The 57,671-nt window shown below is 66.7% G+C and carries 48 protein-coding genes and 1 tRNA gene (1 of these 49 cut by a window edge); 38 read left to right on the top strand and 11 right to left on the bottom strand.

Features of this window, described 5'->3' with window-relative positions; translation table 11 throughout:
* Window positions 1-36: the beginning of an App1 family protein gene (locus K8P10_RS09080; protein ID WP_224778611.1), read on the bottom strand. 1,053 nt of this gene lie to the left of the window's left edge; the window shows 36 of its 1,089 coding nt (coding positions 1-36); its start codon is at window positions 34-36; its stop codon lies off the left edge, out of view.
* A 238-nt stretch (window positions 37-274) separates the two neighbouring features.
* On the opposite strand from K8P10_RS09080, the gene K8P10_RS09075 reads away from it, so the two are divergent.
* From K8P10_RS09075 to cydC, 4 genes are read left to right on the top strand one after another with little or no spacing between them, the layout of a single operon-like run.
* The gene (locus tag K8P10_RS09075) at window positions 275-1,723 is read left to right on the top strand and encodes a cytochrome ubiquinol oxidase subunit I (protein ID WP_224778610.1); all 1,449 of its coding nucleotides are present in this window, start codon (window positions 275-277) and stop codon (window positions 1,721-1,723) included.
* 12 nt (window positions 1,724-1,735) lie between these two features.
* The gene (gene cydB / locus K8P10_RS09070) at window positions 1,736-2,764 is read left to right on the top strand and encodes a cytochrome d ubiquinol oxidase subunit II (protein ID WP_224778609.1); all 1,029 of its coding nucleotides are present in this window, start codon (window positions 1,736-1,738) and stop codon (window positions 2,762-2,764) included.
* Window positions 2,765-2,791: 27 nt separating this feature from the next.
* Window positions 2,792-4,468 carry a thiol reductant ABC exporter subunit CydD gene (gene cydD, locus K8P10_RS09065; RefSeq protein WP_224778608.1) on the top strand — a complete coding sequence of 559 codons (1,677 nt, stop codon included), beginning with the start codon at window positions 2,792-2,794 and terminating at the stop codon, window positions 4,466-4,468.
* Window positions 4,465-6,129 (top strand): thiol reductant ABC exporter subunit CydC, encoded by a 1,665-nt coding sequence (gene cydC, locus K8P10_RS09060; RefSeq protein WP_224778607.1) that lies wholly within the window; start codon window positions 4,465-4,467, stop codon window positions 6,127-6,129. The genes cydD and cydC overlap by 4 nt, the downstream gene beginning before the upstream one ends.
* 15 nt (window positions 6,130-6,144) lie before the next feature.
* Here the strand turns inward: cydC and K8P10_RS09055 are convergent, their stop codons facing one another.
* Entirely contained in the window at window positions 6,145-6,954 is an 810-nt protein-coding gene (locus K8P10_RS09055) for an aminotransferase class IV (protein WP_224778606.1), read from the bottom strand.
* 88 nt (window positions 6,955-7,042) lie between these two features.
* Here K8P10_RS09055 and K8P10_RS09050 point away from each other — a divergent pair, with 88 nt between their 5' ends.
* From K8P10_RS09050 to K8P10_RS09020, 7 genes are all read left to right on the top strand, one after another.
* Window positions 7,043-8,404 carry an anthranilate synthase component I family protein gene (locus K8P10_RS09050; protein ID WP_224778605.1) on the top strand — a complete coding sequence of 454 codons (1,362 nt, stop codon included), beginning with the start codon at window positions 7,043-7,045 and terminating at the stop codon, window positions 8,402-8,404.
* 59 nt (window positions 8,405-8,463) lie between these two features.
* A complete protein-coding gene (gene leuS, locus K8P10_RS09045; RefSeq protein WP_224778604.1) occupies window positions 8,464-10,983 on the top strand; it encodes a leucine--tRNA ligase in 2,520 nt (839 codons plus the stop codon).
* Window positions 10,984-11,093: 110 nt separating this feature from the next.
* The gene (locus tag K8P10_RS09040) at window positions 11,094-11,903 is read left to right on the top strand and encodes a ComEA family DNA-binding protein (RefSeq protein ID WP_224778603.1); all 810 of its coding nucleotides are present in this window, start codon (window positions 11,094-11,096) and stop codon (window positions 11,901-11,903) included.
* A 2-nt stretch (window positions 11,904-11,905) separates the two neighbouring features.
* On the top strand, window positions 11,906-14,425 hold the full coding sequence (locus K8P10_RS09035; RefSeq protein ID WP_224778602.1) for a ComEC/Rec2 family competence protein: 2,520 nt from the start codon (window positions 11,906-11,908) through the stop codon (window positions 14,423-14,425).
* Between the two features lie 65 nt (window positions 14,426-14,490).
* Complete coding sequence (locus K8P10_RS09030) at window positions 14,491-14,976, top strand: GNAT family N-acetyltransferase (protein WP_224778601.1); 486 nt, start codon at window positions 14,491-14,493, stop codon at window positions 14,974-14,976.
* Window positions 14,977-15,270: 294 nt separating this feature from the next.
* Entirely contained in the window at window positions 15,271-16,335 is a 1,065-nt protein-coding gene (locus K8P10_RS09025) for an FUSC family protein (protein ID WP_224778600.1), read from the top strand.
* Between the two features lie 50 nt (window positions 16,336-16,385).
* A complete protein-coding gene (locus K8P10_RS09020; RefSeq protein WP_224778599.1) occupies window positions 16,386-16,790 on the top strand; it encodes a hypothetical protein in 405 nt (134 codons plus the stop codon).
* A gap of 80 nt (window positions 16,791-16,870) precedes the next feature.
* On the opposite strand, the gene K8P10_RS09015 is transcribed toward K8P10_RS09020, so the two are convergent.
* From K8P10_RS09015 to ectA, 3 genes are all read right to left on the bottom strand, one after another.
* Window positions 16,871-17,260, bottom strand: coding sequence for an ectoine synthase (locus K8P10_RS09015; protein WP_224778598.1), 390 nt, complete (start codon window positions 17,258-17,260; stop codon window positions 16,871-16,873).
* A gap of 71 nt (window positions 17,261-17,331) precedes the next feature.
* Entirely contained in the window at window positions 17,332-18,624 is a 1,293-nt protein-coding gene (gene ectB / locus K8P10_RS09010) for a diaminobutyrate--2-oxoglutarate transaminase (RefSeq protein ID WP_224778597.1), read from the bottom strand.
* An 89-nt stretch (window positions 18,625-18,713) separates the two neighbouring features.
* Entirely contained in the window at window positions 18,714-19,232 is a 519-nt protein-coding gene (gene ectA / locus K8P10_RS09005; protein WP_224778596.1) for a diaminobutyrate acetyltransferase, read from the bottom strand.
* Window positions 19,233-19,446: 214 nt separating this feature from the next.
* Here ectA and holA point away from each other — a divergent pair, with 214 nt between their 5' ends.
* Window positions 19,447-20,481: a DNA polymerase III subunit delta gene (gene holA, locus K8P10_RS09000; protein ID WP_224778595.1), complete on the top strand. Its 1,035-nt coding sequence runs from the start codon at window positions 19,447-19,449 to the stop codon at window positions 20,479-20,481.
* Between the two features lie 62 nt (window positions 20,482-20,543).
* Here holA and rpsT read toward each other — a convergent pair whose 3' ends face one another.
* Complete coding sequence (rpsT, locus tag K8P10_RS08995) at window positions 20,544-20,804, bottom strand: 30S ribosomal protein S20 (protein WP_224778594.1); 261 nt, start codon at window positions 20,802-20,804, stop codon at window positions 20,544-20,546.
* Window positions 20,805-20,933: 129 nt separating this feature from the next.
* Here rpsT and K8P10_RS08990 point away from each other — a divergent pair, with 129 nt between their 5' ends.
* Window positions 20,934-21,509, top strand: coding sequence for a cysteine hydrolase family protein (locus K8P10_RS08990; RefSeq protein ID WP_224778593.1), 576 nt, complete (start codon window positions 20,934-20,936; stop codon window positions 21,507-21,509).
* Here K8P10_RS08990 and K8P10_RS08985 read toward each other — a convergent pair.
* Complete coding sequence (locus K8P10_RS08985) at window positions 21,506-21,997, bottom strand: YbaK/EbsC family protein (RefSeq protein WP_224778592.1); 492 nt, start codon at window positions 21,995-21,997, stop codon at window positions 21,506-21,508. The genes K8P10_RS08990 and K8P10_RS08985 overlap by 4 nt on opposite strands.
* A 106-nt stretch (window positions 21,998-22,103) precedes the next feature.
* Here K8P10_RS08985 and K8P10_RS08980 point away from each other — a divergent pair, with 106 nt between their 5' ends.
* From K8P10_RS08980 to K8P10_RS08970, 3 genes are all read left to right on the top strand, one after another.
* Window positions 22,104-23,600 (top strand): GuaB1 family IMP dehydrogenase-related protein, encoded by a 1,497-nt coding sequence (locus tag K8P10_RS08980; protein WP_224778591.1) that lies wholly within the window; start codon window positions 22,104-22,106, stop codon window positions 23,598-23,600.
* A 112-nt stretch (window positions 23,601-23,712) separates the two neighbouring features.
* Window positions 23,713-25,152, top strand: coding sequence for a threonine synthase (gene thrC, locus K8P10_RS08975; RefSeq protein WP_224778590.1), 1,440 nt, complete (start codon window positions 23,713-23,715; stop codon window positions 25,150-25,152).
* A gap of 128 nt (window positions 25,153-25,280) precedes the next feature.
* Entirely contained in the window at window positions 25,281-26,417 is a 1,137-nt protein-coding gene (locus tag K8P10_RS08970; RefSeq protein WP_224781256.1) for an AI-2E family transporter, read from the top strand.
* On the opposite strand, the gene K8P10_RS08965 is transcribed toward K8P10_RS08970, so the two are convergent.
* The gene (locus K8P10_RS08965) at window positions 26,394-27,086 is read right to left on the bottom strand and encodes an MBL fold metallo-hydrolase (protein WP_224778589.1); all 693 of its coding nucleotides are present in this window, start codon (window positions 27,084-27,086) and stop codon (window positions 26,394-26,396) included. The genes K8P10_RS08970 and K8P10_RS08965 overlap by 24 nt on opposite strands.
* Window positions 27,087-27,181: 95 nt before the next feature.
* Between K8P10_RS08965 and K8P10_RS08960 the strand changes: the two genes are divergently transcribed.
* The 10 genes from K8P10_RS08960 to K8P10_RS08915 all read left to right on the top strand — a co-directional run bounded on the left by K8P10_RS08960 (window position 27,182) and on the right by K8P10_RS08915 (window position 36,940).
* Complete coding sequence (locus K8P10_RS08960) at window positions 27,182-27,499, top strand: hypothetical protein (RefSeq protein ID WP_224778588.1); 318 nt, start codon at window positions 27,182-27,184, stop codon at window positions 27,497-27,499.
* A gap of 93 nt (window positions 27,500-27,592) precedes the next feature.
* Entirely contained in the window at window positions 27,593-28,402 is an 810-nt protein-coding gene (locus K8P10_RS08955; RefSeq protein ID WP_224778587.1) for an ABC transporter ATP-binding protein, read from the top strand.
* A complete protein-coding gene (locus K8P10_RS08950; protein WP_224778586.1) occupies window positions 28,399-29,910 on the top strand; it encodes a hypothetical protein in 1,512 nt (503 codons plus the stop codon). The genes K8P10_RS08955 and K8P10_RS08950 overlap by 4 nt, the downstream gene beginning before the upstream one ends.
* 157 nt (window positions 29,911-30,067) lie before the next feature.
* Window positions 30,068-30,143 (top strand) — tRNA-Glu (locus tag K8P10_RS08945).
* 284 nt (window positions 30,144-30,427) lie between these two features.
* Entirely contained in the window at window positions 30,428-31,894 is a 1,467-nt protein-coding gene (gene leuC / locus K8P10_RS08940) for a 3-isopropylmalate dehydratase large subunit (RefSeq protein WP_224778585.1), read from the top strand.
* 3 nt (window positions 31,895-31,897) lie between these two features.
* The gene (gene leuD, locus K8P10_RS08935) at window positions 31,898-32,500 is read left to right on the top strand and encodes a 3-isopropylmalate dehydratase small subunit (protein WP_224778584.1); all 603 of its coding nucleotides are present in this window, start codon (window positions 31,898-31,900) and stop codon (window positions 32,498-32,500) included.
* A complete protein-coding gene (gene murA, locus K8P10_RS08930) occupies window positions 32,464-33,885 on the top strand; it encodes a UDP-N-acetylglucosamine 1-carboxyvinyltransferase (RefSeq protein WP_224778583.1) in 1,422 nt (473 codons plus the stop codon). The genes leuD and murA overlap by 37 nt, the downstream gene beginning before the upstream one ends.
* A gap of 61 nt (window positions 33,886-33,946) precedes the next feature.
* Complete coding sequence (locus K8P10_RS08925) at window positions 33,947-34,714, top strand: 1-acyl-sn-glycerol-3-phosphate acyltransferase (RefSeq protein ID WP_224778582.1); 768 nt, start codon at window positions 33,947-33,949, stop codon at window positions 34,712-34,714.
* Window positions 34,711-35,826, top strand: a complete 1,116-nt coding sequence (locus tag K8P10_RS08920; RefSeq protein ID WP_224778581.1) for an NAD(P)H-dependent glycerol-3-phosphate dehydrogenase — start codon at window positions 34,711-34,713, stop codon at window positions 35,824-35,826. The genes K8P10_RS08925 and K8P10_RS08920 overlap by 4 nt, the downstream gene beginning before the upstream one ends.
* A 10-nt stretch (window positions 35,827-35,836) precedes the next feature.
* Window positions 35,837-36,940, top strand: a complete 1,104-nt coding sequence (locus K8P10_RS08915) for a D-alanine--D-alanine ligase family protein (protein WP_224778580.1) — start codon at window positions 35,837-35,839, stop codon at window positions 36,938-36,940.
* An 18-nt stretch (window positions 36,941-36,958) separates the two neighbouring features.
* Here the strand turns inward: K8P10_RS08915 and K8P10_RS08910 are convergent, their stop codons facing one another.
* Complete coding sequence (locus K8P10_RS08910; protein WP_224778579.1) at window positions 36,959-37,456, bottom strand: DUF3515 family protein; 498 nt, start codon at window positions 37,454-37,456, stop codon at window positions 36,959-36,961.
* Window positions 37,457-37,573: 117 nt separating this feature from the next.
* Between K8P10_RS08910 and K8P10_RS08905 the strand changes: the two genes are divergently transcribed.
* Both K8P10_RS08905 and thiL read left to right on the top strand, forming a co-directional pair.
* Window positions 37,574-38,839: an IS30 family transposase gene (locus K8P10_RS08905; protein WP_370631837.1), complete on the top strand. Its 1,266-nt coding sequence runs from the start codon at window positions 37,574-37,576 to the stop codon at window positions 38,837-38,839.
* Between the two features lie 65 nt (window positions 38,840-38,904).
* Window positions 38,905-39,915 (top strand): thiamine-phosphate kinase, encoded by a 1,011-nt coding sequence (gene thiL / locus K8P10_RS08900; RefSeq protein WP_224778577.1) that lies wholly within the window; start codon window positions 38,905-38,907, stop codon window positions 39,913-39,915.
* Here thiL and K8P10_RS08895 read toward each other — a convergent pair.
* Window positions 39,888-41,474 carry a PucR family transcriptional regulator gene (locus K8P10_RS08895; protein WP_224778576.1) on the bottom strand — a complete coding sequence of 529 codons (1,587 nt, stop codon included), beginning with the start codon at window positions 41,472-41,474 and terminating at the stop codon, window positions 39,888-39,890. The two genes, thiL and K8P10_RS08895, sit on opposite strands and share 28 nt — an antisense overlap.
* A 140-nt stretch (window positions 41,475-41,614) precedes the next feature.
* On the opposite strand from K8P10_RS08895, the gene gabT reads away from it, so the two are divergent.
* The 4 genes from gabT to K8P10_RS08875 all read left to right on the top strand — a co-directional run bounded on the left by gabT (window position 41,615) and on the right by K8P10_RS08875 (window position 46,562).
* Window positions 41,615-42,958, top strand: a complete 1,344-nt coding sequence (gabT, locus tag K8P10_RS08890; protein WP_224778575.1) for a 4-aminobutyrate--2-oxoglutarate transaminase — start codon at window positions 41,615-41,617, stop codon at window positions 42,956-42,958.
* Window positions 42,959-42,982: 24 nt separating this feature from the next.
* Entirely contained in the window at window positions 42,983-44,449 is a 1,467-nt protein-coding gene (locus K8P10_RS08885; protein WP_224778574.1) for an NAD-dependent succinate-semialdehyde dehydrogenase, read from the top strand.
* A 96-nt stretch (window positions 44,450-44,545) separates the two neighbouring features.
* Window positions 44,546-45,424, top strand: coding sequence for an ABC transporter permease (locus tag K8P10_RS08880; RefSeq protein WP_224778573.1), 879 nt, complete (start codon window positions 44,546-44,548; stop codon window positions 45,422-45,424).
* 130 nt (window positions 45,425-45,554) lie between these two features.
* The gene (locus tag K8P10_RS08875; protein ID WP_224778572.1) at window positions 45,555-46,562 is read left to right on the top strand and encodes an ABC transporter ATP-binding protein; all 1,008 of its coding nucleotides are present in this window, start codon (window positions 45,555-45,557) and stop codon (window positions 46,560-46,562) included.
* 75 nt (window positions 46,563-46,637) lie between these two features.
* Here K8P10_RS08875 and rsmD read toward each other — a convergent pair whose 3' ends face one another.
* Window positions 46,638-47,234 carry a 16S rRNA (guanine(966)-N(2))-methyltransferase RsmD gene (rsmD, locus tag K8P10_RS08870; RefSeq protein ID WP_224778571.1) on the bottom strand — a complete coding sequence of 199 codons (597 nt, stop codon included), beginning with the start codon at window positions 47,232-47,234 and terminating at the stop codon, window positions 46,638-46,640.
* A gap of 96 nt (window positions 47,235-47,330) precedes the next feature.
* On the opposite strand from rsmD, the gene K8P10_RS08865 reads away from it, so the two are divergent.
* The 6 genes from K8P10_RS08865 to K8P10_RS08840 all read left to right on the top strand — a co-directional run bounded on the left by K8P10_RS08865 (window position 47,331) and on the right by K8P10_RS08840 (window position 57,600).
* On the top strand, window positions 47,331-51,149 hold the full coding sequence (locus K8P10_RS08865; RefSeq protein WP_224778570.1) for a sugar-transfer associated ATP-grasp domain-containing protein: 3,819 nt from the start codon (window positions 47,331-47,333) through the stop codon (window positions 51,147-51,149).
* A complete protein-coding gene (locus tag K8P10_RS08860; RefSeq protein WP_370631836.1) occupies window positions 51,146-52,285 on the top strand; it encodes a CDP-glycerol glycerophosphotransferase family protein in 1,140 nt (379 codons plus the stop codon). Before K8P10_RS08865 ends, K8P10_RS08860 begins: the two co-directional genes overlap by 4 nt.
* A complete protein-coding gene (locus K8P10_RS08855; protein WP_224778568.1) occupies window positions 52,273-53,325 on the top strand; it encodes a sugar-transfer associated ATP-grasp domain-containing protein in 1,053 nt (350 codons plus the stop codon). Before K8P10_RS08860 ends, K8P10_RS08855 begins: the two co-directional genes overlap by 13 nt.
* Entirely contained in the window at window positions 53,322-53,975 is a 654-nt protein-coding gene (locus K8P10_RS08850) for an NTP transferase domain-containing protein (protein ID WP_224778567.1), read from the top strand. Before K8P10_RS08855 ends, K8P10_RS08850 begins: the two co-directional genes overlap by 4 nt.
* Window positions 53,972-55,237, top strand: coding sequence for a hypothetical protein (locus K8P10_RS08845; RefSeq protein WP_370631835.1), 1,266 nt, complete (start codon window positions 53,972-53,974; stop codon window positions 55,235-55,237). Before K8P10_RS08850 ends, K8P10_RS08845 begins: the two co-directional genes overlap by 4 nt.
* Window positions 55,238-55,329: 92 nt before the next feature.
* Window positions 55,330-57,600: an ATP-dependent DNA helicase RecG gene (locus K8P10_RS08840; RefSeq protein ID WP_224778566.1), complete on the top strand. Its 2,271-nt coding sequence runs from the start codon at window positions 55,330-55,332 to the stop codon at window positions 57,598-57,600.
* Window positions 57,601-57,671: the final 71 nt, after the last annotated feature.

Genomic DNA, 57,671 nt, shown 5'->3' with positions numbered 1-57,671 from the left:
CAGCGGGCGGGTGTCGGGAGAGTCCTCGGAAGCCACCCGAACAGTCTAAGCGGTGGGCGGACTGGGGGCGGGCGGTGATGCGGGTCGGAGAACCGCTCGGAGCCGAGTGGTATATCTCTCGACCTCGAACCGGATTCGCAGGGGATTCCCAGAGAGAGTAAAATATGTGGCGACCGGTCCAGTGCCGGCCTGCCGGGTCGAGCGGCCCTCTCCTCCCGGTGTCACTATGGGAGTGCGCCGCTCCTGAGTGGCGCCAGGGCTTCTGGAGAATCACGTGAACGAAATTCTCGACCCGCTCGCGCTCGCCCGCTGGCAATTCGGGCTGACCACGCTGTATCACTTCATCTTCGTGCCGCTCACGATCGGACTGAGCCTGCTCGTGGCGATTCTTCAGACCGTCTGGGTTCGCACCGGGAACGCGAAGTACCTGCGTCTCACGCGGCTGTTCGGCAAGATCTTCCTGATCAACTTCGCGATGGGCGTCGTGACGGGCATCGTGCAGGAGTTCCAGTTCGGTATGAACTGGTCGAACTACTCCCGCTTCGTCGGCGACATCTTCGGTGCCCCGCTCGCCATGGAGGGGCTCATCGCCTTCTTCTTCGAGGCGACGTTCATCGGTCTGTGGATCTTCGGGTGGGACAAGCTGCCGAAGAAGATCCACGTGCTCACGATCTGGTTCGTCTGGATCGGCACCGTCTTCTCCGCCTATTTCATCCTCGCCGCCAACGCCTTCATGCAGAATCCCGTCGGATTCGAGTTGAACGAGGAGCGCGGCCGCGTCGAGCTGCAGAGCATCGGCGACGTGCTCCTGAACCCGGTCGCGCTGACGCAGTTCCCGCACACCCTCTTCGCCTCGATCATGTTCGCGGGCGTCGTCATGGTCGCCGTCGCGGCGTGGCACCTGCAGCGTGGCCAGTTCGTCGACGAGATGCGAACGACGCTCCGGTTCGGCGCTTGGACGAACATCCTCGCCTTCATCGGGGTCGGCCTGACGGGCCACGAGCTCGGCATGGTGATGACGCAGACGCAGCCCATGAAGATGGCAGCTGCTGAGGCGCTCTACGACTCGGCTTCGGGCGCCGACGCCTCGTTCTCGGTCTTCAGCCTCGGTACCCCAGACGGCGCGCATGAGATCTTCTCCATCCGCATCCCGTACCTGCTCTCGTTCCTCTCCAACGGTACGTTCAACGGCAGCGTCGAAGGCATCCGCGACCTCCAGGCGGAGTACGAGGCCATGTACTGCGGCGGAGCGGACTCCCTGCTCACCTGTCCGACGGACGGCCAGTTCGCGCCCATCATCTGGGTCACCTACTGGGCGTTCCGCTGGATGATCGGCCTCGGCGCCCTCGCGGCGCTCGTCTCAGCCGTCGGCCTCTGGATCACGCGCAAGAACATCGACCTGCCGAAGTGGGTTTGGAAGGTCGCGATCTGGTCCGCACCGCTCCCGATGCTCGCCTCCCTCGTCGGGTGGATCTTCACCGAAATGGGCCGCCAGCCCTGGATCGTGTTCGGGGTGATGACGACCGAGCAGGGCGTCTCGCCAGGGGTACCCGGCTGGGCGGTACTCGTGTCCCTCGCGGCATTCACCATCGTGTACGGCGCCCTCGCCGTCGTCGAGTTCAAGCTCATCGCGAAGGCTGCCAAGGAGGGGCCTCCCGAACTCGAGAGCAGCGACTCCGGCGACGGAGAACCCGACCATCGGCAGTTCGCGACGGTGTACTAGGAAGGTCTGACCATGGAACTCACCACGATCTGGTTTCTCATCGTCGGAGTGCTGCTCATCGGCTACTTCGTGCTCGACGGCTTCGACTTCGGCGTCGGCATGGCGCTGCCCCTGCTCGGCAAGGACGACACCGACCGACGCGTCATCATCAACACCATCGGTCCGGTCTGGGACCTCAACGAAACGTGGCTCATCGTCGCGGGCGCGTGCCTCTTCGCGGCGTTCCCCGAGTGGTACGCCACCATGTTCTCGGGCTTCTACCTCGCACTGCTCGTGATCCTGCTGGCACTGATCCTGCGAGGCGTCTCCTTCGAGTACCGCCACCAGGGCAAGGGCCGCGAGTGGACTCGCTGGTTCGATCAGTTCATCTTCTGGGGCTCGGTCGTGCCGCCGCTCCTCTGGGGCACCGCCTTCGCCAACCTCATCCAGGGTCTCCCGATCAGTCGCATGGACAACGGCGGATGGCTCTTCGAAGGCACGCTGCTCACGCTCCTGAACCCGTACGGACTGCTCGGGGGCATCACGCTCACGCTGCTCTGCTTCACGCACGGACTCGTCTTCATCGCGCTGAAGACCGAGGGTGACATGCGGCAGCGCGCCCGGTCGCTGGCGCGCACCGTCGGTCTCGTGACGATCGTCGTCGCCGCGGCGTTCCTCGTGTGGACGATCGTGCAGCACCTCGAGAACCCGACCCTGCCGCTCATCATCGCTTGCGCGGCCATCGCCGCCGTCGCGCTCGCCGCCGGGTGGATCGCGAACGCCGTCGGTCGAGACGGCTGGGCCTTCACCGGCAACGCCGTCGCAATCGGGTTCGCGCTGCTCGCGATCTTCTCCGCGCTCTTCCCGAACCTCATGATCTCGACCCTCGGCGACGCCGAGTCGATGAGCATCGCGGGAGCCGCGAGTTCGCAGAAGACGCTCGAGCTCATGACCTGGGTCGCGGTGTTCACGATGCCGCTCGTCCTGGCCTATCAGGCCTGGACGTACTGGGTGTTCCGCAAGCGGATCTCGCGCGACGCGATCCCGGCCGGAGCGCACTAGGCCGTCGGGCGCCTAGACTGATCCACGGTGAAACCTCTCGACCCCAGACTGCTCCGCTACGCGCGCGCCTCACGCGGCGTCTTCGGGTTCGGAGCAGTCCTGGGGGTCATCAGAACCCTGGCGATCATCGCGTGGTGCTGGTGTTTGGCGCACGCGATCGCGGCTCTTGCGATCCCCGCACTCGACTTCCCCGACGCGTTCACGTCGACCGACACTGCCGGCCGTGTCGCCGAGGGTGATCTCGGCGCTGCCGCTCTGCCCGTGCTCCTCGCGGGAGGGATCGCGGCGATCGCGGTGCGTGCGGCGGCGAGCTGGGGGATGGACCTGCTCGCCGCCCGCGGCGCGATCCGGGTGAAGGGGCAGCTGCGGTCTCGCGCGCTCGATGCGCTCGACGGAAGCTCGCCCGAGTGGGCGGCGCGGCGGTCCGACGCGGAGACTGCGACGGTGCTCGGCCGCGGACTCGACGCGCTCGACGGGTACTTCTCCGCCTACGTGCCGCAACTCATTCTCACCGCGTGCGCCACGCCGATCCTCGTGCTCACGATCCTGCTCGCCGACCCGACGAGCGGCATCATCGTCTGCATCGTATTCCCGGTGATTCCGATCTTCATGGTGCTGATCGGCCTGGCCACGCAGTCGGTGCAGGATCGCCAGTGGGAGCAGCTCCAACGGCTCTCCTCCTCCTTCCTCGACGTCGTCGAGGGGCTCACGACGCTCAAGATCTTCCGGCGCGAAGACCGGCAGCGGGCGCGCATCGTGCGCGAGACGGAGGAGTACCGGCGTCGCACCGTGAAAGTGCTGCGGGTCACGTTCCTCTCCGGGTTCGTGCTCGACCTTGCGGGCACCTTCTCGATCGCGCTCGTCGCCGTGACGGTCGGCACGCGCCTGGTGGCGGGCGAGTTCCCGCTCGCGCTCGGCATCTTCGTGCTGCTCCTGCTTCCGGAAGCCTTCATTCCCATCCGCCAGGTCGGAGCAGCGTTCCACGCCTCGACCGAGGGCCTCACGGCAGCGCAGCGGATCTTCGACATCATCGAGCAGCCGGGCCCGCGGATCGCGTCGCGCGAGGACCGAGGCGCGGACGCCGCACGCGGGACTGACGCCGTACCCGGGGTGGGGATCAGGTTCGAGCGCGTCGAAGTGCAGCGCGAGGAGCACGTCCGCATCGGACCCGTGAGTTTCACTGTGGAGCCGGGCGAGGTCGTCGCTCTCGCCGGTCCGTCTGGTGCGGGGAAGTCGACGCTGGTCTCCGCGCTGCTCGGCTTCGTCGCCCCCGCAGCGGGTACGGTCGATCGCCCGGCGACGGTCGCCTGGGCCGGGCAGCGTCCCGGCCTGCTGCAAGGAACGCTCGCGGACAACGTCGCACTCGGATCCGAGCCCGACCCGGCGCTCGTCACCCGTGCGCTCGATACGGTCGGTCTGGATCTCGCGCCCGATCGCGTGCTCGGTGTCGCCGGTGCGGGACTCTCCGGTGGGCAGGCGCAGCGCGTCGCGGTGGCGCGATGCCTCTACCGAGCCTGGATAGCCGACGCCGGGGCCGTCGTCATGGACGAGCCGAGCTCAGCCCTCGACTGTGCCAGCGAGGCGAGGGTCGCCGCCGCGCTCAGAGCGGAGGCCGTAGCGGGGCGCGCCGTGCTCGTCATCAGTCACCGCGACGCGCTCATCGGTGCTGCCGACAGGACCATCACGATGGGGGTGCACGCGTGAGCGCCACACTGCTCCAGCGGGCGATGCCGTCGCGCCGCCGCCGGACGCCCGGGATCGTGCTCGGCGTTCTCGCCGACGCCTGCGTCGTCGGACTGCTCGCCCTGAGTGCCTGGCTCATCGTCCGGGCGGGAGAACAGCCGCCGATCCTGCATCTCACCTTCGCGGTCGTCGGTGTGCGCGCACTCGCGATCGGTCGTGCAGCGTTCCGGTACGTCGAGCGCATCGCGAGCCACGATGCGGCGCTCGCGCAGCTCTCCGACCTCCGCTCGGAGACGTTCGCGGCGCTCGTGCCGCGCGTGCCTGGTGCGCTGGGAGCCTCCAGGAGGGGCGATGTGCTCGCCGCGTTCGTGGACGACGTCGACCAGCTGCAAGACGAACCGCTCCGGGTGCGGCAGCCGTTCATCGTCAGCACTGTGGTCGTGCTCGCGAGCCTCGCCGTGCTCGCGATCGCTTCGCCTCTGGCCGCGCTGATCCTCGCGGGCATGCTGCTCGTCGCCGGACTGGCCGCAGCCCTGCTCGCTGCTCGCATCTCCGCCCGCAGCGACCGCGAACTCTCCGCCGCGAGGGCGGCGCTCGTCGATCGACTGCTCGAGCGCTCGTCGGCAGCTGAGGTGCTCGCCGCGTTCGGTGCCGAACCGGTGCAGCGGCGTCGTATCGCCGAGGCCGAGGCGCACCTCACCCGGGTGCAGCTCGCCCGAAGCCGGGCGGCGGGCCTCACCGGCGCGATCCTGACGCTCGGCTCCGGAGCTGCGTCTGTCCTCATCCTGCTGGCACTCGCGCCGGGAGTTGGCGCGGGAATCTCGGCGCCGGTCTTCGCGGCCGCCGTCATCGTGCCGGCCGCCGTCTTCGAGGTTTTCGCGCAGTCGCTGCAGGCGCTCGTCGCGCGCCGCACCGTTGCCGCGAGCGCGGCCAGGGTCGCCGCGATCACCGAGGCCCCGATGCCCGCGGAGGTGCCGGTCGAGGAGCCGGGGGCGGATACCGGTGAGGACGGGGCCTCGACGCCGGTGCGCATCGACCCTGCAGTGCCACTCGTCGCCGTCGAGCATCTCGGCGTCACGCACCCGGGTGCGACAGCACCCGCCGTCGCCGACGTCACGTTCGACCTCAGGGCAGGGGAGACGCTCGTCATCTCGGGGGAGAGCGGATCGGGCAAGACGACGCTCGCTCTCGCGCTGGTGCGCCTGCTCGACTACACGGGGTCGTACCGCGTCGGCGAAGTGGAAGCCCGAGCGCTCCCGGTGCACGTGCTGCGCGGCATGGTCGGTCTGTGCGAGCAGCAGCCCCACCTCTTCGACGCCGACCTCCGCCAGAACCTGAAGTTCGCGCGCGACACCGCCACCGACGCGGAGCTGATGGACGCGCTCGCCCGCGTCGGGCTCTCCGAATGGGCGGAGCAGCGCGGTGGCCTCGATGCACCGGTCGGGGAGCGGGGTGCCCTCGTCTCAGGCGGGCAGGCTCAGCGAATCGCGCTCGCCCGCGCGATCCTCGCCGACTTCCCGGTCGTCGTGCTCGACGAGCCCACCGCTGGCGTCGATCGGGATCGCGCCGACCGGCTCCTCACCGACCTCATGGGCGCCGTACCCGCCGACCGTGCCGTGATTCTCATCACCCACACCGAGCTCCCCGTGGGAATCGACGCGCAACACCTGCACATCGGGTAGCGGCACCTGCCCGATTCACCAGGCGCCGGACGCCCGGCCGTCGAGCAGCACCGGCTCCCACGAGTGGTCGAGCACCGCGCGGAACCAGTCGAGACGCTTCGGCTCGGGCTCCCGCGTCGCGGCACCGTCGATGTGGCTGACTACCCGGATGCCGTGCAGCGCATTGACCGCCCACACCTCGCACGCTGCGAGTTCGGTCGGGCGCGCGCTGCTCCGCGCGGGCTCGTGGGGCTTCGCTGCTGCTCCCGTCGAGCCGCTCGCTGGGAGCTGATGCGGAGCGGCCTCGGCGACCAGACCCTCGGTCACGGAGGCCACCCGGTCCGCAGATGCTGCGCGGTGACCGAGACCCGTCGCGTCCCACCAGACGAGGCTCGTCGTCGCACCCTCAACGACGTGACCCTCGGCGTCGAGGAGCAGCGCCTCGGCGCCGACCTCGTGGTTCAGCTCGAGGTACCGCTCGAGGTTCGGCCCCTTCCTATCCAGGTGCGCGAGCCCCTCGACGTCCGCAAGCGGAATCGAACGCAGCTCGACCTCCCCCGTGAGCGCGGGGAGCGGCCGCTCAGACAGCCCCCACCGTACCGTGCCATCGGGGTCGAGCCACAGCTCCAGGCGCGGAAACCCCTCGCCGAACGCATTCACGCGCTCCGCCGCCCCGAGCACGAAGTCGTCCACCGTCTCGGACGGTCGCTCATCGAGTTCGGCGAGGGCGCTCGCCGCAGCACCTGCGAAGCGATCGAGGTGGTACTGCCACCCGCGCACCTCTGCGACACCCGACGAGGGGTTCTGGCGTACTCGGAACGAATCGGCGACCAGCAGCTCGGACATACCGCGACTCTACCGGTCGTGCCGGGTACCCCGTCGGGGCGAGGGCTCCGGCGGGCGCGCTGCGGTCTCCAACCGGTACCCTGACCACATGCCCTCTGCCGACCACCGCGGGTACGCGGTGCGCCCGCTCGTCGACGTCCCCGACCCCGAAGCGGTCGCGCGTGCGCTCGCAGCGACCGGTGACGCGTGGTGCTGGCTTGACGGAGCGGCCGCGGCCGAGCGCGACGACCCCAGGGGGATGACGTATCTGGGTGCGACCACGCGAGTGCTGACGGGCCGACCCGGCAGGGAGCAGGAGTTCCTCGACCGGTTGCGAACCGAGGCGCCACACGGCGCTCAGGCCGTGCGAGACGGGTTCGCGCACGGCTGGGTCACCGCCTTCGGGTACGAGTTCGGTGTCGCACTGCTCGGTGCTGAACCGGCGTACGACGACGCTCCGCCCGCCTTCGCCCTCCGACTCGACGCCGTTCTCGCCATCGACCACCGCAACCACCGAGCCGAGGTGCGGGGCGTCAGCGCAGCGGCGATCGAGGAGTGGTTCGCGGCGTACGGTCGGACGCTCAGCGCTGCGGATTCGGCTCGGGCGACCCGGCCTGGCCCCCGGGCCACGCACCGCTGGCGCACCGAGCCCGCCGACTACCGGGCAGCCGTCGACGCCTGCCGCGATGCCATCGGCGAGGGCGACGCCTATGTGCTCTGCCTCACCGATACCGCTGAGGCTCAGCTTCCCGGCGACGCGGACCCCGTCGCCCTCTACCGCGCCCTCAGCTCGGGCGGCGCAGCCATCCGCGGCGGGATCATCGCGTCGGGCGACCGCGCACTCGTCTCCGCCAGCCCCGAACGCTTCCTCTCGGTCACCGGCGACCGCGTCGCCACCCACCCCATCAAGGGCACGCGGAGACGCGGGAACTCCGTCGCAGACGACGCACGGATCGCCGCGGAGCTCGCCGCGCACCCGAAAGAACGCGCCGAGAACCTCATGATCGTCGACCTCATGCGCAACGACCTCAGTCGTGTGTGCGTTGCCGGCACCGTCGCCGTCGAAGGGTTCCTGCGCGTCGAAGCCCACCCGCACGTCCACCAGCTCGTCAGCACCGTCTCCGGGCGACTCCGACCGGGAGCCGACGCGATGGACGCGCTCGCCGCAGCGTTCCCCGGTGGATCCATGACGGGGGCGCCGAAGCGGAGCGCCGTCGAGATCCTCGCCCGCCTGGAGCGGGCGCCGCGCGGCCTCTACTCCGGCTGCTTCGGGTGGATCGATTCCGACGGCTCTTGCGAGCTCGCGATGACGATCCGCGGGGTCGAGCTGCGCGGCATCGGCGCGGATGGGGAGACACGTGCCCTCATCGGGTCAGGGGGAGGGATCACGATCGATTCGGATCCGGACGCGGAACTCGCCGAGCAACGGCTCAAGGCCGAAGCGATCCTCCGCGCACTCGGTTCGCGATAGTCTGGAGGGCGTGTGTGCGCCCGCGGCTCCGGGCGACCGTGACAGCGAACGAGGTGTGTGTGACCGAGCGACTCAGCGACAGCTACGACTTCCGGGCGATCCAGGATCGCTGGCTGCCCGTGTGGGACGAACTGCGCCCCTTCGAGGTCGGAACCGAGGAGACCGGACGGCCGCGCAAGTACGTGCTCGACATGTTCCCCTACCCCTCGGGCGACCTCCACATGGGTCACGCGGAGGCGTTCTGCTTCGGTGACGTGCTCGCCCGGTACTGGCGGGGTCGCGGGTACGACGTGCTCCACCCGATCGGCTGGGATTCGTTCGGACTCCCCGCCGAGAACGCGGCCATCAAGCGGGGCGTTGACCCTCGCGAGTGGACCTACGCCAACATCGACCAGCAGAAGGCGTCGTTCCGTCTCTACGCGCCTTCATTTGACTGGAGCCGGGTGCTGCACACGAGCGACCCCGACTACTACCGGTGGAATCAGTGGCTCTTCCTGAAGATGTACGAGAAGGGTCTGGCGTACCGGAAGGCGAGCTGGGTCAACTGGGATCCTGAGGATCAGACGGTGCTCGCGAACGAGCAGGTGCTGCCAGACGGCACGTCCGAGCGCTCCGGTGTGATGGTCGTGAAGAAGAAGCTCACCCAGTGGTACTTCCGGATCACCGATTACGCCGACCGGCTGCTCGACGACCTCGATGCACTCGAGGACACTTGGCCGTCGAAGGTGCTGAACATGCAGCGCAATTGGATCGGCCGCTCGCGCGGTGCCGAGGTGGAGTTCGAGATCGAGGGCAGGGACGCGCGTGTCCCCGTCTTCACGACTCGACCTGACACCCTGCATGGTGCCACGTTCATGGTCGTCGCACCCGACTCCGATCTCGCGGCCGAACTGGCTGCGGGGGCGTCGGCCGAGGTTCGCATGCAGTTCCAGGCCTACCTGGCGCAGGCGCAGCAGCAGAGCGAGATCGAGCGCCAGAGCGCCGATCGTGAGAAGACCGGCGTCTTCCTCGACCACTTCGCCGTCAACCCCGTGAACGGCGAGCGGATTCCCGTCTGGGCAGCCGACTACGTGCTCGCCGATTACGGCCACGGTGCCATCATGGCGGTGCCGGCACACGACCAGCGCGACCTCGACTTCGCACTGAAGTACGACCTGCCCGTACGAGTCGTGCTCGACGTCCGAGACGAGGACGGCGCGGCGCTGCCCGACCCCGCCGAATCCGCTGTCGCCCTGACCGGTGACGGGACCCTTGTGAACTCGGGCGAGCTCGACGGGCTGTCGAAGACCGACGCGATCGCCCGCGCCATCGAGGTGCTCGAGGAGCGCGGCACGGGCCGTGCGTCGACGACCTACCGACTGCGCGACTGGCTCATCTCGCGGCAGCGGTACTGGGGGACGCCGATTCCGATCCTCCATGCCGAGGACGGGTCGATGCGCCCGGTGCCCGAGACCTCCCTTCCCGTGGAACTGCCGCCATCGGAGGGACTCGACCTGAAGCCGAAGGGCACCTCGCCCCTCGGCGGTGCGACGGACTGGGCGACGGTGACCGACCCGGAGACCGGCGAGACGCTCAGCCGAGACCCCGACACCATGGACACCTTCGTCGACAGCTCCTGGTACTACCTGCGCTTCCTCTCGGCGAACGACGACACGCAGGCGTTCGACCCCGAGCAGGCGAAGCAGTGGGGCCCGATCGATCAGTACGCGGGCGGCGTGGAGCACGCGATTCTCCACCTGCTCTACTCGCGGTTCATCACCAAGGTGCTGCACGATCTCGGCTATCTCGACTTCGAGGAGCCGTTCACGGCGCTCCTCAACCAGGGCATGGTGCTGCTCGACGGCGCGAAGATGTCGAAGTCGAAGGGCAACCTCGTCGAGTTCGCCTCGGAACTCCGCGACCACGGGGCCGACGCGCTCCGCGTCACCCTCGCCTTCGCAGGGCCGCCCGAGGACGACATCGACTGGGCCGACGTTTCGGTGCAGGGGTCGGCGAAGTTCCTGGCCCGCGCGTGGCGCATCGCCCGCGACGTTGCCGAGGCGGATGCTGCTGCGGCGTCCTCCACCGATGCTTCCGCGGGAGATACGGCGCTCCGCCGGCACACGCACCGACTGCTCGCCGATGCGCCCGCGCTCGTCGAGGCATACAAGTTCAACGTCGTCGTCGCTCGCCTGATGGAACAGGTCAACGTCACCCGCAAGGCGATCGACGGCGCCGCGGGCGCCGCTGATCCGGCGGTGCGCGAGTCTGCAGAGGCGATCGCAATGATCCTGTCGCTCTTCGCTCCGTACGCGGCCGAGGACATGTGGGCGATGCTCGGTCACGAGCCGACGGTCGCCCTCGCGGTCTGGCCAGAGGCGGACCCGGCGCTCCTCGTCGAGGACGAGATCACGCTCGTCGTGCAGGTCGACGGCAAGGTGAGGGATCGTCTGACACTGCCGGCATCGGTCTCGGAGGCGGATGCGGAGGCCGCGGCTCGTGCTTCGGAGTCGGTGCAGCGTGCGCTCGAGGGACGCGAGGTCGTGAAGTTCATCGTGCGCGTGCCGAAGATCATCAGCATCGCGTCGAAGCCGGCATAGCGCTCCAGCGGGTCGTCCACAGGCGAGCCTGCGGGCCGGCTGCCGGCGGGTCGTTCACAGGGTGTGTCATGCTGACGCGGGAGGGTGAGTCCGCTCCCTAGCGTGAGGGCATGCCCTCCTACCACGCACCCGCCCGCCGGTCAGCCGAGCGCGACGCCGAGCCCGCGCGAGGCGCCAGGTCGGCGCCGTTCGCGGAGCTGCTGGTCGGTGGCCGCGAGCACTCACCGGAACCGATCGAGTGGCGCCCGCCTCCGCCGCTGAGCGCGCGAGTGAGGCGCGCCGTGACAACCCCGGCGGTTGCCGCAGGAGTGCTGGTGATGGCGGCGGTGCTCGTGGCGATCGCCATGGTGTGGGGGCGTCCGCACGAGCCGACGGTCGAGACCGCCGCCGAGGCGCAGACCGAAGCGCCGCATCCGGAGGCGCCAGGGGCGACCGCGTCTCAGGGTGAGGGGGCGCGCACCGGCAGCGCATTCGTGCACGTCGTCGGTGAGGTCGCCGACCCAGGGGTCGTGGAGCTGAACGTCGATGCGCGGGTGCGTGATGCCATCGACGCCGCCGGCGGACCCACGAAGAGCGCCGCACTCGCCGGCGTGAACCTCGCGCGGCTGGTCGTCGACGGCGAGCAGATCGTCGTACCCGACGCTGCCGGAGCCGAGCTTGGGGCGCCAGGGGCCTCACCGGGAGGCGGCGTCGGTGCGCCAGGCTCGGGGAGTGGCGCCCCTGAGGGTGCACTCGTGAACCTCAACGCCGCAGACGCGACAGCACTCGAGACGCTGCCGAGGGTCGGGCCCGCGCTCGCGCAGCGCATCATCGACTGGCGGGAGGCGAACGGATCCTTCGCGAGCGTTGACCAGTTACTCGAGGTGTCGGGCATCGGCGAGAAGACGCTCGAGGGATTTCGTGACCGGGTCACGGTGTAGTCGTGGGCGATCGGGTGGTGTTTCGCTCGGCTGCCGACCCCGCTGTGCAGCCGTTCGCCGGCCCGCCGGGGCAGTGGCGTCTGCTGCTCCCCGCGTTCATCGGGTGGGGCGCCATCGCGATCGCGATCAGCAGACCGGGACTCGCCGGCTGGCTCGGGGTCGCAGCGGCGCTCGTGGCGGGGGTGCTCGCCGTCTGCGCCTGCGCAGGACACCTGTCGGCGGGGCGACGGTCATCCTGGTCGCGCGCCGCGGCAGGCGCCGGTGCCACTGCGTTCCGCTTCGCCGGGGTCACGTGCGCGATCGTGCTCGTGCTCAGCGTGCGTACCTGGACGATGGAGGAGGCGCGCGCGGCGCCATCGCTGGTCTCCGCTGCGCACCACGGCGAGGCGGTCTCGCTCGACGTTGTTCTGCGGGGATTCCCGGAGCGCAGTTCGTCAGCAGTGGGCGACCGTTCCTGGGTGCGCGGCATCGCCGAGACGTCTGGGAGCCATCTACGGAGCGCGGGACCGGTGCCGGTGCTGCTGTGGCTCCCCGAAGTAGCGCCGGAGCATTGGGCTCCCGGGACCCGCGTCGAGGCTTCGGGTCGACTCGAGCGACTCGAGCCCGCGTCGACCGCGGCCTACGCGGTCTCCGTCACGTCGATGCAGGAGACCGCTCCGGTCGCACTCGCCGAGCGCTTCAGGGGTGCCGTTGGTGCTCTGGCCGCGGAGCTTCGCCACGGTCTCCGCGGCGCGGCTGAGGGCGTCGATGGTGCCGAGCTGGTGCCAGGCTTTGCTGTCGGGGATACGTCGGCTGTCTCCGAGCTCACTGATGAGCGCATGCGCGAGAGTTCGCTGACGCACCTGACGGCGGTCTCCGGTGCGAACTGCGCGCTCATCACCGCAGCGGTGGTGGCGGTAACGTCGCGACTTGGAGCGGGCAGGCGGGTGCGCATCGCACTGGCCGGAACCGGTCTCTGCGGGTTCGTGATCGTGGTGGGTCCTGACGCGAGTGTGCAGCGCGCTGCCGTGATGGCCGTGGTCGTGCTGGTCGCCGACTTCGGGGGCAAGCGGCGGGCTGCGCTGCCAGCGCTCGGGTGCGCCATTCTCGTGCTGCTCTGCGCCGATCCGTGGCAGGCGCGAGCCCCCGGGTTCACGCTGTCCGTGTGCGCGACGGCAGGGATCCTGCTCTTCGTCCCCGCCGTCGAGCGAGCACTGCGTCGCACCGGGATGCCCAGGGTCCTCGTGCTGCCCGTCGCGGTCGCCGCCGTGGCTCAGTTCGCGTGCGGACCGATCCTCCTCACGCTCCAAGAAGGGATCCCGGCCGTCGGCGTGCTCGCCAATGTCATCGCGGCACCCGCGGCTCCCGTCGGCACCGGGTTCGGCCTGCTGGCGCTCATCGCCTTGCCAGTGTGGCCGGCCGCCGGCGAGCTCGCTCTGATGATCGCGAGTGCCGCGACGCGCTGGGTCGATGCGACCGCGACAGTCACTGCGGGGCTCCCGCTCGCGCGCTGGCACTGGCCAGGTGGAGTCGGAGGGGCCGTCATGCTCGCGTGCTGCGAGACGGCGATCGTCGTGGCGTGGGCGATCCGCAGCGAACGCCTTCCCGTTCCAGGTGAGCACCCCGTCGCTCGCCGTCACCCGTGGGAGGCCGTCAGGCCGAGGCCGCGTCGTGCTCGTCTCGCCATCGCGCTGCTGACCGCCGCGGCGTGCGGCACCGCCGGTGCCATCATCATCGTGGCACCGGTCGCGGACCGACTCGCGACCCCCTCGGACTGGAGCATCGTGGCCTGCGACGTCGGTCAGGGTGACGCGCTCCTGCTCAGGAATCCCAGCGCGCCGGCCGAGGTCATGCTCGTCGATACCGGGGACGATCCCGAACTGCTCACCGAGTGCCTTCGGAGGTTCGCGGTGACCCGCATCGCCACGCTGGTGCTCACGCACGACGACCGCGATCACGTCGGGGCGCTCGAGGTCGCGGCCCCGATCGCCGATGAGGCGATCATCGCTCCGCCGACGCGAGAGCAGATGGACACCGGGGTGAGGGAGGTCGTCAGCGACCTCGACGCCGCCGACGTGCACTGGTCGATCGGGACGGCAGGACGAGCCGGCGCGCGCGATCGGCAAGGTCCGGCCTGGCGAGTGCTCGCGCCACCGGAGGGCGCGGTTCCTGCCGAGAAGAACACTGCGAGTGTTGTGATGCGGGTCGAGGCGGGAGGGCTCTCCGTGCTCATGCTCGGCGACACGGGGGAGGCGGAGCACCGTGCGCTGCTCCGTACCGGGGCTGACCTCTCGGTTGACGTGCTGAAGGTGGCGCACCACGGATCTGGCGATCAGGATCCCGCCCTCATCGCCGCGGCCGCAGCCGACCTCGCACTCATCTCCGTCGGTGCGGAGAACACCTACGGTCACCCGCACCCTGATGTGCTCGATGCGCTTGACGCGACGGGGACGAGGGTGCTCAGAACGGATCGCTTCGGATCCATTGCAGTCAGTCGGGGGTCGCCACCGGAAGTGTGGGTGGAGCGAGGCGATCAGGGGTAAGAGAATGATCGTTCTTCGAGTACATGCCATCGCCGAGATGGCGCAGCCACTCCTACAATTGCCTCATGATCTCGCTCCGTCAGGCCATCCCGGAAGACGACCGAGCACTCTCCGAGATCTCGTATGAATGCTGGGCTGAAAGCAACGACCCCGGTGACCTCTGGGCCCGCGACCGCCCGTTCTTCGGTCCGCCCACGGGGGCGCGAGTGGAGGAGTTAATCGTCGCTACAAGCGGTGATCGGCCCGTCGGCTATGTTCGGACGCTCGAAAGATCAAGCGAATACGGCGACTGGTACATCGCCGGGCTGGGTGTCTCTCCGACCGCCCGGTCAGCAGGGGGAGGGCGCAGCCTCATGCAAGCTGCACTGCGGGCGGCCGCGCTCGGAGGCGGGACTCGGGTGTGGCTCAAGGTGCTGTCGACCAACGAACCAGGACTGCATCTGTACCGATCGCTCGGGTTCGCAGAAGCCGCCCGATTCCCGCGGGCTTTCGCGCACCGGCCCGGAACCGATGACCTGCGTCTCAGCATCGAACTGCCGCTGACCCGGTGAGACCGCGTTCGGCGAGCGCCCGCCTGGAATCCTGACATCGAGGCCGGCCGGTTCCTCGATACCTTTCACGAGAATGATGAGCGTTCTCCTGCGCCCGCGTCTCAGCGCGTCTCGAGGCTCGCGCTACGCATGCGCCGAGCGACCGCAGATGTCGAGCGGCTCAAGCTGGACTGACCCTGCACCACGGATCAGACGAACAGGATCTCGCGCTCATCGTCGCGGGAGTATCCTGGGTGCTTGCGTGAACTGGAGTGAACTCCCGTTCGCCATCACCGCGACCGAGAGAGGAACCGCGTGCCTGAACCCGCACCGGCAACCGGTCCGCTGCGCCGTTTCGTCAGACTCGGGCCGCGGCGCACCGATCACCTGCCCGCGTTCCGCATCTCACTCGGGCTGGCCATCCCGCTCCTGCTCCTGCTCGCGACCGACCAGATGAGCTGGGCGATGTACGCAGGTTTCGGCGCGTTCACCGGCATCTATTCCCGGTACGAACCGACGCGCGCGCGGTTCCGGCGGCAGGGTCTTATGGCGATCGTGCTGACCTCATGTGTCGCCATCGGGGCGACGCTCGCGCTCGCGGGGGAGCACGGGAACCCGAGCACCGGCCCGTGGGTGACGCTGCTGATCACCTCCCTCGTCGCGGGGTTCGCGGCCGCGCTCGTGACCGCGCGAGGCATCAAACCCGCAGGAGCCCTCTTCCCGCTCTTCGCCGTCGCCGCGGTCGCCGCGGCTCCGCCCGCCGCTCCGATATGGGTCGCGGTGCTCGTGGCCGGAGGGTCAGCTGCAGGAAGCGTGCTTCTCGGACTCGCCGGCCACTGGCTCGGCGAGCGGCATCCGCCCGAAGATTTCGGCCCGGAGCTGCGTCACTGGGCGGCCAGGCAGGTGCGCGCGGACTTCGCGCGGACCGCGATCGCGGCGCTCCTCGCCGGAATCGTGGGGCTCCTCTCGGGCTTGCCGTTCCCGTACTGGGCGCAGATCGCCGCGATTGCGCCGCTCTCCGTGCCCGGCCGTAGCGCGCAGGTCGAACGCGGCCTCCACCGCGTCGTCGGCACCGCGCTCGGGATCGTCGCAACAGCCTTCCTGCTCTCGTTCCCCGCAGAGGCCTGGCAGTTGGTGGTGTGGGTGATCCTGCTCCAGTTCATCGCCGAGCTCTTCGTGCTGCGCAACTACCCGCTCTCGCTCGTGTTCATCACCCCGCTCGCACTGCTCATGGTGCAGCTCGCCCACCCGACACCGGTCGGCGAACTGCTCGGCGCACGATTCCTGGAGACCGCGCTCGGTGCCGGCGTCGGAATCGGGGTCGTGATCGCCAGCGCACTCTGGGATCGGCGCCGCAAGACCTCGACAGTGACGCCCTGAGACGCCTATCGTGGGTACCTCCACACCCTCTCACTGAACTGGAGCATTACATGAGTCTCAGCACCGCAGTTCTCCGCATCGTTCCCGGAGCCTTCATCCTGAACTCCGGCATCGGCAAGCTCGGGCTTCCGCCAGAGGCAGCGGAGTCGTTGCAGAGCATGGCGGTGAGAGGCGTGCCGCCACTGAAGAAGCTCACGCGCGAACAGTTCGGCAAGTTCATCAGCTACGGCGAGATCAGCGTCGGCGCAGCCCTCCTGCTGCTGTTCATCCCGAACAAGATCGCCGGTCTCGCCCTCGCCGCGTTCTCGGGCAGCCTCATGTCGATGTACTTGCGCACACCGGGCATGACCGAGTCGGACGGAGTCCGCCCGACGCAGGACGGTACTCCGATCGCCAAGGACTCCTGGCTGCTCGCCATCGCGATCGCCCTCATCGTCTGGCGCAAGAACAAGTAACCCGGGTCGGCATCCGCAGACACGACGAAACCCGCCCCGACCAGTGAGGTCGGGGCGGGTTTCGTTGTGAGTCAGGCGGTTCAGGCCTCGGCGAGCACGGGGTAGACCCCGTTCTCATCGTGCACCTCGCGCCCGGTCACCGGCGGGTTGAACACGCACGCCATGCGGAGCTCTGAGTCCGCCTGCACGGTGTGCTTCTCGTTGCCGTCGAGCAGGTACATCGTGCCGTCACGAAGTGGGAACGTCTCGCCCGTTTCCTCGTTCGTCAGCGTGCCGGTGCCCTGCACGCAGTACACCGCCTCGACGTGGTTCTGGTAGTGGAACGTGGAAGTCGTGCCCGCATAGATGACGGTGTCGTGGAAAGAGAAGCCGACGCCCTCCTTCGCGAGCACCATGCGCCGGCTGCGCCAGGTCTCCGAGGTCACATCGCGATCGGTGTTGTTCAGGTCGTTCAACTGGACTACGCGCATAGGAATTCCTTTCCGGAAGAAGTGTGGATGAGGCGGTCTCGCGCGACAGGGTGTCGCCGAGAACCGCTGGCTCAGGCCTCGACGAGCGTCTGCTCGCCGGCCTGGTCATCGGCGGAGCTGCTGGTCACCTCGCGGACCGCCGCGGTCAGAATGTCGCAGCCGGCATCGAGATCCTGCGTGCTGATCGTGAGCGGGGGCATGATCTTCAGCACCTCGTTCTCCGAGCCGGAGGTCTCGACGAGCAGGCCGTTCGCGAAGCTCACGGCGGCAACCGCCTCGGCGAGGTCGGGATCCTCGAACTTCACGCCCGCGAGGAGTCCCCGTCCACGCTGCGACGCGCCGTCGACCATGCCGATGATCTCTTCGAGACGGCGCTGCAGGTGAGCGATGGTGCCGCCCATGAAGTTCTGGAACGTCGGATCGGCCCAGTACGCCTTGAGCGCAGCGGTACCGGTGACGAACGCCGGGTTGTTGCCGCGGAACGTGCCGTTGTGCTCACCGGGCTCCCAGAGATCGAGCTCGGGGCGGAACAGGGTGAGGGCGAGCGGGAGACCCGATCCTGAAATCGACTTCGAGAGGCACACGATGTCGGGCGTGATGCCGGCCTCTTCGAAGCTGAAGAACGAGCCGGTGCGGCCGCACCCGGCCTGGACGTCGTCGACGATCAGCAGGATCTCGTGGCGGCGGCACAGCGACTCGAGCGTGCGGAGCCACTCGGCGCTCGCGGCGCGCAGACCGCCCTCGCCCTGCACCGTCTCGACGATGATCGCTGCCGGCTTGTCGACGCCGGAGCCCGAGTCCTCGAGCACGTTCTCGAGCCACTCGAAGTCGGACTGCCCGCTGGCCAGGTAGCCGTCGTAGGGCAGACGCGACGTGTGGGTGAGTGGGATCCCCGCACCCCGACGCTTCATCGCATTGCCCGTGACCGACAGCGAGCCGAGCGTCATGCCGTGGAATGCGTTGGTGAACGACAGGATGTGCTGTCGACCCGTGGCCTTGCGGGCGAGCTTCAGCGCGGCCTCGACGGTGTTGGTGCCCGTCGGGCCGGGGAACATGACCTTGTAGTCGAGATTCCGCGGCTGCAGGATCAGCTCAGAGAACGTCTCCAGGAACTCGCGCTTGGCGGGGGTCTGCATGTCGAGCGAGTGCAGGACCGCACCCGACTGCAGGTACTCGATCAGCGGCTCGATCACGGCCGGATCGTTGTGGCCGTAATTCAGGGCGCCGGCGCCCGAGAAGAAGTCGATGTACTCGGTGCCGTCCTCCGCCCACTGCTTGGCGCCGGACGCCCGGACGAACGTGGCCGGCCAGGAGCGGGAGTAGCTGCGGACTTCGGACTCGACTTCGGTGAACACATCAGACATAGGTCTATCCTTCCTGACGACCTCGGGTCGTCGCGGGGGAAACAGCTGTGGATCGGTGGATCCGGGTCGGGATCCGGTGCGCGCGCGCTCTAGCGCAGCGGGGCGATCTCGTAGAGGAACTCGGTGTCATGCGAATCGGGGTAGAGATCCCCCGTGAACAGCGGCGACCGATTGCAATTGGCATCACGGTCGGCGGCGAAGGCGGCGAAGAGACGCTGCGATGCTTCGTTGTCCTGCGTGATCGTGGTCTCAAGACGCTTCGCATTCGTCCAGTCAGCGAGGCTGTTCAGCATGCGACTCGCCAGACCGTGGCCGCGGTGCTCCTCGGAGACGGCGACCTGCCAGATCATGAGCGTGTCGGGGGACTCGGGGCGCGTGTAGCCGGTGATGAAACCGGCGGGCTCGCCGTCGATCGTCGCGATCGCCGAGGTCTCGGCGAAGTCGCGGCACCAGAGCAGGTAGGAGTAGCTCGAGTTGAGGTCGAGCACCTGCGAGTCGCGGGCAAGCTCCCACAGGTGCTGGCCGTCGTCGAGGGTGGGAACTCTGATGTCGAGTTCGGGAGTCAGGGTGGAGGTGTGCGGATGATCAGTGATCTGTACCGTTTCCATGCTGATCCAACATAGCGAGACCAGCGCGGGAGTCAAGCTCACAAAGCGCGGATTTGCGCCATTTTCGGGCTCTACGGGACACATCGATCTCGATGAGCGCCAATGCTCATAAGGGAAGCCGACGGGTCCGCGGAGCGTCGTTTTCCACGGCCCTGTCGTTATCGTTTCGTTACATTTGCGGGAGCGTGTCCGAGGTGACGACTAGGCTGGTCTGGTGGCGCGCGTACAGACGAAATCCGGTGGCGGAAGCCGGTCCAAGGTGCAGATTCCGCAGGTCCCGTGGGACCAGGTGCGAGCGGCCCCGGTGGTGCTCATCAGCGGGCCGGAGACGTTCCTCGCGGATCGCGCCGGCCAGGCGGTGCGCACCGAGTTGCGCGCCGTGTCCGCCGAGCTTGAAGTGCACGATGTGGACGCCGCGGCCTACACGTCGGGGGAGCTCCTCACCATCGCGAGCCCATCGCTCTTCGCCGAGCCGCGACTGATCCGCGTCTCATCGGTCGAGAAGTGCTCGGATGCGTTCCTCGAGGATGCGAAGCGGTACGTCGCGGAGACGGCTGAGGACACGACGCTCGTCCTACGGCATGCCGGCGGCCAGCGCGGTAAAGCGCTCCTCGACCTCGTGCGCTCAGGAGTCGGCGACGGCATCGAGGTCGTGTGCGCCGAGGTGAAGAAGGACGCCGACCGGCTCGCGTTCCTGCAGGCCGAGTTCCGGCGTCTCGGGGCGCAGGCGACACCGGGTGCCATGCGCATGCTCCTCGCGGCGTACTCCGGCGGTCTGGGGGAGCTCGCGGGTGCCTGCGCACAGCTCGTCACGAATACCGGGAAGCGCATCACCGAGGACGAGGTCGAACGCGCCACCGAGGGACGCGTGGAGACGAACGGGTTCAAGGTCGCCGACGCCGCCACGGCGGGAAAGGCCGCCGACGCACTGGTGCTGCTGCGCCAGGCGCTGTCGACCGGAACCGATCCGATTCCGATCCTCGTGGCGATCAATATGAAGGTGCGGGCCATGGCCCGCGTCTACGGGGCGCGCGGGGGGTCCGGCCAACTCGCGAAGGAGCTCGGCATGGCGCCGTGGCAGGTCGAGCGGGCGCAGCGCGAACTTCGCGGCTGGACCGAGGAGGACCTCGCGCGCTGCGTCGACGCGGGCGCCGAGACCGAGTGGTTGTTGAAGGGCGGAAGCCGTGACCCCGAGTACGCGCTCGAGCGCTACCTGCTGCTGGTCGCCAGACGCGGCAGAGATCGCTGATCGCCGGGTGAAACGCGAAAGGCCCCCGCCGAAGCGGGGGCCTTTCGCGTGCTCAGTGCTGCTTAGAGCGCGGCGAACTGCGAAGCAAGCTTCGACTTGCGGTTCGCGGCCTGGTTCTGGTGGATGACACCCTTCGACACGGCCTTGTCGAGCTTGCGCGTCGCCAGCTGCACCTTCGCCTGCGCGTCTGCCTTGTCGCCCGAGGCGATCGCGGAGCGTGCTGCGCGCACGACGGTGCGGAGCTCGCTCTTGTAGGCGCGGTTGCGGTCGGTTGCCTTCTGGTTGGTCTTGATGCGCTTGATCTGCGACTTGATATTTGCCACGTTGGGTTGTGTCCTTCAGTCTGAGTGAATCGGATGGTCCGCGAGGCGAGAGAGGGCACCTCGCGGGATGTGTGGTGTTGATCCACACGCAAGCCAAGAATCAATGTTACACGATGAGAGGGGATTTGCGTGAGTGAAGCAGCGAACGAGGCGCTGTTCATCGTTGATATGCAGGCCGGATTCTTCGAGGACGAACCCCTCGCATCGCTGAGAGCAGCCCTCGTCGAGTCGGTGAACCGGCTGTCGGCAGCGGCGAGGCGGGCCGACGTGCCCGTCTTCGTCATCACGACGGTGCACAGCCGTGACCGCTCGACGTGGACATTGAACATGCTTGACGACGATCAGGGCTACCTCTTCTCCGGCGACCCCACGACCGCACTGGTCGAGGGGCTCGAGACTGCACAAGCGACGCAGGTGGAGAAGACCCGGGATAGCGCCTGGTTCGGCACCGACCTCCATCTCCGCCTCAAGAACCTCGGGGTGAACCGGGTCGTCATGGCCGGGGTGTCGACGCACCTCTGCATCGCGCACACGGCTCGCGACGGGTACGCCATGAACACGCGCATGTCGGTCGTCACGGATGCCGTCGGAAGCGAGCGACCCGACTACGAGGAGTCAGTGCTCCAGCAGCTCGTCGACGATCGACAGGCCACGCTCGAGACGGTCGACGAGGTGATCGCGCGCTGGACAGTGGCTGCCGGTTAAGCGGCGTCCTCCTGCCAGCCGGCGGTCACCTCGACCCAGCTCTCCGCTCCTGAGAGATCGGGGAGCGCATCGACGCGCACCTCCACCGCCGATGTGGCCGACCCCGCAGCTGGGAAGACCGACTCGAATCTCCGTACCGACTCGTCGATGAAGATGCGAGCCGACTCCGGGTTGCCGAACGGGCAGACGCCGCCTACCGGATGCCCCGTCATCGGCTCTACGAGATCGTGGGGGAGCATGCGCGGCTTGCCGCCGAACGTCCGTTTGAAGCGACCGCCGTGGATCTTCGCGTCACCGGCGATCACGACGAGGATCGCGCGCTCGGAGTCCTCCGGGTCGGAGAGGGCGATCGTCTTCGCGATGCGTTGAGGCGACGTGCCGACCTGGTGCGCGGCGAGCTTGACGGTCGCACTGGAGTCCTCGAACTCCCGCACCTCGCCGTCGAAACCGGCTGCGGCGAGATGTGCCTTCACCTGCGGAACGCCCACTGCTCCTCCTGAGTGGTCCAAGCCCGTATCGAATGGTTCCGGCGGGAGTCTACGGGACGCAGTGGATGAGAGCGTTTCCGGGGGCGCGTGCCGTAACGTGGGGCACATGGAATTCATCGGCGCGAGCCCCACGGTCGACCTCACATACTCTGACGTGTTCCTCGTTCCGCGGCGATCAGCGGTGGGCAGTCGCCTGTCCGTCGACCTCGCGCCGAACGACGGCACACCCGCGACTCTGCCGCTCGTCGCGGCGAACATGAACTCGGTGACGGGACCCCGTCTCGCCGCGGTGCTGGCCCGACGCGGCGGGCTCGCCGTGCTCCCTCAAGATCTCGCGATCGACGATCTCGTCGCAGCGGTGCAGCGCGTGAAGTCCCAGCCCGTCGACTGCGACGCCCCGCACCTCATGCCCGCCGCAGCCACCGCTGCCGAGGCGATGCGCACCGTGCCCGTGGCTGAGGGACACGGCGTTGTCGTCGTGGATGGTCGGGCCGAGACCGAGGGCGGCGCCGCGGCGGCGCCCGGGATCCCGATGGATCGCGTGCTCGGCGTCGTGTCGGCGACCCGCCTGGCTGCCGTGCCAGGCGATGCCGTGCTCGCCCACCTCGCGCAGACCGAACCCCCGACGATCGACGCAGGCGAGCTGGGGGAGGGTCGCGAGACTTTCGACCGGGTCACCGCGCTCACCGGGGGCGACCCCGATCAGCTCGTATGCGTCGTCTCGGCTGGTCGACTCATCGGAACGCTGACGGAGCGGAGCGCACTCAGAGGCTCGCTGTATCGCCCAGCAGTGAGTGACGACGGGCGACTCGCCACCGCGGCCGCCGTCGGGATCAACGGCGACGTCGCGGCCAAGGCACGCGCCCTCGCCGACGCTGGTGCCGACGCCCTCGTCATCGATACGGCGCACGGGCATCAGGAAGGCATGATCCGCGCGATCGAGACTGTCGCCGGGCTCGACCTCGGCCTCCCGATCGTCGCGGGCAACATCGTCACCTCGGACGGCGTGGATGATCTCGTGGCAGCGGGCGCCAGCATTCTGAAGGTCGGTGTCGGACCGGGCGCCATGTGCACCACCCGGATGATGACAGCCGTCGGGCGGCCGCAGTTCTCCGCCGTGCTGGACACCGCTCAGGCCGCGCGCGAACGCGGAGCGCACGTGTGGGCGGACGGCGGCGTCCGCTATCCGCGCGACGTCGCGCTTGCGCTTGCGGCGGGGGCGTCTTCGGTCATGATCGGTTCCTGGTTCGCGGGCACCGCCGAGTCGCCGGGCGAGCTCAGGACCGATGAGACCGGACGCGTGTACAAGGACTCCTGGGGTATGGCGTCGACGAAGGCCGTGCAGGCGCGCTTCGGGGCGCTCGACGCCTACGAGCGCGCGCGGAAGGAGCTCTTCGCCGAGGGCATTTCGGCGTCGAAGATCTACGTCGATCCGCTGCGGCCCGGCGTCGAGGACCTGCTCGACATGATCACCTCTGGCGTGCGCTCGTCGTTCACCTACGCCGGCGCCGGCCGCCTGGAAGACTTCCACGTGCGCGCGCACGTCGGCCTCCAGTCGGCCGCGGGGTACGAGGAGGGGAAGGCGCTCCCCGTCTCCTGGTAGGGGGAGAAAGCAGGGTGCGCGCGCCGCACCTCCCGATCCTGAGAGAATAGGTTCACGTGCGCCGACGGGTACTGAACGGTGTCCCGCGGCAGGCAGCTGAGAAGGAGCGAACGTGAAGTATCTCTCGACCCGTGGTGGGATGGATCCGGCCGGCTACGGTGAGATCCTGCTCGAGGGCCTCGCGCCCGATGGCGGACTCGTGGTGCCAGAGGAGCTGCCGCGTGTCAGCGCGGAGACCCGGGAGGCCTGGCGCGGGCTCGACTACCCGTCGCTCGCCACTGAGGTGCTGAGCCTGTTCGCGACGGATATTCCGAGAGACGACCTCGCGCGTATGTGCCGCGACGCGTACGCCGTGCGGCCCGAGAATTTCGTGGATCCCGCGGTGGTGCCGCTTGTGCCGCTCGGCGACGTGGACCCGCGTTTGTCGCTGGTGGGGCTCTCCGAGGGACCGACGCTGGCCTTCAAGGACATGGCCATGCAGTTCCTGGGCCAGTCGCTGGAGTACGTGCTGCGGCGCAGCGGTCGCACGATCAACATCTTGGGCGCCACCTCGGGTGACACGGGTTCTGCGGCCGAGTACGCGCTGCGCGGCAAGGAGGGCATCGGCGTCTTCATGCTCTCCCCGCAGGGGCGCATGAGCGCTTTCCAGCGCGCGCAGATGTACTCGCTCACAGACGAGAACATTCACAACATCGCGGTTGCCGGTGTGTTCGACGACTGCCAAAACCTCATCAAGCAGCTCTCCGGCGACCTCGACTTCAAGCGGCACCACCGGCTCGGCACGGTCAACTCGATCAACCTGGGGCGCATCAGCGCACAGATCGTCTACTACTTCTGGGCGTGGTTGCGCCAGACCGACGCGCTCGATGCGGCGGAGCGCGAGACGGCTCAGGTGTCGATGACGGTTCCCTCGGGCAACTTCGGCAACATCCTGTCCGGTCACTATGCCAGGCAGATGGGTGTGCCCATCCGTCGTCTGGTGCTCGCGGCGAATGAGAACAATGTGCTCGACGAGTTCTTCCGTACCGGCATCTACGCACCGCGCGCGAGCGCCGAGACCTTCCTCACCTCGAGCCCGTCCATGGACATCTCGAAGGCCTCCAACCTCGAGCGCTTCATCTTCGACCTCCTCGGTCGCGACCCCGAGCGGCTCGCCGCCGCCTGGCGCGAACTCGACGAGACCGGCAGAATCGATCTCTCGGACGAGCAGCCGCGCTTCGCCGAAGAGTTCGGCATCGTCAGCGGTTCGAGCACGCACGCCGACCGTGTCGCTACGATCCGCGAGGTGCACGAGACCAGCGGCCTCGTCATCGATCCGCACACGGCCGACGGAGTGAAGGTCGCCAGGGAGCATCTGGAAGACCGGGTACCCATGCTCGTGCTCGAGACGGCGAAGCCCGCGAAGTTCCCCGAGATCGTGGTCGAGGCGATCGGCGCGTCCGATCCGCTGCCCGAGCATCTCTCGGAACTCCTCGATCTTCCGCAGCGGGTGACCGCGATGCCGAACGACGAAGTGCAGCTCCGCGAATACGTCGAGGCGCGCGCCGTCTGACCGTTGCAGAGCACGGGGTATAGGCTCCTATCCACATCGCAGAACAGTTGAGACCACGCAAGATACGGGGGAATGCAGTGTTCGGACGGCAGTTGCGCAGGCGCAATACGGAGGCGTTGACCGCGGCGCTGGGGGATGGCGCGGAGCCGACGGCGAGGGAGGATCGCCCCTCCGCTTTCAGGCTCTGGAGCGACGGGCTCGGCTACCTCGGCACGCGCTCGCTGCAGATCATCATCGTTCTCACGCTGACGGCTGGGCTGATCTGGGGCATGCGCCAGGTGTCGTTGGTCGTGATTCCGGTGCTGCTCGCCCTCATCTTCGCGAGTACGTTCGCGCCGGTGATGAGAGTGCTGCGCCGCAAGAACGTGCCCGACGTGCTGGCCACCGTCATCGTGCTGCTCGGCATCGTGCTGCTTTTGACGGGAATCGGTTGGCTGATCGTCTGGGCGGTGAAGGATCAGTGGGACGAGCTCGCGTCCCAGGCCCAGGATGGGTTCACCGAGCTGGTGAACACGATTCCGCAGCTGCCGTTCGCCCCCGACCAGGATCAGCTGCTCGAGTGGCGTGACCAGTTCGTGAACTGGGCGACCGACTTCCTCACCAGTTCGCAGTTCGGCAGTGGGGCGATCGCCGGCGTGAGCGCTGTCGGCAGCTTCGTGACGGGGCTCGTGCTGATGATCGTCGTGCTGTTCTTCTTCTTGAAGGACGGCCCGAAGATCTGGCGTTTCCTGCTGCGTCCCTTCGAGGGTGCGTACCGTGAGCGCGCGCAGCGCGTCGGCGGCAAAGTGGTTCAGACCCTCGGTTCCTACGTGCGCGGCACTGCTTCGGTAGCGGCCGTCGACGCGATCGGTATTCTGATTGGTCTGCTGATCCTCGGTGTGCCGTTGGCCGTCCCCCTTGCGGTGCTGGTGTTCCTGCTCGCCTTCATCCCGATCGTCGGTGCGACGCTCGCGGGAACGTTGGCCGCGCTCGTGGCACTGGTCTCGGACGGGTTTGTGACCGCCATCATCGTCGTCGGCATCGTGGTCCTCGTGAATCAGCTCGAGGGCAACTTCCTCCAGCCCGTGCTGATGGGCCGGGCGCTGAAACTGCACTCACTCGTCATCCTGCTCGCCCTGACCGTCGGTACGGTGCTGAGCGGTGTGCTGGGCGCCGTGCTTGCGGTGCCGATCGCGGCGGTCGCCTGGGGCATCGTCAAGGTGTGGGACGGACCCGAGACTCCCGCCAAGTGGGCGCGACCATCACCCTCCGAAGTCGAACAGTGACGCGCGGCCGCCGCTGACCTCTGACGCGGTGGGGAGCTCGAAGAGCTCTCCACCGGTCTCTGCGAGGCACTCGCGCACTCGCGCGGTGAACAGGTTCAGCCCGGCAGGTGAGAGCATGGCGTCGTGCGTCAAATAGACGCGTCGTGCCCGGGTGTGCAGCACGAAGTCCATGACCTGCGAGATGTTCGACCAGGGTGAACCGATGGGCACCCCGAGCACGTCGGCGCGGAACGGCGGGCGCACCAGAGAATCCCCGCCGTATGCGAACACGCCGTTCACGCGCACGCCGACGTTGTCGATGACCGGAATGCTCGCGTGCAGCACCTCGTGCCTGCCCCCGTAGAATTCGAGCGCGAACGGGCCGAAGTCCATCGCATCGCCCTCGGCGACGATCCGGGCGCCAGGAATCCCCGCCTCGGCCAGCGATGCCGCGGTCGTGGCGGTCGTGGCGATCGGGCACTCCGGGGCTGCGTTCCGGATCGCGGCCACGTGTTCCGGTGTCCAGTGATCCGCGTGCTCGTGCGTGATGACGAGGCCCGCGAGTGGGGGCGCGCACTCGAGCGCCAGCGAGAGCTCCTCTGCGGTGGTGAAGCTGCCTGGATCGATGAGGAGCGCGTGGTCCGCCTGGACGAGAACCACTCCGGCGTGAGCGAGTCTGAATGCCTGCATGGGCCGATCCTACGCCTCTCCGGGATATCGGTGAGCGGATACAGTGGAGGGGGCCTTGATCACTCTGAACGGCGATGCCTGAGCGGAGGTGCGTGATGCTCCAGCGGTGGGAACTGCGTCTGAGCGTGCACCTCATGCTGCTCTCGTGCTCGATCGCGGCACTGGCCCCCGAAGGCGTTCTGCCGAGTTCGATAGCGATCCTGCTCGCACTCGTCGGCGCCGTCTCTCTTGCGGTGGCTGTCGTGGCGGTGGTGCTGCAGGTCATCACGGGTGCGGCCCGCGTGCCGAGTCCAGCGCGCCAGCACACTCCCTTCAGGTCACGGGCGCACGGGCTGCATTTCAGCGAGGGATCGGCGCAACCCCGCGCGCCGACCGACGTCCGACGCGCCCCGCGCCTGCACCTCGCGATCTGACATCCGCCGCACTCGTTCGGCCTGATGATTGGTCCGTACGTGCGAGACGGGGCGCCGCAGCGCACCCCGCACCTCCCACGAACAGGACACCCCGTGACATTCCGCTTCCGCATGCCCGTGCTCCGTCTGCCCGTGCTCCGTCGACCACTGCGCTCAGTGCTTCCGAACTCGGAACCCGCGTACTGCGCTCCCGTCGACCCCGATCCTGATCCAGGTTTCCCTCACGACGGTGACATCGTGCTGAGCGTCGACGATGCATCGGTCTCGCGCGACGGCATCACCCTGCTCCCGCCGACATCCCTCACCGTCGCCGCGGGGGAGTGCGTCGCCGTTCGCGGGGAGAACGGAGCGGGCAAGACGACGCTCCTCCGCGTGCTCGCCGGTCGGCTCAGGCCCACCGGCGGCTCCGCCGCCCTCGCGGGCCGCACCGTCGACGAGCGGTGCCCCGAGGTACGCCGCGCGATCGCCGCACTCATCGACCCGCCGGCGCTGTATCCGGATCTCACGGTCGCCGGTCATCTCGAGTTCATCGTGGCGGCCTGGGCGCCGTTCGACGAGCGGAATGAGCCGGAGACCGCCGATCCGTCCGCGGGACTCACGGCCCGGCAGTCCGCCATCGAAGCCGCGCTACGCGCGTTCGGGCTCTCCCCGCTGCGCGACCGGTTTCCCGACGAGCTCTCCAGTGGACAACGACAGCTCGTCGCGCTCGCGGTGACGTTCGCGAGGCCCGCCCGCGTGATCCTGCTCGATGAACCCGAGCAGCGTCTCGACCCCGACCGTCTGGCGCTGCTCGAAGCGGAGATCCGTCGCGCCTCGGAGCGCGGCATCTCGGTCGTGTTCGCCTCGCACAGCACCGCACTGGTGGCGGCCGTCGCGCACCGCAGCGTCAGGGTTGCCGCGTGAGGGCGTCGGGTAGAGGGACCCTCTTCAGCGTCTATCTCGGTGTCATGCTGGGGGTGACCGTCGGCCTGCCGGTGGGGCGCGCGCTGATCCTGTGGGGCGCTGAGGGTGCGCCGTGGCTGGCAGAGACGGTTCCCGGTGAGGGTGCGTCCCTCCTCCTCGCAGCGATCCCGCTCATTTGGATACTCGCCGCCGCCGTGGGACCGCACTTCGCCCCGGCTCGGGACACGCTGCCGCGCCTCGACCTGGTGCACGCGCTGCCGCATCCGCGCGACCGTCTGCTCCGCGGCGGTGCCGCGCGTTCGATCGCGACCTGGGTGGTGATCGGTGGTGCCGGGGGAGTGATGGTCGCCGGAGTCTTCGAGGTCGGGGCCGCGTCGGTATTCGCCTCTGGGTTAGTGCTGCTCGCCACGGGACTGGCTTCGGGCCTCGGGGTCGGCGCCGGTGCCGGCGTGGCGGCGCTCATCGGGCAACGGGACCGCGCGTCGCGCATGCGGGTCTCGCTCGTCTGCGCTGTTTGCGTCTGCGCTGTTTGCGCGGGAGGGCTCGCGGCTGCCGTGCTCGGCGAGCCCTTGCCGGGGTTCGCCCCGAGCCGGGCATCTACGGTGGTCGCTGTGGGGGTTTCGGTGCTCGCGGGTGCCGGTGCACTGGCGCTCGGTGCTGTTCCCCGCCTTCTGCGGTCGCTCGACATCGACACCCTGCGGTCGCAGGCGATGCGCCGCCTCTCCGTCGGGGCCGCGCTCCTCACGGCTGACGCCCGCGCTGCCCTCGCACGGCTCGGAGCACCGGTCAGATGGGGGCGACGCCTTCGGTGGAGGCCGTCGGCGGGAGGTCGCGCGGGCGTGCTCCGCCTCGTCGTGGTGCGCGACGCGCTCGGCCTCGCGCGCACGCCGCTGCGCACCCTGCTGGCAGTCGCCGCTCTCGTGGTGAGCGGTGCGCTTGCAGCACTGAGCGGTGCTGCGCACCTGGAGCCGACCGGGGTCGCGGTGCTCGGTGCGTGTTCCGCGCTCCTCGCCTCTGCCGCGGCGGGGACCACCGCCCGCGGCCTGCGCGCTGCCGCTTTCGGGGCGGGAAGTCCCTCGCTCCTCCCATGCAGCCACGGACGACTGCTCGTCGCTCATCTCGTGGTGCCCCTCGTCGTCTCCACCCTCGGTGCGTTGCTCGGGGGTGTCGCGATGCACGATCTTGGTGGCGGGGCGGTCGGGGTCTGCATCGCGAGTGGCGCGGTGCTGGCCGCGGCTGTCGCAGCGCATCAGGGACCGCTGCCCGAGGCACTGCTCGCTCCCGTGCAGACCCCCGCAGGCGACGCGGCGGGACTGGTGGTCGTCATCTGGATGCTGGGGCCGCTCCTGACCGTGGCGGCAGGAGGCGCGCTGCTCGCCGTGGTCTCCGCACTGGCCACGGCATCCACCCACGGGGCGGGTTTCGCGGTGACATCGATGACCACCGCGCTCATGCTCATCGGATGGGCGTGGTGGCTTCGGCATCGAGTGCGTGGCGGGCGTGGATGACCCGTCCCACGACCCGTTCCCCAGGCGGGATCGGAGGACCTCCGAACGCGACGCGCCCGAGATTCGCGGCTGGATTTGTGCCGCTTGCGAGGGTGTGCCAAGATAGAGGGGTTGCTGAGGCAGGGGCGAGAGTCCGGCTGAGGTAACAGAAGTGCTCGGCCCCATCGTATAGCGGCCTAGTACGCCGCCCTCTCACGGCGGTAACGCGGGTTCGAATCCCGCTGGGGTCACCAAGAGGCTCCCGGTTCGGCAGATCATGCTGACCGGGAGCCTTTCGTGTTTTTCGAAGCGCGGGGATCGGGCCGCAGGCTCCCCAGTGTGCGCTTCGCCCGCACTCCGGCCGCACCCAGACGGGAATGGGCGACAGTGGTAAACTGCTCGCTATGCGTGTGCGGCAGCTTCTTCCTTGCCGCGACGGGGGTTAATTCACCGACCCACCCGTCGCGGAGCTTCCGCGTGGTCGGTCTCACCCCACCTATTTCAGCGCTTCGCGCGAAAGGAAACGGCAGAAGCACTCATGACTGCACAACCCCGCACTCTGGCGGAAAAGCTCTGGAACGACCACGTCGTCGTTCGCGGTGAAGACGGCGCCCCCGATCTCATCTACATCGATCTCCACCTGATTCACGAGGTTACGAGCCCGCAGGCGTTCGATGGCCTGCGCATGGCCAATCGGCCGCTGCGTCGAGTCGATCTCATGATCGCGACCGAGGATCACAACACCCCGACCCTCAACATCAACCGTCAGATCGAGGATCCGACGAGTCGCGTGCAGATCGACACGCTCCGCAAGAATGTTGAAGAGTTCGGCGTGCGTGCGCATCCGCTCGGCGACCGCGAGCAGGGCATCGTGCACGTGGTCGGCCCGCAGCTGGGTCTGACAATGCCCGGCGTGACGGTGGTCTGCGGCGATAGCCACACCTCGACGCACGGCGCGTTCGGGGCGCTCGCGTTCGGCATCGGCACGAGCGAGGTCGAGCACGTCATGGCGACGCAGACGCTGCCGCTCAAGCCGTTCAAGACGATGGCGATCAACGTCGAGGGCGAGCTGCGCCCAGGCGTCACGGCGAAGGACATCATCCTCGCGGTGATCGCGAAGATCGGGACCGGTGGCGGTCAGGGGTACGTGCTCGAGTACCGCGGGTCGACGATCCGCAATCTCTCGATGGACGGCCGCATGACGATCTGCAACATGTCGATCGAGGCGGGTGCCCGCGCGGGCATGGTCGCGCCGGACGAGACGACGTTCGCGTACGTGAAGGATCGCCCTCACGCCCCGCAGGGTGAGGACTGGGACGCCGCGGTCGAGTACTGGAAGACACTGCCCACCGACGAGGGCGCCGTCTTCGACGAGGAGGTCTTCATCGACGCCTCGCAGCTCGAGCCGTTCGTGACGTGGGGCACCAACCCCGGCCAGGGCGTTCTGCTGAGCGACACCGTGCCGAATCCGGCAGACATCGAGGAGCCGAACGCCCGTGCGTCGGCCGAGCGCGCGCTGGAGTACATGGATCTCCAGGCCGGTACGCCGATGAAGGAGATCGCGGTCGACACCGTCTTCATGGGCTCGTGCACGAACAGCCGCCTGGACGATCTGCGTGATTTCGCGAGCATCATCCAGGGCAAGCGCAAGGCCGAGGGGCTGCGACTGATGGTCGTGCCCGGCTCCGCTCGGGTCAGACTGGAGGCCGAGGCCGAGGGCATCGACAAGATCGTCGAGGAGTTCGGCGGGGAGTGGCGTTTCGCCGGGTGCTCGATGTGTCTCGGCATGAACCCCGACCAGCTCGCTCCTGGCGAGCGGTGCGCGTCGACGTCGAACCGCAACTTCGAGGGTCGGCAGGGCAAGGGCGGTCGTACTCACCTGGTGTCGCCACTTGTGGCCGCCGCGACGGCGATCCGCGGAACGCTGTCGAGCCCGTGGGATCTCGCAGAAGACGAGGCCAACGGTGTGGATCACGGTGCGACGAACGAGAAGGTGGAGGCGTAACCCATGGAGAAGTTCACCACGTTCACGGCGACTGCTGCTCCGCTGAAGCGTTCGAACGTCGATACCGACCAGATCATCCCTGCCGTGTTCCTGAAGCGGGTCACGAAGACCGGCTTCGAGGATGCGCTGTTCTACCACTGGCGGCAGGATCCGGAGTTTGTGCTCAACCAGCCCGAGTTCCAGCACGCCGAGATCCTGGTCGCCGGCCCCGACTTCGGTACCGGTTCGTCGCGCGAGCACGCCGTCTGGGCGCTGCGCGACTACGGGATCAAGGTCGTGATCTCTCCCCGGTTCGCCGACATCTTCCGTGGCAACTCGAGCAAGCAGGGTCTCGTGGCCGCGCAGGTCGAGGAGCCCGAGGTCGAGCGGATCTGGCAGATCCTCGACGAGCAACCCGGGGCCCAGGTCACGGTGAGTCTCGAGGACCGCACGGTCTCGATCGGCGACCTGACGGTCCCGTTCCAGATCGACGAGTACGCTCGCTGGCGCCTCATGGAGGGTCTCGATGACATCTCCCTGACGCTCCGCAGCGAAGACGCCATCAGCGCGTTCGAATCCAAGCGTCCGTCATGGATGCCCACTACGATCCCCGCGAGGTCCGAGTGACGAAGAACAAGGAAGACCTGGGACTCCACAAAGATTCCCAGAAGGCCGCCGCACGGGTCGGTCTCACCTCAGATGAGATCATCATCAACGGCGGACGGCCGCTCAACGGCCGCATCGAGGTGCGCGGGGCCAAGAACCTCGCCACCAAGGCCATGGTTGCCTCGCTGCTCGGCCACACCCCGAGCACGCTGCGCAACGTCCCGAACATCTCCGACGTCCGCGTGGTCGCCGGCCTCCTCGCCCTGCACGGCGTGCTCATCACGCGCGGCGCAGAAGAGGGCGAGTGGCGTCTCGACCCGTCGAACGTCGAGACCGCGCACAAGGCCGACATCGACGCGCACGCGGGGTCGTCGCGCATCCCGATCCTGTTCTGCGGCCCGCTGCTGCACCGGCTCGGCGAGGCATTCATCCCCGACCTCGGCGGGTGCCGGATCGGCGACCGCCCGATCGACTTCCACCTCGACGCGCTCCGCAACTTCGGCGCCGTTATCGAGAAGCTTCCGAGCGGCATCAGCCTGACGGCGCCGAACGGCCTGAAGGGCGCCAACATCGAGCTTCCGTACCCATCGGTCGGGGCGACGGAGCAGGTGCTGCTCACCGCCGTACTGGCGGAGGGGCAGACCGAGCTCCGCAACGCGGCCATCGAGCCGGAGATCGTCGATCTGATCTGCATCCTCCAGAAGATGGGGGCGATCATCTCGATGGAGCCGAATCGCGTCATCTTCATCGAGGGCGTGAAGGAGCTCCGCGGTTACGACCACGCGGCGATCTTCGATCGCAACGAGGCGGCGAGCTGGGCGGCGGCCGCGCTGGCTACGAAGGGCGACATCTTCGTCGGCGGCGTGGAGCAGGAAGAGATGATGACCTTCCTGAACGTCTTCCGCAAGGTCGGCGGCGACTTCGACGTGCGACCCGACGGTATCCGCTTCTGGCACCCGGGCGGCATGCTCAAGCCGGTGACGATCGAGACCGACGTGCACCCCGGCTTCATGACCGACTGGCAGCAGCCGCTCGTGGTGGCGCTCACGCAGGCCGACGGCGTCTCGACGATCCACGAGACCGTCTACGAGAACCGCTTCGGCTTCACCGACGCGCTCAACAAGATGGGCGCCGACATCAAGGTGTACAAGGACGGACTGCACGACGACACGCGTCGCGTCATGCGCCGCGAGTTCGAGCAGGCCGCCGTGATCACGGGCCCGACGGATCTGTCGGGCGCCGACGTCGAGGTCCCCGACCTCCGTGGCGGCTTCAGCCACCTCATCGCCGCGCTCACGGCTGAGGGCCAGTCGAAGGTCACGAACATCGGCATCATCTCGCGCGGGTACGAGAACTTCATCGAGAAGCTGCGCCTCCTCGGCGCCGACTTCATCTACGAGGGATAGGACTCGCCGACGCGGGCGCACCTGTTCCTGCAGGGCGCCCGCGTCAGCGATAATTGAGACTATGAGCGACACGGTGAAGATGCGCAGCACGGCATCAGCGGAGAAGCGGCGGCCCTCGGTCTTCTGGGTACTCGCCACGCTGATCCTGCCGTTCTGGTCGTTGATGGTGCGGTACCGATTCACACCGGAGTCGCGGCTCCCGCAGCGGGGCTCATTCATCCTGTCGCCCAACCACTACAGCGAGATCGATCCCATCGCGATGGGCGCGGCCGTCTGGCACCTGGGTCGCGCACCGCGCTTCCTGGCGAAGGCGAGCCTCTTCAAGCTTCCGGTCGTGGGCTGGCTGCTGCGCGCCTCCGGTCAGGTGCCGGTCGAGCGCGACGGTCGCACCCGCAGCTCGGCGAGTAATCCGCTCGGGGCTGCAGGTGAGCTCATCCGACGCGAGGCCGGGGTCATCGTCTATCCGGAGGGCTCGCTCACCCGCGATCCCGACCTGTGGCCGATGCGGGGCAAGAGCGGCGCCGTGCGCCTGGCGCTGGAGTCGGGCATGCCGCTGATCCCTGTGGCCCACTGGGGTACGCAGCGCCTCATGCCGCGATACGGCAAGCGCATCCACCCGTTCCCCCGCAAGACCATCGAGATCGCCGTGGGGGAGCCGCTGGATCTCAGCCGGTTCGAGGGGCGCACCGATCAGCGGTCGATCGCCGAGGCGACGGACCTGCTCATGGCGGAGATCGCGAAACTGCTCGGCGGGCTCCGCGGTGAGACGCCGCCGGAGGAGCGCTGGGACCCGAGCAAGCACCAGCAGAATGAGACGGGGCGTTTTTGACTACGAGACCAATTCCGGTCGTCACCGGTAACCTGCAGCGGAACCGAGGCCGGAAGGTCGCGGTGATCGGCTCGGGCAGCTGGGGCACGACGTTCGCGAAGGTTCTCGCCGACGCCGGCTGCGACACCACCATCTGGGCCCGCCGCCACGAGGTGGCGCAGGAGATTCAGGTCGCGAGGCGAAACTCCCAGTACCTGCCTGGCATCAACCTGCCGCGCACGCTCCACGCGACTGCGGACCTCGCCGAAGCGCTGAAGGGCAAGTCGCTCGTCTTCCTTGCGGTGCCCAGCCAGACCCTCAGGCAGAACCTCTTGGACCTCGAGCCGTACCTCGATCGTCGGACCGTGCTCGTCAGCCTGGTCAAGGGCGTGGAGCGGACGACGACGATGCGCATGTCCGAGGTGATCGTCGACACGCTCGATCTCGAACCGCACCGGGTCGGCGCCGTCTCCGGCCCGAACATCGCGCTCGAAATCGCGAAGGAGCAGCCGACCGGCGGCGTGGCAGCGTGCGCCGATGCCGCCGTGGCGCAGGAGATCGCGACTGCCTGCTCGGCCCCGTACTTCCGCGGGTACGTCAGCACCGACGTGATCGGTACGGAGCTCGGCGGTGTACTCAAGAACCTGATCGCGCTCGCGATCGGCATCGTCGACGGTGTCGGATACGGCGAGAACACGAAGGCGGCGATCATCACGCGCGGCCTCGCAGAGATGACCGAGTTCGCGGTCGCGTCCGGCGCCGATCCGACATCGCTCTCGGGGCTCTCCGGTCTCGGTGACCTCATCGCGACCTGCCAGTCCCCGCTGTCGCGGAACAACACCGCAGGGCGCCTCATCGGACAGGGATACACCCAGGAGGAGACGCGCGAGCAGATGAGCCAGGTCGCCGAGGGCATCACCTCGGTTCCCTCGGTGCTCGAGCTCGCACGTGAGCGCGGCATCTCGATGCCGATCGTGGAGCAGGTGCAGATGGTGCTCGACCGTCGCATGCCGCCGAAGGATCTCGGGCCGCACCTGGCGACCGAGAATGACGTGCCCCAGCCGGAGCTCTCGCTGAGCGGCGAACCGCAGGGACGACTGCGGCGATTCTGGGATCGCCTCGTCGGCGAATAGCATGGGCGAGATGACGAAGGATCAGATGCGCACGGTAGTCCTGCTGTTCGGCGGCCGATCGAGCGAGCACGAGATCAGCTGCGTGACGGCTGCTGGAGTGCTCCACGCCATCGACCAGAGTCGGTTCCGCGTGATCCCCGTCGGCATCACGAAGACGGGCGCGACGGTGCTCGTCGATGCGGAACGACTCGATGGGTTCCGCCTCGACGGTGACGAGTTGCCGCACGTCGATGACAACGGCACCCGGGTGCTGTGGCCGGCGTCCGCGATGACGCGTGAGCTCAGCGTTATCGAATCCGACGGCACGATCAGGTCGCTCGGCGACATCGACGTGGTCTTCCCGACCCTCCACGGCCCGTTCGGTGAGGACGGCACGGTGCAGGGGCTGCTCGAGCTCGTGGATCTGCCGTATGTCGGCAGCGGCGTGCTCGGCTCGGCGCTCTGCATGGATAAGCACGCCGTGAAGACGATCCTTTCGGATTCCGGTGTGGCGGTGGCGCCGTGGAACACGATCACGCGTGCGCAGCTGGCGCAGGATCCGAGCCGCGTGGAGCGCCTCGACGAGGGGCTCGACTACCCGCTCTTCGTGAAACCGGCTCGCGCCGGGTCGAGTGTCGGCGTCACCCGAGTGAAGGAGCCCCGGGAGTTGTCCGCGGCGGTCGACGTCGCCTTCGCGGAGGACTCGATCGTGCTCGTGGAGAGCGGGGTCGTGGGCCGCGAGGTCGAGATCGCCGTGCTGGGCGGCCGAGACGGAGGCCCGACGCGCACCAGTTCGGTCGTCGGCGAGATCGTGTTCTCGGGGCGCGACTTCTACGACTACGAGGCGAAGTACCTCGGGGCTTCTGGCGTGGACCTCGAGCTGCCGGCGAACGTCACCGACGAGGAACTGCGTGCACTGCAGGACGCCGCTGCCGAGGCGTTCGAGCTCGCCCAGTGCGGCGGCCTCGCTCGCGTCGACTTCTTCCTCACCGACGCGGGGCCCGTGCTCAACGAGATCAACACCATGCCCGGCTTCACGCCCATCTCGATGTATCCGAGCCTCTGGTCGGCTTCGGGAGTCGAGTACACGGATCTCATCTCCGAGCTGATCGATCTGGCTCTCGAGCGCTCCTAGACCGGCGCTGAGCGCGAACTACTCGTCGAGGTCGAGGGTGTCGGCGAGGCTCGTGCACTCCCGCTCCTGCGGAAGGTACTGGACTACGGCACCCAGGTCGACGACGGTCGCGGTACCGCTGGCGAGCTCGGAGTTCACGATGACTTCGAGGCCGGGGGAGCGCCCGTATGCTTCGAAGCGGTAGAGCGGTGCGTTCGAGCGGTCGATGATCCAGTCGACGCCGTTGACGTCGACGCACTCGTCGGTCGTCGGACCGCTCGGCTCGACGCCGCAGCGAAGCAGCACCCCTGCGGGGTCGCCCCACGCCCCGGTCGACTGCGCGTTCGTCGTGCGGCGGTCGAGGTCCGCCACCGTGTCGGGCAGTCGGACGATCACGTCGGCGCAGGCCGGATTGTTCGCGTCCTCCGCGGCGTCCATCGGCACCTCGCCCGACGAGCACGCCGAGACGAGCGGGGCGGTGACGCACAGGGCGCCGAGAGCGGCGAGCGTGCGCAGAGCGCGGCGTCGAAAAGTCACGGTTCCAGCCTACCGGGGCACCCGCCATGCGCCCTGAGCGTGGCCGCATCATCGAGTGAGCACAAGTGGCCCCGTGGAACGCGGCGGTTTCAGGGGGCTAGTGCAACACCTTCATTGATGGAGGTGTGTATGGCAAGGGTGCCGAGGAACTACTCGGACGAGGCATGGTCCGCTGTCTTGAACGAGGTGGTGCGCGTCGGGTCGATTGAAGCGGTCGCTGCTGGGCGAGGTATGAGCCGGAACACGGTGACGAAATGGGCCAGGCTAGCGGGCATGGACACCTCACGCAGGTATGCACGCCGGGCAGACCTTACTGATGCGGAACGTTCCCCGGGGCGCGCTTACCATCGTCTGGGGTTGGAAGAGCGGGTGTTCATCGAGACCGCGCTCGGCATGGAACCTGCCTGGTCATATCGCCGGATTGCCCGGCATCTCGGAGTGAACGTATCGACAGTGTCTCGGGAGGTGAGGCGTCATCCAGTGACCCGCCCTCCCCTGCCGAACGGGAACGCTGGGAGCGGGGGTTCTAGGTATCACGCTGTGACGAGCCAGTATCGGACGATGCTGCTGCGCAGATCTCCCCGAACAAGAAAGCTCGACGATACGTTCCTGCGAGCATTGGTGGCCGATAGGTTGAATGCGAAGTGTTCGCCGCAGCAGGTCGCTGGCAGGTTGCGGGTCGAGTTCCCCGATAGTCCGGAGTTGTGGGTGTCGCACGAAACGATCTATCAAGCCCTGTACGTGCAAGGCGCCGGTGCCCTGCGGCACGAACTCACTGTCGAGAAAGCGCTCCGTTCGGGACGGACCGGGCGCATCCCTCAGTCCAAGCTGCCGGCGCGGACGAGGCGTCCGTGGTTGGACGGGGCGCACTTATTGGATCGTCCTGCCGAGGTTGCTGATCGTGCAGTTCCTGGGCACTGGGAAGGGGATCTCGTGGTCGGTCCGGGGAACTCTGGACTGGTGACGCTGGTGGAGCGGCAGACTCGGTTCGCGTTGATCGGCAGGCTTCCCGGGGTGCGGGACTCGGCCACGGTGGTTCAGGTGATGCAAGAGATGGTCGAGGGGTTGCCCGGGGAGTTACGCAAGACGGTGACGTGGGATCAGGGGGTCGAGATGGCTCGGCATGCTGAGTTCACGGTCGCGACGGGGTGTCGGGTGTTTTTCTGTGATCCGCACTCGCCCTGGCAGCGGGGGTCGAACGAGAACCTCAATGGGTTGATCCGTGATTTTTATCCCAAGGGAACCAATTTCAATGGTGTCAGTGACGGGGAGATCGCCCAGGTGCAGGAGCTCTTGAACGGTCGCCCGCGTCAGACGTTGGGGTTTTACACGCCGCGTGAGAGGCTGGACGAGTTGATCAGCGGTGTTGCACTAGCCCCCTGAAACCGCCCGCGGTCTCGGCACGAATCGCGCTCACTCGAGCGCTCGTGAACGATAGGTTGGGAGCCATGACTGAGACGGTGGGAGCGCTGGGGGAGACGCGCGTGCTGCGCAGGATCCTGGGGCGTCTTGGCGATGCTCCCGCGGCGACGGTGGGTCCAGGCGACGACTGTGCCGTGCTGCGGGCCGGCGGTGACCTCGTCGTCACGACCGACACCATGATCGAGGGGCCGGACTTCAGGCTCGCCTGGCACAGCGGATTCGAACTCGGGTGGAAGCTCGCGGCGACGAACCTGTCCGATGTCGCGGCGATGGGGGCCGTGCCGACGGCGCTCACGATCGCGCTCGCGTGCCCGCGTGACACGCCGGTCGCCCTGCTCGAGGAGATCTCCTCCGGGCTGGACGCCGCGTGTCGGGCGCTCGCGCCGGAGTGCGGCGTCGTCGGCGGCGACCTGGCGACGGCGCCGGTGCTGACAGCAGCGGTGACGGCGATCGGCGACCTCCGCGGGGTCGCGCCGGTGCTGCGGTCGGGTGCGCGCGCCGGGGACCGGTTGGCGTACGCCGGCGACCTCGGCCTCGCCGGCACCGGTCTGGCGCTGCTCTTCCGCGAGGGCGCCGATGCCGACGGGGTGGCGCACTCGCATGCTCTGGCGCGCCTCTGGGCCGAGCACCCCGAGGCGCTCGCGGCGCAGCTGGCACCCGCGCCTCCCGTGTCTCTCGGGGTACCTGCCGCGCGGGCCGGTGCGACGGCGATGCTCGACGTCTCAGACTCGCTCTCCCTCGATGCGGCGCGCATCGCGCGTGCGAGCGATGTCGACGTCGCCCTCGACCGTGAGCTGCTCGTTGCCGGGTTCGGTGAGCGCGACGGTGAAGGGGTCGGGATCGACGCCATGCTCACGGGGGGTGAGGATCACGGGCTCCTCGCGACCTTCCCCCCTCACGTCACGCCGCCGGCGGGCTTCGCGAGCATCGGCGAGGTGCGCGCACGCGCGGGGGCGGAACCCCGCGTGCTGGTGGACGACGAGGCGTTCTCGCCCAGCGGCTGGGATCCCTATCGAATCTCGCTTCCCGGCGTGTGACCCGCAGCGCTGCCTGCCGGGAGCGCGTCGCGGCCGAGGAGCCTGAGCGCGGCCCAGAGTTCGGCCCGCGCATCGGGGTCGTCGAGATCACGCTGCACCAGTGAGGCCGCTGTCGTCACCCTCGATTTCACGGTGTGGCGGTGCGCGCCGAGTTCCTGAGCGGCGGCGCTCGTCTGCCCGTGATGCCTGAGCCATGTCGCGAGCGTCGACTCGATCACGTCTCCCTGACGCTCGTCATGGTCGGCGAGCGGGGCGAGGAGCGTCTCCGCCTGGTGGCGCGCTTCGGGCTGCTCCTCGAGCAGGTGCATGAGACCGCGGTGCAGTGCGGGGGAGTAGATCGTGACTTCGCCGCCTGCCGAGGGTCGCGCGACGGCGCGCTCGGCCTGCTCGAGGAGGGCGGGGAGCCGATCGGAGGGACCGCGCTCGGAGGCACCGGCGGTCAGCTCGTGCGCGCGCACGAGCCGGCGCAGGTCGGGGAGTCTCGCCTGCTCGCACACGAGCACGGCGGCGTCACCGCGTTCTGCGAGGAGCACGCCCTGGCTCGTCGCGGCGAGCGAAGCAACATCCTCCTCGAACTCCGGATCCCTGGCACCGCCCGCGACGACGACGGCGCGCACCTCGCCCCGCGGCAGTCGCGGCATGAGGGTCTCGGCGACCCGTTCGGCGAGGTCGCGACGCCCCTCGAGCAGGAGCTCCAGTATGGAGCGTCGCAGTGAAGCCTCGGCCGTGACGGTCGCCGCCCGGTGTTCGAGTTGCACCGTCGCCAGGGCGGCGACGAGGCCGATGACCGTCTGGTCCGCGTGGTCCGGCGCGTGCTCACCCTGCGTGACGAGCACCCCGTGGAGCTGGCCGGCGTGCCCGAGGGTCTGCATCTGCACGCCTTGCTCCCCGCGTCCGCGCGCGAGGCCGGCGCGGACGCCGCGCTCCACCAGCAGCCGCGCCTCTCGGCGCACCCACTCCGCCGTCGCGGCATCGCGTTCGGATCGCGGGGCGTACTCGATGACCCGCCCGGTGCGGTCGGTGATCGCGACCCAGCGCCCGAGTCGAGCCGCCGCCTCGCGCACGGCGGCGCCGATCCCGTCGCGGTGCAGCGCTGCGCGGGCGATGCCGCGCTGCGACTCGAGCGCCCAGGCGTCGCGCTCGTGCGCCTTCGCGTCGAGCAGCCGGGCCGCCGTCTGGACGATCGAGATGAACGCCGTGTCGTACGGGACGCGGAAGAGCGGAAATCCGGTGCGATCGCAGGCGCGGACGAAGGTCTGGGGGATCCGGTCCCAGTGGAGGCCGACCGCGATGCCGAGTGCCGTGGCGTCGGCGTCGATCAGTCGCTGTACGAAGGCGTCGGCGGTCTCCTGATCCGCGTGCTGGGAGAGGCGGGCTCCCGTCGTGAGGAGCACGGTGCGCGGGGGGAGGAAGAGCGCCGGATCCTCGAGCTCGCTCACGTGAACCCACTGGACCGGGCGCTCGTCGGTGTCCGCTTGCACTCCGGCGATGAGGACGAGCCCGAGTTGGTACTGGTGCACGAGCGCGCCCAGTTCGATGGTGGTGTAGGTGGGTTCCACGGGTCTCCTTGCACGTGCAGCATGCGTTGCGCATTGCCACAGTGGCGCGTGTCAACGCAGATGGACTCCATTGTGGCACGCGCCACTGCTGAGGCCCACCCCTAGGCTGTTCACGTACCACCGATCCCCAGGAGGAACTCATGTCTGCAGCCACCGTCACCGGCGGCCCCTCGCTCCCGCAGGAGCGCAAGCTCGTCACCAGCATCCCCGGCCCGAAGTCGCAGGAGCTGCTCGCGCGCAAGAACGCCGCCGTCGCCTCGGGCGTCGGCGTTGCGCTCCCCGTCTTCACCGTCGCCGCGGGCGGTGGCGTGATCGTCGATGCCGACGGCAACTCGCTCATCGACCTCGGCTCCGGCATCGCGGTGACCGGCGTCGGGAACTCCGCTCCCGCCGTTGTGGAGGCCGTCAAGGCGCAGGTCGAGCAGTTCACGCACACCTGCTTCACCGTGACCCCGTACGACGGGTACGTCGAGGTCGCCGAGAAGCTCAACGCGATCACCCCTGGTGACTTCGAGAAGCGCTCGGCGCTCTTCAACACCGGCGCCGAGGCCGTGGAGAACGCGGTGAAGATCGCCCGTCACTACACGAAGAAGAACGCCGTCGTCGTCTTCGACCACGCGTACCACGGTCGCACCAACCTCACCATGGGCATGACCGCGAAGAACATGCCGTACAAGGACGGCTTCGGCCCGTTCGCCCCCGAGATCTACCGCGCCCCGGCGTCGTACCCGTTCCGCGACGGCCTCTCGGGCGCCGAGGCGGCCGAGCAGGCGATCCTGCAGATCGAGAAGCAGGTCGGCGCCGCGAACCTCGCCGCCATCATCATCGAGCCGATCCAGGGCGAGGGCGGGTTCATCGCTCCGGCAGAGGGCTTCCTGCCCGCGATCCAGCGCTGGGCGAACGAGAACGGCGTCGTTTTCATCCTCGACGAGGTGCAGACCGGCTTCGCCCGCACCGGCGACATGTTCGCTGCCGACCACGAGGGCGTCACCCCCGACCTCTTCACCCTCGCGAAGGGCATCGCCGGCGGCCTGCCGCTCTCGGCGGTCACCGGTCGCGCGGAGATCATGGACTCGGCGCACGCCGGCGGCCTCGGCGGCACCTACACGGGCAACCCGATCGCCTGCGCAGCGGCGCTCGCGACGATCGAGACCTACGAGCAGGAGAACCTGACGGAGCGCGCTCGCGAGATCGGCGCCATCATCTCCGAGTTCTTCACCGACCTCCAGCAGAACGACGACCGCATCGGCGACATCCGCGGACGCGGCGCCATGAGCGCCATCGAGTTCGTCGAGTCGGGGTCGAAGCGCCCGAATGCCGCGCTGGTGGGTGCGGTCGCGAAGGCTGCGGGAGAGAATGGTGTTCTGGTGCTCACCTGCGGCACCTACGGCAACGTGATCCGCTTCCTCCCGCCGCTCGCCATCTCCGACGAGCTGCTCCGCGAGGGCCTGCAGGTCATCGCCGAAGCGATCGCAGCGAACTAACCGCAACCGAAGGGATACACCACCATGGCACTGCAGCAACACGAGCAGGATCTGCTCGACCGCGTTCAGTCTGGCCTCGGCATCGGCGGCACCTGGGAGGCCTCGTCCTCCGGCGCGACCTTCGACGTGCAGGATCCGGCGACCGGTGAGACCATCAAGTCCATCGCCGACGCGACCGTGGAGGACGCGGTTCGCGCGCTCGACGCGGCCGTCGCCGCGCAGGACGCGTGGGCGGCCACGCCGACCCGCGAGCGCTCCAACATTCTGCGTCGCGCCTTCGACCTGCTCCAGGAGCGCAAGGAGGAGTTCGCGCTCCTCATGAGCCTCGAGATGGGCAAGCCGATCGCCGAGTCGCGTGGCGAGGTCGGGTACGGCGGCGAGTTCCTCCGCTGGTTCTCGGAGGAGGCCGTGCGCGTGCAGGGCGACTACCGCCAGAACCCCGAGGGATCGGGCAACATCCTGGTGTCGCACATGCCCGTCGGCCCGTGCTACTTCATCACGCCCTGGAACTTCCCCCTCGCGATGGCGACCCGCAAGATCGCGCCGGCGCTGGCCGCCGGCTGCACCGTCGTCATCAAGCCGGCGAAGCTCACGCCGCTGACCACCGTCTACTTCGCGCAGCTGCTCGAAGAGGCGGGCGTGCCCGCTGGCGTCGTGAACGTCGTTCCCACGTCCAGCTCCGGCGCGCAGTCGAACGCGCTGCTCAGCGACCCGCGCCTGCGGAAGCTGTCGTTCACGGGTTCGACGCCGGTGGGCGTGAAGCTGCTCGAGGCGGCGGCCGGCAACGTGCTGCGCACCTCGATGGAGCTCGGCGGCAACGCACCGTTCATCGTGTTCGAGGACGCTGATCTTGATCGCGCTGTCGAGGGCGTCATGCTCGCGAAGTACCGCAACATCGGGCAGGCCTGCACGGCGGCCAACCGCGTCATCGTGCACGAGTCGGTCGCCGACGAGTTCGCGCGCCGCGTCTCCGAGCGCGTCTCGAAGATGACCATCGGCCGCGGCGCCGAGGAGGGCAACGACATCGGCGCCCTCGTCGATGACAACGCTGTGGCGACCTCGGCGCGTCTCGTCGCCGATGCCGTCGAGAACGGTGCCGAGGTGCTCACCGGCGGTCAGGCGATCGACGGACCGGGCCACTTCTTCCAGCCGACCGTCATCGACAAGCTGAGTCCGCAGGCCGCGATCATGCGCGAGGAGATCTTCGGGCCCGTGCTCGGGATCATCCGCTTCTCCACCGAGGAGGAGGCCGTCGAGATCGCGAACAACACCGAGTACGGCCTCATCAGCTACGTGTTCACGGAGAACATCCACCGCGGGCACCGCATGATCGAGCAGCTCGAGACCGGCATGATGGGCCTCAACGCGGGCGTGGCGTCGAACGCCGCAGCCCCGTTCGGCGGTGTTAAGCAGTCCGGTATCGGGCGCGAGGGCGGCGCCGAGGGGATCCACGAGTTCCTCTCGACGAAGTACACGCTGCTGCCGCGCTAACGACGCGGATCGCGCGGAACGGGCGTCTCACCCCTCGGGGTGGGGCGCCCGTTCGTGTGCTGCAGAGATCGGGGGTTCACGATAAACTACACACCTGTGTCCCAGGTTACGCATGAATCGCACGCTCGATATGACGAGCCCGGCGCGAGTCGATGGCTCCTGGATGTCTTCTCGTACCGTCACCTGCTCGGCCTGCTCCTGAAGAAGGGCATTACGACCCGTTACTACGGTTCCGCCCTCGGATGGCTGTGGTCGTACATTCGTCCCGCTGCTCAGTTCCTCATGTACTACGTGATGATCGGGATCGTCTTGGGGGTGGATCGGGGCGTGGCGTATTTCCCGGTATATCTCTTCTCCGGGATCATCGTCATCAACTTCTTCACCGAGGCAGTCCGATCGGGTACGAACTCGGTGACGAGCAGTGCCGGTCTCGTCAAGAAGATCTATCTCCCGCGTGAACTCTTTCCCGTCGCCGCAGTGGGGTCTGCCTTCATTCACTTCGTTCCGCAGGTAGCTCTGCTGTTCATCGTGTGCTTGATCGTAGGGTGGACGTTCTCGTTGATGCAGTTGGCGATGTTTCTCGTCGCCCTCGTTGTCGTCTTCATCTTCGCGCTCGGGCTCGCACTCTTCTTCAGTGCGCTCAACGTCGCATTCCGAGATGCGAAGAACGCCGTGGGCGTCATACTGATGTTTGCGACATGGGCGTCGCCGGTCCTGTACCCGTTCGTGCTGATCCGGGATCTCGTGCCAGTGTGGCTTTACTACGTCTATATGGTGAACCCGGTCACCGTTGCAGTGGAACTCTTCCACGAGACCTTCTGGCTTCCCGTGGTCCAGGTTGCAGGTGAGACCGCGGTGCGCCCTGAGCAGCTACTCACGAACACGCTTGCGGGATTCGGCCTGGCGATCGGTACTCTGCTCGTCGGCCAGCTGGTCTTCCGAAGGATGGAGGGGAACTTTGCCCAGCACCTCTAACGCACCAGTCGATCCCTGCATCGTCTTCGAGAATGTGCGTCGGACCTTCAACATCAGGAAGTCTCGGTCGGCGAAAGAAGCATTCGTTTCCGCATTTCGCCGCGGTCCGCGCACGACACAGTTCAACGCTGTGGACGATCTCAGCTTCGAGGTCTACCCCGGGGAATCGATCGCCGTTCTCGGTCGCAATGGGTCGGGCAAGTCTACGACCTTGAAGCTGCTCTCCGGCGTGCTCAGACCCTCGGCGGGGTGGATCGGCACCCAGGGGCGTGTCGCGGGCCTCCTCGAAGTCGGAGCAGGGTTTCATCCGAACCTCACCGGTCGCGAAAACGTCTACTTGAACGCGGCTATTCTCGGCATGAGTCGGCAGGAGACCGACGAACGATTCGAACAGATTCTCGAGTTCTCCGAGATCGGTGAGTTCATCGATACCGAGGTCAAGCGCTACTCCTCTGGAATGTACTCGCGTCTCGGTTTCTCGGTCGCCGTGCATACGGAGCTCGATGTGCTGCTCGTCGACGAAATTCTCTCGGTCGGCGATGCCCCGTTCCGTGCGAAATGCAACGACAAGATCGCGGAGCTCCAGGACCAGGGTAAAACGATGTTCATCGTCAGTCACAACGCGGCGCAGGTAAAGAAGCTGTGCCAGCGCGGGATCGTTCTCGAGAAGGGAAAGAAGGTCTTCGACGGTGCCATCGGCGAGGCAGTTGCGCTGATGAATCCGAAGAAGGCTGGGGTTCCGAAGCCCGCGGCGCAGAAGCCTGGGGTTCAGAAGTCCGGGGCTCAGAAGCCCGCAACACAGAAGCCTGCGGCTCAGCAGAAGCCGGCTGGTGACCAGGGGTCGGCCGCTCGACAGCATATAGCTGGGAAGCCGGCCGCTACTGCGACGGAGTCGGCATCGAAGTCGACGCCGACGACGGTGCAGCAGACTGCTCAGTCGCCGAGAGGTCCGATGCAACAAGCACCTGTGCAGCAGGAACCAGTACAGCAAGAGTCATTGCAACCGAAACCGGCACGCGCGCCGGTACCCGGGTCGCTTCAGCATCGCCTGGCCACTCAGAATCATCGCGATAGCGAGGAGCCACCCGTTCGGGAAGTCAGCGAGCCCGCCTCCAAGCGAGCCCGCCACGGCGCCTGACCTGATCGGCCCCGGAGAGAGTCCGGGGTCCGTACATCGGCTGTGCGGCCGTAGTGAAGGCTTCTTTGCTCTCTTTCAGGCCGGGGTGGAAGGCTCGGCCCACCACAGAGTGGTTTCTCCGTATCGTTTTTCGCGCACTCGGACGAGTCCTTCGGGCCAAGTCGGCTCAGGGGAGCGGTTGCTGCGCTCGACCATCACTGCTGCGTCCTCGGCGAGTAGCGGTACGAGCGCGGCGAGGTTCGTCCCCAGGGTCTCATCATCGAGGTCGTACGGAGGATCGAGCATTACGACATCCCACCGCGATTCTTGCTTCGCGGAGTCGAGAAACGTCTGAACCGCTTGACGTTCGACGGAGATCTGGGGAACAACCTCGCTCTTTGCGGTGACGCTCTTGAACGCACCGAGTACGATCGCCGCGTTGCGGGATGCGACCTGCGCGGCGGGAGGGTGCCGCTCCACGAGCGTGACCGAGGCTGCTCCGCGGCTGGCCGCTTCGAGACCCAGCGCGCCAGACCCGGCGTAGAGATCGAGCACGCGCGCATCAACGATGAGGTCCCTCGACGCAAGCGTTGAGAAGATCGCTTCGCGTACCCGGTCGCTTGTGGGGCGCGTCCCGGACTTCGGCACATCGATGCGCAGCGAACCCGCGTGGCCGGCGATGATTCTTGTCATGTCTCGAGCGTATCGGGCACTGCGAGAACACCTCGTGCATGGGGTGGCGACTGGGACTGAGCCAAGGTCGTAATCGGGGCGTGCGTTCGGGTACACTTGTGCCGTATTGCCTGGGAGATCGCTGCGAATGGCTCTCCTTTTGTTCCCCGACGAAAGTGCGAGATTCATGGCCCCGCGTGTACTACTCCTCGACGATCGCGCCCATCTTCAGTGGATGCTTCCGGGAAGGCGCGAGGACAGCCGGTAATCGGGAATCGTACGTTGGGTATCGCACGAGAGTTACAGAACCGCGCCAAGAAGGCAATAATCGGGGTGGTTTCACGCCCGCTCATCAGCGAGGGGTTCACGAAGCGAGCTGCCCGACTCTGGACGCGCGAGGTGCTGCGGGATCGCCGCTCGACCGATCAGCGCGGAACGGAGTGTGGGGCCGCGCATACGGCGGGGTTCACTCGTCAGACCTACACGCTCGTGCGACAGCTGGACGGAGAAGAAGTCATCTCGCAGCGTGACTTCAGGTTCATCTCGCCGATCAATACCAGACGAAGCTGGCTGCTCAACCGGGTGATCGCGAACCGTGCGATCCCCGGACTGATTGCTCGGACGCCGCGACAGTTCTGCTCGGTCTTCACAGGCCCACGTGGGTTCGATATCGTGCGGTTCCGGGACTATCCCAGTGACCTACCCGCGGCGGCGTCGGGTCTGCTCGACCTCATTCGGCGCGAAGGCTCCGTCAGCGTTGTCCCGCTGCGCTGGGACCGTGGTGTCGGCCGCGTGGTGAAGTGGGATGGCCAAGAGTTCACTGTCGACGGTTGGCCGACCACGAACGAGGCCGTGCTCGGCATGCTGGCCGATATGACCACACGAAGGCGATGCGTGCTCGCTGCTCACAGCGTCGCACCGGAGTACACCGGTTCACTCGTCGGAGCGAATGATGCGGTGGTGCGCATGTATGTCGGCAAGTCCGCAGATGGGGCGGAAGCACGGGTCCTCGACGCTGAGCTGGCGATCGACGATAGCTGGCGACCTGCCACGCCAACTCTCAGTGAAGTTCACGATGCCCGCGCGTCCCGCTCCGTTCGACGTGGATGGGAGAAACGACGTCAACGTTTGAGGTTCGGTGAGCAGCGCTTCGCGGTTGTCGAGGAGATCGAACTCGAGATCGAGCGCTTCAGCGGCCTCGCGGAGTGTGTCGGCGAGGTCGAGCGCATGCTGAGCGCCGACCACCTCCGTTTCCGCTTCATCGTTGTCGATGTTGCTCTCACCGGAGAAGGAGGGTTTGTCGTCGTTGACTTTTCTATGCACCCGCGTTATCCGAAGGGCCGTCTCTTCAGCCAGGCGGCGAATGAGTTCTTGCGGGTGCAACTGAGTGAACGGCGGAAGAAAGTTGAGGAGCTGCAGAAGTCCCAGCCGACCGCGTTCCAGCAACTCGATCGACGGCGTCGGCGACTCCGACGTCGATCCCGCTCATTCCACCTCCGGTCGGCGGGCTTCACCGGGCGCATGGCACGTTCCTGGGTGAGACGCCTCGAAGAGGATAAACGCCGGGACGACCGATTTTCTGGGGAGAAGCGCGAACAAGCACATCGTTGGGGGTTCCTTCCCGCCACGGTTGAGAACTTCCGGATCGACTCGGACAACGTCGACAGCTTTGTTTCAGAACGTGATTACAGCTTCGTTCATCCTCTTAACGGAAAGTACGGCAAGTGGGTGCGTGACCGGATCTCCGCGCACACGGTGTTCGAACCCTTCCAGGAGTCGTTCGAGCCCACGCACTTCCATGTGTTGCGTCGGGACAAAGAGCTCCAGATCATTCCTCTGAGCGATGAGGCGAAGGCCTTCCCTGCATCCGTCGACGGGATCGCAGCGTTCATCGAGGAGCATTCGCCACTGACGCTGGTTTCGTCAGCATGGAGTGGTGGCACCCATCTCGAAATCGGGTACTCAGAGGGTGAGTTCACCGTTGGTGATGCGAGCTACTCTCGCGACGAGTTCGAGAAGCTCTTGACCTATCGTGTTCGAGACCAGTTCTACGTGCTCATCGAGCCGGTCCGCGCTGAAAGCCTCGAAGGTCTTTCGGACTTGGCGAAGACTGATCTCCGGATCACGATGATCAACCCCGACGGCACGGATCCCCGCGCGGCGGAGGCGACGCTGATCTTTACCGAAGAGATTCCGCGCGGGATCCTGAAACGAGGCGGGCCGCAAAGTGTGCACACGTCGACTCTGAGCATCGACGGTGTTTCGGAGGCTGAGGCAGAACTGGCTCGGGCGGAGCACCGCGAGGATATCGGGGGACCACGGAGCGAGGCCGATGCCGATGACATCCGCGTTGAGAGTGAGGATACGATCGAGGACGAAGACGACCGGTTGGAAGAGCTCGAGCGAGTATCGTTCGTCTGCCGTGTGAGCCTTCGGGACGGTTCTTTTCGCGGAGCCCGAGCCATCGTGGACGGGCGCCTGGTACGGTATGCGAAGCACCCGGCGACCGGCGAGCGGATCGCGGGCGTGATTCCGAACTGGTCGGAGACCGTCGAACGGCTGGTCGAGATGTGCCGGTTCACTCCGCAGCTCGAGTTTGTCGAGTTCGCCGTCTCTCCGGGAACCGAAGCCATCTGCATTACGGGTATCTCGGCGATGCCTCCATACAGCGCGCACTTCCCCTTCTCGCGGACGACGACCGCCTTCTTGCGCGAACGGATCGACCGGAAGCGTGAGAGGACGCACCAGCGGACGGTCCGTTCCGCGAAGTGGTTGCGCAATGCAAAGCTGAAGGCCCGCAAGCAGTTCGCTGCGGCACTGTATCCCGAGGGGCTGGTCCCGTATCAGTCAGTGCGATGGCTCGGAGACATGCGGCGTGACCTGATGCAGCGAAACGGCATTTCCTTGCAAACCAAGCTGTGGGCGTACCGGAATGGCTTCCTCTCTTACCGTATCCCCCAGTACGGGATCACGCCGGAGAATCGCACGCAGTTCATCTCGGATTTCGAGTATCGCTGGCTTCGCCACATCAATAAGAAATACAAGTACTGGCTCGAAGACAAGATCAGCATCAAGTATGTCGCCGCCGAGTTCAACGAGTGCCTGCCGGCCTACTACTTCTACACGAGCCAGCAGGGGGGAGTGAATCATGTGGTCCCGATGATGGACTGCCCTGACGGATTCGAGCCGTCTTTCCCCGAGATCCTCCGTCTGGCACGCGAACTCGGGACACTCGCGCTGAAACCCGACGAGGGTTCGCACGGGGAAGGCTTCTACCGCCTGACGTACGAGTCCGGATCGTACTCGCTGAATGGTGAACCGGCGACGGAGGAGAGCGTACTTGCGATCCTCAGCAATCCGGAGAACCAGTACCTGATCACGGAGTTCATCGAGATGCATCCGGAGATCGCGAAGATGTATCCGCACTCCGTGAACACCATTCGCATGATCGTTTTCAAGAAGGATGGTGTCACGCCGGAGATCGGGAACGCATATCTTCGAGTGGGTTCCCTGAAATCGGGCTTCGTCGACAACACCGCCGCCGGTGGAATGCTTGCGGAAATCGACCCCGAGACCGGTGAGTTCGGCAACGCACAGTGGCTGGAGAAAGGTCGCGTCGAGGCCTGTCGTGTGCACCCCGATACGGGGGTACTTATTGAGGGCGTCATCCCGGAGTGGGAACGCGCCAAGCAGCAGGTGCTCGCAATTGCCGAGTCGCTTCCGCAGCTCGAGTACCTCGGCTTCGACGTTGCGATCACCGAGAACGGTATCAAGCTGCCGGAGATCAACCGCTTCCCCGACTATCCGCGCATCGATCGCCTGACCCCCGCGACAGTCGACTATCTCCTGTTCAAGCTCGAGCAGAAGAAGCGATTGTACGGCTATGACGTGAAGCCTCCGCGTTCGCTCATCAAGCTCCCGGACCGCACCGCATGATACTCAGCTGGGTAAAGATCCACACCGCAAAAACACTCATGGCAGTCGTGTACTGGTTGCTCAAACGGGTCACTCTCGTGAACCCGAATAAGGTTGTGTTTCTCGGGCGACACGTCGATCGCGTCCCTCTGGACTTTCGTCTCTTGATCGCTGAGTTGAAACGACGCGACTCTCGAGTAGAAGTGGTTGTGATCTCTAAGCAGTTCGAGGGAGGAACACGTGATTCCTGGCGATTCATTCCTTCACTACTGCGAAGCCTGTACGAGCTCGCCACCTCAAAGGTGTGCGTTTTAGATTCCTATTGGCCAGCGGTGTCAATTCTGAATCACAAGAAGTCGCTCGTCGTCTTTCAGATCTGGCACTCGCTTGGCAAAATCAAGCGAACTGGTTTTCAGGCTTTGGATACCGAGCAAGGCCGCTCGACTTTGGCTGCTCGATCGATGCGCATGCATGCTGGCTACGACTATGTCGTCGCAGGCGCGAAAGTTTGGAATCCCGAGTATCGCGCAGCATTCAATGTGAGCGATGATCAGATTCTCAACATCGGATTGCCTCGCGCGGACTACCTGCTGAATAGTCGCGAGCGAATCGCTGCAATGGTAGCCAAGAAGTACCCAGAGGTGATGAAGAAACCGATAGTGCTGTACACGCCCACTTTTCGCAGGCACCAAGCGAACGTGCCCGGCGCGCGGATGCTGGCGGAAGTGATCGACACTGATCGCTTTAATCTCGTGATCAAGCGGCACAAGGACGACGATCTCGCGATGCCGAACATTCCGCACTTCAAATGCTCAGGGTTTAACTCTCTTGAAATGCTTACGGTGGCGGACTATGTCATCACCGATTACTCCTCGATTGCGTTGGAAGCGGCGCTCATTGACGTCAAGACCTTCTACTTTCATTACGATGCCGAGGAGTATTTCGCGAGTAGCGGAGGAATCAACATCGATCTTCCCCAGGAGATGCCGGAGTGCGTCTTTTCAGATGCGGTTGAACTCGGGAGGGCGCTCGAGGGTGAGTACCCGGTGGAAGCGCTGCAGCGGTACAAGTCGAAGTTCATCTTCGAGAACCCTGGTCAATCAACCTCGGATCTTGCGAACCACATTTTCGACGAGGGGGGACTGTGCTCCCGCTGATCAAACGTAACCTCAAGCGAGCGAAGCTCGCATACCTCTGGATCACCCGTATCCTTCTCGCACCGAACCGGTTTGGTGTGTCGTTGTTTACACGTCTCAGGTTCGCGTGTTTCGGTGGCTACGTCGCCGATCAGGTTGCGCTCTACGATCTCAAGCGTCAGCCGAGAGGAACGTACCTCTCGGAGTTCGACTGGTACCGGTCGCGGTGGATCAACGAGCCATTCGACTCGATGCTCAACAACAAAATCGTCTGCAACGAGATTCTGCAGCATCACATCAAAGTGCCGCGTATTTTCTATGTGAAGAACAAGGGGCGAGTGAAGTCCCTTGAGCGGCCCGACGCCCTTCGCGCGATCGACGAGGTGCTCGAGACCTTGCAGCAAGAGGGAACACTGTTCCTGAAGCCGCTGGGCTCCGGCCGGGGCAAGGGGGTTCATCGACTCGATGCTGAGCTCGGGGCATTTCAGCTGGATCGTCGTCAGGTTTCGGCGGAGTCGATCCGGGAGCTCCTAACCGAGGAGGATGGGTGGTTCCTCTCCGAGGGGATCGAGCAGCACCCAGACATCGCGCGGCTCTATCCGGATACCAGCAATACCGTTCGTCTCATCACTCTCCGGGACCCGCACAGCGGTGAGTTGAAGATCTTCTTTGCCGTTATGCGGATCGGGACTGCCGAGACCGTGCCGGTGGACAATGGGAGCCGTGGGGGCCTCGTTGCCAAGATCGATCTAGACTCCGGTGTGTTGACTGAAGCCCGCACTCTATGGTCGAACGAATCGCACACGATGCACCCCGACTCGGGGACGCCGATTCTCGGAAGTCGGGTACCCGAATGGACGACAGTCAAAACTCAGGTCATGGACGTCGCTCGGGCGTTCCCGTACCTGCAGTTCATCGCTTGGGACATCCTGATCGCCGAGGACGGCCCGTACATTATCGAGGCCAATACCTCCTCTGGCGTCAACATCATCCAGATCTGGGGTGCCCAGGGACGCGGTGAGCTGGGCGACTTCTACCGCGCGCACGGGGTGATCCGATGAGCGGCAACCGATATGTGGTGATGGCGAACGGCAAAGGCATGCGCTGGGGCGGTCACCTTGGGATTCCGAAGCATCTCATCACTTTCGACGGGGAAACCTTGCTGAGACGGATTGTTCGGCAAGTGAAGGCAGCCGATCCGACAGCGGAAGTGTTCATTTCGTCAGGAGATCCGCGCTACGATACCGAGGGCGCGCGCCGGCACCGACCGCACCGAGACAGTCTCGAGATCGATCGTTTTGTCCCGGAGCTCGTCACCGAGCACGTGTGCTTCCTCTACGGCGATACGTTCTACTCCGATGGCGCCATCGAGAGAATCGTCGCTTCGAAACGGCCGGGCCTGCAGTTCTTCGGTGACGATCGATCTATCGTGGCGGTGCAGTCGAGATGCAGAGAGCAGTTCTTGACCCATCTCACGAGGGTGCGCGAACTCTTTCTCGCGGGAGAGATTGACTCGTGCATTGGATGGCAGCTGTACCAGTCTGCTGCCGGGCTTCCGTTCGGAGGGAAGACGATAGCGCAAGATTTCGAACGATTGGACGGGTTGACTGCGGGGTTCAATACCCCTGAAGATCTATTTGACTTCACGGCGAGGTCAGAGCGATTCCGGTCCCGAACGATCGGAAACTTCCAAGAGAAAGACGAAGAATGACAGCGAATAACTACGGCAATCACCCGCTCTTGCTTCTCTCTCGCTCGACGGAGAGTGCGAACCTTGAAGGAGCTTCCCTCTCGTTTGGACTATCGTCGAGGCGCTTTAGTCGATCAATGTTTACTGCAGTGGATGACGGAGGCAAGAGCCTTAGCTTCTACGGTGCGATGAGTACACTCACGTCGATTGTCGGAAATCGGGCTTGTAGAGATAAGGCGATTGCCAAAAGTATGATGCGTTTCGCGGGAGTTCCCACTGCTCCCGCACTCAGAATGCCTCACAAGGGAACCAAATCTGCCATGCGGTTTGTGGAATTGCATGGTTGGCCCGTGGTTGTCAAGCCACTGAATGGGCAAGGAGGAAAAGGGGTGACTGCGAATATAACCAGCGAGGAGGAACTGCGACTCGCGATTAAAGGAGTCGATTCCCCGATGGGCTTCCTTATTGAAAAGCACGTCGGCGGTGAGGACTATCGATTCCTAGTGGCTGGTGAAGAGGTGATCGGTGTCTGGCGTCGAGACGCGGCTAACGTGATGGGTGATGGACGTTCCTCATTGGACGAGCTCATTGACAGCAAAAATGAGATCCGGGGCACCAATCCACATCTTGCGACGCGGCCCATCAAGAAAGACGCGTTGGTGCTAAACCACTTGAAACGCTCAGGTTTGACCCTCGAGTACGTCCCATCAGCAGGTGAGAAGATCTATCTAAGAAGCGCGGCGAATCTCAGTTCCGGCGGAGACAACATCGAGATCACTGACGAAACACACCCTTCGCTTAAGGCTATTGCTGTCCGAGCGAAGCAAACGTTGCCGTCGATTGAACTCGTCGGCGTAGATATCCTTCTTGAGGATTACACCCTCCCTGCCTCGGATCAGGAAGTAAACATTTGCGAACTAAATAGTATGCCCGGCATATCCGCTCACGATTTTCCGATGTATGGCAAGCCAAGGACCGCAGCGGCTCGATATTTGGAGATTTTAGCTGCAGGGACGGGGGTATCTCTCAAGGACACTCGAAAGCAGTCGAGATTCCTCCTGACGAGCTACGGTCAGTTCAATGAGAATCACTTTGCGGACCACCTTGCCTCAATCTGCAATCGCGCAGGAGTGAAACTACTCGACGTAGAAGGCACCCCTGATCGTTACGTGGCTGACCTCGAGGGCGAACCCTTCGCTATGTCAGCTGTGCACGCGCTATCCCTTGCTCCCTCAGCTCGGGTCGGCAGAGTCGAAGGGAGCGAGGTCAAACCCGAGGCGTGAGACATTTTGCCCACGTGCACAACGCTTCTGATAGCTCGTAAGCGTCTTCGATGAACGAGGGTTCTAGTCTCAGGGACACTACTGTTGTTCTTATGACCCGTCCGCAGCCCCAGGCCTCGGTGAGCGATCCGCTCGACCTCGACCTCACGGCCGTTGTCGGCGGGAAGACGGCGAAGGCGCTCGAGAAGGCGTTCGAGATGCGCTCCGTCCGAGACCTGCTCTGGCACTTTCCTCGGCGATACTCGAATCGCGGGGAGCTGACACCGCTGACCGGGCTTCCGGTGGGGGAGCACGTCACGGTGATGGCGCAGGTCATCGACGTTCGCGAGCGTACGATGCAGAAACGGAGAGGCAATATCCTCGAGGTTCGCATCACTGACGGACAGGGCAGCCTCAGCCTGACGTTCTTCAACCAAGCCTGGCGTGCATCCCAGCTCTTCGCGGGCAAACAGGGCATCTTCTCCGGCAAGGTCAGCGAGTACCGCGGAAACCTCCAATTGCAGCACCCCGACTACCAGCTCTTCGACGACCGTCCCGGCGGCGGGGGGAGCGACGGAGTCGACGGCTCACCGGCACCGTCGGAAGAGATCACCTGGGAGAAGTCGCTCGAACTCAAAGAGTCGGCGGCGAAGGCCTGGGCGGACCGGCCGATCCCTATCTATCCGGCGACCGCGACGATGCCGAGCTGGTCGATCGAGAAGGCGGTGGGCATCGCGCTCGAGCTTCTGTCGCAGGTCGAGGATCCGCTGCCGCCCGCCCTGCGCGCATCGGAGGACGTGCTCGAACTCACCGCGGCACTCGAGCAGATTCACCGCCCCGAACGCACCGCTGACTGGCAGAGGGCGCGCGACAGCATGCGCTTCCGCGAAGCGTTCGATCTGCAGCTGGCGCTGCTCGACCGGCGGCGCCGGGCGGGCATCGAGCCGAGTGAGCCGAGGCCTCCGCGCGAGGGCGGGCTGCGCGACCGGTTCGACGCCGGGCTGCCGTTCGACCTGACGGGCGATCAGCGCGCGGCAGGGGATCGGATCGAACTCGAGCTCGCCGAACCGCACCCCATGCACCGCCTGCTCCAGGGCGAAGTCGGATCGGGCAAGACGATCGTCGCGCTGCGAGCCATGCTCCAGGTCGCCGAAGGCGGAGGGCAGAGCGCGCTGCTCGCACCGACCGAGGTGCTCGCCTCGCAGCACTACCGCTCGATCGTCGACTCGCTGGGCCCGCAGCTTGCATCCGAGCTGAACCCGGTGCTCGTCACTGGCAGCATGCCCGCCTCCGAGCGCCAGCGCGCGCTGCTCTCTCTGGCCTCGGGCAACTCGCGCATCGCGGTCGGCACGCACGCGCTGCTGAGCGACGGCGTGACGTTCTACGATCTCGGCCTGGTGATCGTCGACGAGCAGCACCGATTTGGTGTCGAGCAGCGCGAAACACTCAGGCGAAAAGGGGCCCAGCCTCACGTGCTCGCCATGACGGCGACGCCCATCCCGCGTACCGTCGCGCTCACCGCCTTCGGCGACCTCGAGGTGACGACGATCCGCGAGCTGCCGCCAGGACGCCTGGGGATCGAGAGCTTCACGGTGCCGCAGCTCGAGATGCCTGCCCGGTTCGCGCGCGTCTGGACGCGCACGCTCGAGGAAGTGGCTGCCGGACGGCAGGTCTACATCGTGTGTCCGGCGATCGCGCCGAACGAGGCGGAAGCGGGGCAGGCTGAGGCGGCACCGAGCGACGAGACGGAGAAGGACGACGCGAAACCGCCCATGGTGAACGTCGAGGAGACGGTCGCGTGGTTGCGTTCGCGACCCGAGTTCGCCGACATCAGTGTTGCCGCGCTCACCGGTGCGATGAAGGGCGACGCGAAAGACTCCGTGATGCGAGCCTTCGTTGCGGGCGCAGTGCAGATCCTCGTCGCGACCACCGTGATCGAGGTCGGCGTCAACGTGCCGAACGCCTCCACCATGATCGTGCTCGATGCCGACCGCTTCGGCATATCGCAGCTGCATCAGCTCCGCGGTCGGGTGGGCCGCGGTGAACACGCCGGCCTCTGTCTGCTCGTCACCCGCGCTGCCGAGGGCACCCCGGCCCGGTCGCGCGTGGACGCCGTCGCCGCGACGACCGACGGATTCGCGCTCGCCGAGATCGACCTCGAGCAGCGTAGGGAGGGCAACATTCTGGGCACCGAGCAGTCAGGTGGGAGGTCCACTCTGCGTCTCCTCCGCGTCGCGGAGCACGGTGAGCTCATCGAACACGCGCGCGAGGTCGCGGCCGGCGTGCTCGAGGCAGACCCTGAGCTCGAGCACGCACCGGGGCTGCGCCGCATGCTCGCGCGCGAGCTGGAGACCGGGCACCTCGAGAATCTCGCGAAGTCCTGAGGCAACCAACTACCTGGGCGAATCCGCGAAAAATGGTTTCCCGCGGCGGCGCGTTCGCAGGATCTGCATAG

The sequence above is a fragment of the Leucobacter sp. Psy1 genome, from assembly GCF_020096995.1.
Taxonomy (GTDB): domain Bacteria; phylum Actinomycetota; class Actinomycetes; order Actinomycetales; family Microbacteriaceae; genus Leucobacter.
The sequence above is the reverse complement of the archived record's forward strand: the minus strand, read 5'-3'. Positions and strand labels throughout refer to the sequence as shown.

Bases quoted from the DNA above. Each gene is read 5' to 3' on its own strand.
- cydB (WP_224778609.1), top strand. From the start codon at position 1,736: ATGGAACTCACCACGATCTGGTTTCTCATCGTCGGAGTGCTGCTCATC.
- K8P10_RS09055 (WP_224778606.1), bottom strand. From the start codon at position 6,954: ATGTCCGAGCTGCTGGTCGCCGATTCGTTCCGAGTACGCCAGAACCCC.
- K8P10_RS09050 (WP_224778605.1), top strand. From the start codon at position 7,043: ATGCCCTCTGCCGACCACCGCGGGTACGCGGTGCGCCCGCTCGTCGAC.
- K8P10_RS09040 (WP_224778603.1), top strand. From the start codon at position 11,094: ATGCCCTCCTACCACGCACCCGCCCGCCGGTCAGCCGAGCGCGACGCC.
- K8P10_RS09030 (WP_224778601.1), top strand. From the start codon at position 14,491: ATGATCTCGCTCCGTCAGGCCATCCCGGAAGACGACCGAGCACTCTCC.
- K8P10_RS09020 (WP_224778599.1), top strand. From the start codon at position 16,386: ATGAGTCTCAGCACCGCAGTTCTCCGCATCGTTCCCGGAGCCTTCATC.
- K8P10_RS09015 (WP_224778598.1), bottom strand. From the start codon at position 17,260: ATGCGCGTAGTCCAGTTGAACGACCTGAACAACACCGATCGCGATGTG.
- ectB (WP_224778597.1), bottom strand. From the start codon at position 18,624: ATGTCTGATGTGTTCACCGAAGTCGAGTCCGAAGTCCGCAGCTACTCC.
- ectA (WP_224778596.1), bottom strand. From the start codon at position 19,232: ATGGAAACGGTACAGATCACTGATCATCCGCACACCTCCACCCTGACT.
- K8P10_RS08980 (WP_224778591.1), top strand. From the start codon at position 22,104: ATGGAATTCATCGGCGCGAGCCCCACGGTCGACCTCACATACTCTGAC.
- K8P10_RS08965 (WP_224778589.1), bottom strand. From the start codon at position 27,086: ATGCAGGCATTCAGACTCGCTCACGCCGGAGTGGTTCTCGTCCAGGCG.
- K8P10_RS08960 (WP_224778588.1), top strand. From the start codon at position 27,182: ATGCTCCAGCGGTGGGAACTGCGTCTGAGCGTGCACCTCATGCTGCTC.
- leuC (WP_224778585.1), top strand. From the start codon at position 30,428: ATGACTGCACAACCCCGCACTCTGGCGGAAAAGCTCTGGAACGACCAC.
- leuD (WP_224778584.1), top strand. From the start codon at position 31,898: ATGGAGAAGTTCACCACGTTCACGGCGACTGCTGCTCCGCTGAAGCGT.
- murA (WP_224778583.1), top strand. From the start codon at position 32,464: ATGGATGCCCACTACGATCCCCGCGAGGTCCGAGTGACGAAGAACAAG.
- K8P10_RS08925 (WP_224778582.1), top strand. From the start codon at position 33,947: ATGAGCGACACGGTGAAGATGCGCAGCACGGCATCAGCGGAGAAGCGG.
- K8P10_RS08915 (WP_224778580.1), top strand. From the start codon at position 35,837: ATGACGAAGGATCAGATGCGCACGGTAGTCCTGCTGTTCGGCGGCCGA.
- K8P10_RS08905 (WP_370631837.1), top strand. From the start codon at position 37,574: ATGGAGGTGTGTATGGCAAGGGTGCCGAGGAACTACTCGGACGAGGCA.
- thiL (WP_224778577.1), top strand. From the start codon at position 38,905: ATGACTGAGACGGTGGGAGCGCTGGGGGAGACGCGCGTGCTGCGCAGG.
- gabT (WP_224778575.1), top strand. From the start codon at position 41,615: ATGTCTGCAGCCACCGTCACCGGCGGCCCCTCGCTCCCGCAGGAGCGC.
- K8P10_RS08885 (WP_224778574.1), top strand. From the start codon at position 42,983: ATGGCACTGCAGCAACACGAGCAGGATCTGCTCGACCGCGTTCAGTCT.
- rsmD (WP_224778571.1), bottom strand. From the start codon at position 47,234: ATGACAAGAATCATCGCCGGCCACGCGGGTTCGCTGCGCATCGATGTG.
- K8P10_RS08860 (WP_370631836.1), top strand. From the start codon at position 51,146: ATGATACTCAGCTGGGTAAAGATCCACACCGCAAAAACACTCATGGCA.
- K8P10_RS08850 (WP_224778567.1), top strand. From the start codon at position 53,322: ATGAGCGGCAACCGATATGTGGTGATGGCGAACGGCAAAGGCATGCGC.
- K8P10_RS08845 (WP_370631835.1), top strand. From the start codon at position 53,972: ATGACAGCGAATAACTACGGCAATCACCCGCTCTTGCTTCTCTCTCGC.
- K8P10_RS08840 (WP_224778566.1), top strand. From the start codon at position 55,330: ATGACCCGTCCGCAGCCCCAGGCCTCGGTGAGCGATCCGCTCGACCTC.